The following is a 57,671-nucleotide window of genomic DNA, read 5'->3' on the forward strand; positions in this document are numbered from 1 at the left end:
CGGTTTTTTTAGCATCTTGCTGAGACATTACTCCCAGCAAAAACCGCAAAATCCAAGACCTCAGCCAGCCACGCCAATGGGAAGGGCGCAATTCCATTGTTTGCATATTTGGCCCTGCACTACCTTGGCTGTAGAGACTAAAGTCAAATTGCTTGACTGTACAATCAGGATCGGGAGTGGGTTTGAGAGGATCGGAAAACTTCAGTGTTCCATATCCAGAAGCCGTCCGACTACCAACACCGTATAAACTCAGTGCTTGCTGTACCCATCCCCAAACTTCACTGACTTCTGCATCGGTAGCACGACCAGGAATGCCGCGAATAGCTACTGTAACAGGAATATAATCTTTACCATCGCCTAGAGTGTAGAGAGATAAAGGCGTACCTTGTCCTTGATGATAAACTTGAAATTCTTGCTGAGGATTAACAATATCTAAAGTCAGTTTGGTTGGTTCATCAGGCCAAGCATCTAGGAATTCAATCTTACCAGCCCTGATTGTATCGTTGTTTTGATACCCCAAAAGTTCATACATTCTAGGTAAAATATCAGGGCGTTGTTTTGCCCAAGCTCTTACTATTCCTCTAATGGAAGCACCAGGAATATAACCATTTAGAGGTAATACTCGGAACAGTTGCCAATTTTCATTAACATTACGTTTATCTTCCGGTCGTCCTTGAGTAGGTCGCCATGCACCACAAGGTTCGCCTGCTGAGACAATAGTTTCTACATCTGGGTGAGGAAAAGAACCAACTTTAGCACGCCACTGAATAGTAAAAGTATCTTTTTTAAATAAGCCAGATTGCGATCGCCTTTGATGTTGTAACTCTAACAATTCAATTAATCGAGAACCAGTGTACATTAATCCTCCTGATAAGCTCTAGCCCAGAAATTCCAATGATTAGCTAACATCAAAGACCTACGCCAAGTAGCCATATATTGTTGTGGCTGCTGTCTGGTCATTTTTACTATTTCTTCCATCAGCTGTTCCCGTTGTGGAGGGTTGGCTTGATTAATCATCTGACCTAGCAGCGATTCCCAAACAGGAACAGTACGTTCTCGCACTTCACCGCCTTGAGCATTAGATTGGTTCACATAACCAACCGCAGACAACAAACCAAATACTCGTAAATGCTGCAACAAACGCAAGACAGCCGTTAGATCATTTTTATCTATGTTTGATTTACGCTGATTTTTTAAATAAGTTTGGATATGTTCGTGTGCAACCAAACTCATCTGTTCTGGTAATACTTGAGTAGGACTAAAACCACTATCAACATTCACAGGCTTAGTAGGCGGCGTGATTGAATTAGCTTTTGCTGTTTGTGGTGGTTGTGGTTTCTTTAATTGATCAGCCATAATTTTTTCCTCTATACTCCAACTTTTACTGGACAAGGTGATGCAGCATTATTTGTCCAACCTTGAACCCAACCACGCCCCACATTGGCTTGACCACCAACTTGAAAAAGTCCCTGCAAAACGCTCATTAACACGTCATGTTGTTCTGGCTTCACAGGTTTATCTTTGAGGAGGCTGTAACCCCAAGAGAAATAGAAAATAGTGTCTCTAGGAATGCAAACATCCGTCCAAAATACCTCAGCTGAACCTGCTTGATTAGCACCTGTTGTTTCATCTTGAATTTTGTTACGGACTTGAGTCCATAAAGAGTGTTCCATTAATACTTGAAAATCAGCATCAGGTAAAACGATCCGATTATTTTCCCAAGTCGGTTGAACAGCACTTTTAAGAGAATTTGGCCAAGTTCCAGCTAAGGTTGTTGCTTGTTTTTGCTCATTAGACATCTGAGTGACTTGAATTTGAGCATCAGCAACCAGATATGTACCCGCCGAAATACCTACAGCTTGGTTAGGAAAAATGACAGAACTTTGCTGTGTAATGATTGCATGATCGCGAATCAAAGAATGACAGCTAACCCAGCTAAATACATCTCTACCACCATTCATTGACATAGTTCGCATAGGAACCCACAGCAAGCGTGCATCTCCAAACCATACCTGATGCACTCCCATTTGACCTTGCTTATCTAACTCTTTACCAAATAAAATATCGACTGCTGTTTCATCTTGCAACTTGACTTCATCTCTGAGAGTTCCTCTAAGAGATGAACCAGGAACATAAGGAAAATTGGTATGCACTTCACGGGCAATTTCTAAAATATTGCCTAAGTCACCTTCACCACCACAATGAATAGGTGCAAGGCTGTATATATAACCAACTCTAAAATCAGACATAATTCTTCTCACTTAATTTAAATAATTTAGGCTCTTCCGTAGGTGTTATACTAAATTTCAAACTACAATTAGGGATTTGCCTTTAAAATCAAGGGTTTCAGGCAGTTAAAAACTAGATTTTATTCTAAAAGCTCAAAGGTCAAAATTAAAAGCTGTCTTTCTTACCCAGCAAGGGATATGAGCTAATTTATAGACGTTTTTAGCATAACAAGTAATAAAGAACCATAATTTAATTCCAAAATTCCCAAATAAAATTTATTAAGCTCTTTCTAATTCATAATTTATAATTTATCCACAGTAATTCGGAGTAGCCGAGTTTTCGCCATTTATTCACCTGGGTTTGTCCGTCATCTTGGAACAGCGATCGCGGCTGATTCAAGTAATACAAACTCCCAGGAGGCGCGGCAAAAACTTGAGGTGCAGGGATGCTTTTAGTTATTTCATCTTTGTCACGAAAGCGGCAACTTATCGGTACTGCTTTATCAGTAGCGACACTAACTAAATCTCCCAGTATTTGATTTTTGTTGACGGTATGAGCTAATTTCCACTCCCAGGGAAAGGCACGGCACAAAGACTTTTCTGTACCTTGATATTTATCCTTGCGTTCAAATACGCCAGGAGTCACCAAATAAGCTATCGACTTACCTCCACTCTTAAAATTCTTCTGAGATTGTTGTTGCAGGCTTGCCCACTGCTCATCCAATTCATGGCAACGCTGTAAAATTGTGCGATGCCCTTCCCCTCCTAATCGCAGAGTCATGGGAGTATCAATTTCTTGATCTATAGCGATCGCTAAACTCCATTTAGCATAGAGACGAATTCCATTTTCGACAAAATAACCATCGGCAGCTTTAACTTGCCTTGTCCCTTCCTCAATTGAATTGTGCGATCGCGTTTCTATTGTCCAAGGTTGATCTTCATAACTTCCACCTTCAACAATCCAATCTTCCCTATCTATATGCCCAGTTTCTAAATATTTCTGAACAACTTCATAGGGCAAATACTGGCGAAACTTTTTCTCACTACTACTAGGGCTGTAATTATCTTCCTCATCTGCCAATTGCCCTGGAGGTTTAACCAAGGGAGAAGGTTCAGTTTTATCCCATAAAGCTGCTTGTAAATAAGAATCAGAGTTCCATTCTAAAGGTACTAGGGGCGTTGACTTATAAAATCCCAGAGGGCGCGGCAAGTAAAGTTTATTACCGGATTCAGTTTGTCGGCAAAGAAACGGGCCAATGAGGCGGAAGTCTTTCTTTTGTGAAAATAAACCGCGCAATGCGCCAGCGATCGTATGACCATTGGGCGGAAATATACTCCCAGCCCAAGCCCTTTCTCCTGGAGTAAAGGGTTTGGCATCGCGCAATAACAGCAAATCCAGTGGCGTTAAGGTATACCAGAACATCAGACACCACCTCCTAATTTGATGTCACGATTGCGAAGGATAAAAGCAGCAAGCTTCAGCCAGTTTTGTATTTCTGAATCTCTATCAATCTCAGAAGTGGTTTCCCATAAAGCCCCAAGAAACTCAGCTAAGTACTGCTGAAATTGGTTTTTGGCAACTTCATCTCCTTGAAATTGATCGCGCCGATCGCAAAATGCTTTTGTCCAAGGTGTGATCGCTTCTTTTAGAGGTGCGGGATGCTGGCTCCAAAGACTAGCGGCTTGTTCAAAAATGGCTGCATCTAGTCCCTTATCTTCTTGGGAAAAGGGTTTGAGAGTAAGTTTCTGCCACTGATGGAATACTTGGAACTTCGTAGTTGCCTTTAAAATATTGCCATTGCCATACAACACCCGGACTTGCACCGCATCTTTTTGCTGATTTTCAGGAGATTTGTGTTCCTTCGCCTTTTTCTCTGCCTCCCAAAGATTTTCCAAAGCGATCGCTAACGGTACAGAATGATGGGCAATAATAATCCCAAAGCTAATAGTTGCATTCCTGCCCATTGTGAATAATGGTCTTGTGGCTACTTGCTGCGACAGCATAGTCTTAGCAGTCCAATAATCATCACCGCTATCAAATTCCTCTTGGGGATCCTTATCTCCCCGGAAGCATTGGCGAATATCCCATAACCAGTTATCCCATTCCCAGAGGTTGGTGTAGGCTAAAACATCATCACCACCGGCATAAATCAAGCGTCCAGCATAACGCTGTTGAGTCAGATAAGGTACCAATTGATTAGAAAAATCTAACAAAGCACGACTGAGAGCATTATGTGTTGATGGCCCCATCCGTTTTTTGACTTCTAAAAATTTCTGGAAACTGTCCAGCGATACTGATAATTGTGAGGGAATATAATCTCGATATTCTTTTAGTTTTATACCCTGCAACCATTCACTCATACTATCGCCATCACCCGCAGCTAATACATACCAGTCAGCAGGATTGTTACCAGGGTAAAAGCTATCAATATTTTTTTGGATTTCTTGGCGATAAGTTTTTTTCAAATCCGAAATTTCTCGGCGAATTACTTCTTTATTCTGTTTATCTGCTGCTTTTAATTTATCTTGTAATTTTTCTAGTTCTGGAGTTTCAGCATCTTCCACTAACCAGCCAGCATTGAGTAAACGCGGATGAAATCTTTGGGGTAAATTATTCTTATCTATCCACGGAATTCCCCATTTATTTTTCATTTCTTGGATTACACCTTTAGCCCAAGGATTTTTGGCGATAATTGCTTGACAAGCATCCTTAAATGCTAATTCGTGCTTAATATCCTTTTCATGAACTTTGAGATATCCCGCCACACCTGCGGTTAAATCTGGATAAGAAGCTGCTATGGCATCTTCATTTTTAATATCCAACAACTGATCTAAAACTTTTTCTAAAACCCGTTTAACCGTTTCAGTAGCATTTAACTGTTCTCGTCCATCAAATAAACCTGCGTGACGTTCCCAATATTTTTTAGTTTGTCCTTCTGTAATCCAATCATCACTAGGATGCACCACCGGGCCAATACCAGAGATTGTAGAACGAGGACCGAAAGCTGTTGGTAATTCCCAATTACGGGCATTTTTAACAGCTGCTAAAGCATAGCGATTTGCATCAAAAATTGCTGCCCACCAAGAACCAACATTGACGCTAAATTTTCTTCCTTGTCTTTCCAATCGCTGTTGATATGCTTCCCGCAGAAAATCTATTTCCTTATCTTGAAATAGATTGTATTCTTGATTAGTTATATAAGCTTTATTTTGGGCATTTAGCCATTCTAAAAATTCTGTTTCTCTTTCTTTAGGAATCGCTGCGTTTTTTAAATTCTCTCCCTCTTTACCTATGGGTAAAGCCGTCCAATAAAACTGCCATTGAGACTCTAACCAACCTTGCCAAGTTTTGCTATCTTCTGTTAAATTTGGCATCCAACGGCGTTTATTGTGTAATTCTTTAAAAACCAAATCACCAATTCGCGCCCACTCTTCTAAAAGTTTTTGCTTAGCCATTTGCATGGCACCTTTTACTTTATCTTTTGGTAGCACTAACACCAACACGTTAGGAAAACCAGCCGTTAATAATTGATTAGCATTAGGTTTCTTGATCCATTGGTCAAACTTAGGAAATTCTTGTAATAACCAATGGTCAATTAATGGCTGTTGGTAAAGGCTGGGATAAAGAAAGCTGTCAGGGCCGTATTTTTTGGAAACTTCCCAACAGACTTTGGCTGAGAGATAGTGTAGAAGCCAAGAACCTGCCCAAAAGTCCCGCATTTTGCGACTGGCTTTAATTAGTTCTTGTATGGGTGTAAATGTGAAAGTGGCGAGATAAGGATGAGATAAAGTTTTATTAGCTGGCCAATGTTCAATTTCTGCCATTGTCAAGTCATAGCCAGCCAAAGCGCCAGCCAAAGCAGATGTAATACTGGTGTGACTCCAAATCGAACTATCTGGTAAGCGGGTTTCAGCCGGCATCAGTATCAAAGATTCATCCTCAAATTCCTGACACGTTGCGGCTGGTAAACAACGCCACAGCCACCAAAACACACCTTTAATATCTGTCCTTACCCCTGCGGGTATGGCTTCTTGTAATTTTTGTTCTTGGAAATCTAAGTAATTTTTACGATTTGGTGTCAGCATTTGTGAATGCTGCTTGATTTTAAAATTACGTTTCGCCCCGGATAATAGGTGAGAGACTTCTAAACCTTGTTCTGAGTTATTACCTGGAGCATAATTTATACTGGCGCTGACGCTACCAATAGCGCCTCTGTCGCTTGCTGAAGCAATGTAGTCGGCTTGGTGAATATGTTGTAATGCTTTACCTCCAGATGTTTCTGGATTCCAGCCTTTCTCAACCCAAGGTTGCATCACCTCTAGTTGTTGCCAGAAGCTGTTTCTCCCACGCCCACTATTATTATGTAAAGCTTTTAACACAGGATCGTGGAGTAAACCCCATATTTTTGCTTGCCAGTATTCTTCTGACACAGGTGAACTTCCTTGTAATGCATCCAAGGGCTATTGTATAAATTGTTATTATTATTTGTCTAATATCAGTATATATTTTGAAATAATTACTTAAATCGAGGATATCCTTTTGCGGTAAGGCTTTGAGCGAAGTAGATTAAATTTGGATAAATATTTTCTTATTTATTGACATTTTTGGATAATTATGGATAGCTGCGTTAGCCTTCGCGAGTACGAAGTCGCGTTGACTGCTACACGGCGATCGCCGAAGGCGGGTCTTTTCCTAGCGGAAGCGCTACGCGAACGACCATCGCTGCTTCTTCGCCAGGTAGCTTTCCAATCAATTAATGTCTCTAGCGAGTAGAGACTTTAACTTAAAACACTGGTCGCTGTATCAACCACTGTAAGTTTCCAATCAATTAATTTCTCTAGCGAGTAGAGACTTCCGAGTAATAATGATGTTGCTGTACCACTAATTAAGTTTCCAATCAATTAATTTCTCTAGCGAGTAGAGACTTCCAGACGGTTCCTTCCAACAGCGTAGGGAATATGCTGTTGTTTCCAATCAATTAATTTCTCTAGCGAGTAGAGACTTTCCCGTGGTGGCTTGATAAATCGGTCAAGTGCTTCAAGGTTTCCAATCAATTAATTTTTCTAGCGAGTAGAGACTGCCTCATGAGAAATGCATTCAGAACCTAAGCACCCTGTTTCCAATCAATTAATTTCTCTAGCGAGTAGAGACTTATCCACAGGGTGTGGAATTCTTGACAGAGTGCGAAATTTTGGTTTCCAATCAATTAATTTCTCTAGCGAGTAGAGACCTCATCTACTTCACCTAACAACTCGACTTCATCCATGTTTCCAATCAATTAATTTCTCTAGCGAGTAGAGACTCTACACCATCTCTAGTCACATTACCATTATCATCCCTTGTTTCCAATCAATTAATTTCTATAGCGAGTAGAGACCTTACGAAAGATTACTATTGTTAGTTCTTCATTCATATTTCCGTTTCCAATCAATTAATTTCTCTAGCGAGTAGAGACGTGGAAGTTATTTAGATGTAAAAAAGAAAATCGATAGTTTCCAATCAATTAATTTCTCTAGCGAGTAGAGACTGCAAAGGGCTTGGTAGTAGATGCAACTACACGGGGTGACGGTTTCCAATCAATTAATTTCTCTAGCGAGTAGAGACTCAACAAACAAAGAAAGGGTTTCTTCTCCTTCCTCCGTTTCCAATCAATTAATTTCTCTAGCGAGTAGAGACAATAAAGTCTTTTGTCGTTCCCAAGGACGTCAAATGTTTCCAATCAATTAATTTCTCTAGCGAGTAGAGACAAGAAAAACAAGAGGCAGCGTTTCGGAAAGCGGTAAACCATGTTTCCAATCAATTAATTTCTCTAGCGAGTAGAGACATGATTGATTTAGATTGGGCTGGGTTGTCTACTACGTTTCCAATCAATTAATTTCTCTAGCGAGTAGAGACCTTCAAAATGAAGGTAACACAAGTAGTTGAAATCGTAAATTTCCAATCAATTAATTTCTCTAGCGAGTAGAGACATGAGCGATGTTGAAAGATTGTTAGACGGCGTTACACCTAATAATTTCCAATCAATTAATTTCTCTAGCGAGTAGAGACACAACGAATCGCACCCTTGTAGGCTCTTTTAACCAAATTTCCAATCAATTAATTTCTCTAGCGAGTAGAGACTTAGAAGAAGGTGTTTACGTTATTGATTTTGAGGGTAATTAGAATTTCTAATCAATTAATTTCTCTAGCGAGTAGAGACAATATAAAGATAAGCACACCACCTCAGTGCCATCTCAATTTCCAATCAATTAATTTCTCTAGCGAGTAGAGACATGTGATGCAGAATCTAGATTCTTGGATTTGATACAGATTTCCAATCAATTAATTTCTCTAGCGAGTAGAGACTTGAATTAGAGTTCAACACAGAAATAGAACCATTACAAGGATTTCCAATCAATTAATTTCTCTAGCGAGTAGAGACTATCTCGCGATCTCTATGGTCAATCACCGAGGATATTTCCAATCAATTAATTTCTCTAGCGAGTAGAGACCTAGACAAATTGGCGTAGTTGGGTTTGGAAACAATTTAGCGAATTTCCAATCAATTAATTTCTCTAGCGAGTAGAGACCGCCTGACTTACTCCTGGATTGGTTTTTCAATACTGAATTTCCAATCAATTAATTTCTCTAGCGAGTAGAGACTTAAACTGCCGATACTTAATCAAATTGTAACCAAGTAAATTTCCAATCAATTAATTTCTCTAGCGAGTAGAGACCACATAATGGTGTTAATTTCATACCAGAAAACTAAATTTCCAATCAATTAATTTCTCTAGCGAGTAGAGACATTAGGAATAGATACTGATAAAAAGATGAATAAAGCAATTTCCAATCAATTAATTTCTCTAGCGAGTAGAGACAATTGTTTTCTTCTGAGAAGTGTTTCATATGGCTTAAATTTCCAATCAATTAATTTCTCTAGCGAGTAGAGACGTACACAAATTTTACGATTTAGTTAAATTACCTAGTAACGGATTTCCAATCAATTAATTTCTCTAGCGAGTAGAGACATTAAAGAAAACAATATAATGGGGAATATAACCTCAATTTCCAATCAATTAATTTCTCTAGCGAGTAGAGACATAGATTATTTTATCTGAGAGTTGAGTTGATAATAAAGATTTCCAATCAATTAATTTCTCTAGCGAGTAGAGACATTTACAATTTATTCTTTCTGATGGTGTATTGTCTTTAGGATTTCCAATCAATTAATTTCTCTAGCGAGTAGAGACAGAGTAGGAAATTTATATTCTTCTTGTGTTCACGTGATTTCCAATCAATTAATTTCTCTAGCGAGTAGAGACTCGAACCTAATTTCTATCTGGCGTTTCTATCTTCTAACATTTCCAATCAATTAATTTCTCTAGCGAGTAGAGACAGTACTGCTCAAATCTTTAAAAAATTATACCCAGAGTAATTTCCAATCAATTAATTTCTCTAGCGAGTAGAGACCCCCTACATCTTAAACCCTTACCCAGTAAGGAGTCCACAGATAGTTTGCGACCGATCCGATTTTTCTACCCATAACAGCCAGCAAATTAAAACAAAAAACGAATGAAACCCTTACAGGACAAGGCAACGGCCGATTCTACGAATTTGCGTTATTTTAGCCATTTTTGCGATCGGCCGCAGCGACAGCTAAATAATAGTTGAACCAGGTATTTCTGTTACTGGAGGCCCACCCCAAACTTGAATTTGATTTAGAGTGTGAGCCGACAAAGGATAAAAACGTATTTTATCCTCCGATAACTTTACTTTCTTCCGCAATCGCTGATGTAACTCATTATATTGTGAAACTGTCAACACACATTCAAAAACACTGTACTGTACTCGAATTCCGTAGCCTTCCAATAAATCTGAGACTTTTTTACGTCGCTTATCGCAAGGAATATCATAAGCTACCACATACAAAAGCATAAAATTAGCGAATCAGATAAGGCTGATAAACCTGCGCTGGATTATAGACAAATTGCTTATAAGCTTTCACCTGAGTGGTAAGAAGATGCCATCGCGGTTGTTTGTTTCCATCATCTATTTGTACTTCCTCTTCCATGCGCTGTAAAAAAGCTTTTAAATATTTTTTTCTGCCCAAATCATTGAGATAACAACCTCCATCCCGATATTCAAAATCATTCTGAGCATTCATGACATTTTTATTCACCAGCCATAGCACTAGAGAATCCACAATTGGCGCACGAAACTCCTCAATTAAATCAGAAGCCAGTGCAGCATGGCGTTCTGAACCTTCGTGCAAACAAGCATAATAAGGATCAAGTCCCTGGAGTTCAATTAATGCCAGCAAGTGATTCCAAAGTACCTGATACCCAAAACTTAATATGGCATTTACAGGATTTCCTGGAGGACGACGGCTACGTCCAACAAACACAAATTCAGGATTTGTCAAGCATTCACCAAAAACAGAGAAATACTGTGCTGCACCTGCACCTTCAAAACCCATGAGCCGATCCCAGTTATCAGCGATCGCCACTTGCGAAACCAGGTGATCTAAACCTTGTAGCACTTTTTCTAACAACTCAGACTCTTGCCGCCGTCGCTGTCGCCGCAACAGAACTCGACTATTTTTTAACTTTGCCTGTACAATCCCTCTAGCAGTAATCAGCCGTTCTGTTTGTGTCAGTTGTTGCTGATAGCGGCATAATTGTCGATACCCCCGCCCAATTGGTAAAATACGCCCATAACAGTATCCCATGCGCGAAAGGTAGACAATGGGAATCTCTCTCCACAAGCAGGCCCGAATCGCTTGTGTGCTGACTTGCGACTTGCCAAAAATCAAAATCTGTTCCAATAGCGGTAGCTGCACCTGACCCTGAACTATCTCTCCCTGTTTGACAATTAAAGTTTCTTTTTGCAGTGAAACATAGCAATTTTGCTGAGAGACATAGAGAGTTCTCATGATTTCTACCTCCACCGTTGGAATGCAGATTGCCGCCGCTGACGAGCAAGATTGTGTTTTTGGGAGCCAGAATCTGAAATTAAATCAGCATTTCCTGCTGGTTCTAACCAACCAATGACTCGATCTGCCACACTAGAGACTATATAAGTAGTAAATGTCACTAGTACCGTATTGATAATCACAGCCGCTAGACCCAAAGGTGCAATCAGCAAAATGACAAGGGTAATGCTGCCGGTAGAAACAGATACTAAAATGTTACGTACTCTAGAAGCACGAGGCGATATATACATATTGATAAACTGTTAATTTATACAGGCTGATAATTACCAAGTTATTGGATTAGCAAAAATCAAGCTCTTAAAAGCTAATAATTGTATTTTTGGCTCAAAATTGCATAAAAGCTTTTATACAGTGCGCTAGATTAATACAAAATTTGACAAGATAATATTTTTTACCTTTGGACACCCAAGTTCTACATCTCGTAAACTGGACAAGCATCACATCTACCTATGTCGAAAAAACCTACTTCCCATCCCTACGGTGATGTCAAAGCTTTTGAACGGTTAATGCTGCTGATTGCAACCTTACTAAAGCACCCAGGTGTAGGTAGTCCAGAATTTATGGAGTCAAGCGATCGCGAACACCATAATTCCCTCAAGCAAGTTCAACTTTGCCTACAAAATCTCGCAGCTGACTACGGAGTAGAGTTACCTAAAGGTTATCCTTCCATTCCTACACTACGTAAAGACCTAGAAACCTTGCGCCGCTACGGTATTCTCGAAGACCGGATGTATCGCTGGGGATACTATTTAGGTACTGGTGCCATGTCCCAAGAAGAATTGAAAGTAGCTTTCAATGCTTTGGCATCTCAAGCAAAATACCAAGGTGATGGACTTTTGCGGCGTATTTACCAAACTCTCAGCAAAAGATTGCGGGGCTTGGATTTAGAACTTCAAGGCGAATTTTTTTATCCAGTTAGACAGCATCTCAATCGCGCCATAGTCTATACAGACCCAGAAGAAATGGCGGCCTTAGGGCAAAATCGAGATACTCTATTTCATCAGTTGGCAGTTTTAGAAAAAGCGATTTGCCAAGGGCAGACGATTGAAATCTCTCGCGGTAGCGACCCCTACGGGCATAGCCGTATTGGCCCACAAAGAGTAGTACCATTACAGTTAATTTATCAAGATATTGCCTGGTATTTGCTCTATGAACATCATGAAAATGGGCATTTAGCAATTGGGCGTTTGAATCGCTTTAAAAATTACTGCCAAGTTTTGAATGAGTCAGGCCGAGGTCTAGAGGCCCAAAGAAATAGCCTTGCTAAAGCTTACCAATTGCTAGAAAATGGCTGGGGCTTGTATTTAGGAGAACCACCAGAGCAACAACTAGAACTACAAGGAAAGTTAGAGTTAATAACAGTCAAAGTGCGTTTCTTTCCTCCAGTAGCAAATTTTATTCAGGAAGGGGAACTGCGCCATCTCAAGCAGAAAATTGTCTTGGGTGCTAAAAATCCAACTACTGGTAAGCCTAGCTATATAGATTATGTAGTCTCGCTACCACCTCGCTCATTAGATGAGTTTAGTATCTGGGTTTGTCGCTACATGGATAAAGCACGAGTTATTGCCCCTCCCCAATTAGTAGAGAAGCACCATCAAGCTGCTAAGGCTTTACTCGCCCAATACAATTCAATAGAAATAAAATAGCTGGCGAGAGCACATCAGTTTTGCTCCCTGCCAGCGGTGGTCATTTTGAAATAGTAAAAATCGGCATGAGAATAATTAGCGATCGCTACCTTGCAAACATCAGAGGCTGAATAAAGCCAGGTTACACTACGGATAAACTTGCCTGGACTTCACAATTGCGAAACGAACCCATAGAATTGGCTTGCTGCCGTTGTTGGCGGATAGCTTGCAACCGATCTAACGCCTCATTCATCATCAGTACCCTCAGTAATTACGCCCTCAACACAATAATGAGATTTTCGCATATGCTTCTTGAGTGCTGGATTACGAGAACTTTTAATGCTTAAGCGAGCCATAGCATCAATATTATTTGAATTAATGTCTAAGTAGGGTTTAATCCCATCTACTCCACAATCTGCAAGTTTATATGCTATTGCGATCACGCGCTCATACCAGATTGCCTTTGCTGCATATTTGTCAACCAATTTCCAAAATTTCTTTTCTTCCTGTTCCTCTGTTACCTTATCTTTGTGCATTTTCCGTTTGAGCTTATTAATTTGATCAATTTCCCATTCTTTATATTCATAAAAACTCAACAGATAACGGCTAAACTCTCCTTCTATGTCTCCTCTCACAATTTCGCACAGCAAATCTACATTAGATATAAAAGGGTAACCCCAATTTTTATCTAAATTTAGTGTGATTAATCTATTGTTGTCGCAGATTAAATGCTAAAGATTTTTGTATAAATCAGCGTCTAGCCACTTATATTCGTATTTCCACTCATCAATTTCACCTTTCTCAAGTAATGGTAAAAGAGGATCATCATCATTTCCTTTAGTTGACAAAAAGCATTTAGCAATATTGATACACGCATCCTTATATCCCACCCAAGTTTGTAGAACTCCGTAACCAACATTCTTTCCATCTAGCAATTTTGCATCTGGTAGTCCAGAGATAAAAAATGCTATTTGCTCCTCTTCATTTCTATGAGGTGAGCCAACCGATTGATAGCAATATTCTGCTTCAAAAGCTACGTAATTTCCTCTTTTTCTCGCAGACAAGTACTTTATATAACAGTGTCTTCCTCTAATCTAGTCTTGTTCTTGTTCTTGTTCGCTGGACGGCTCTATCATTATTTAATTCCTCCTTTAAGAAAGCTCAGGTGGTCGAAGGTTCGTAAAGTTAGTAGCGCCGTAGTGGTTATCAATCATCTTGGCAGAGGTTCCAGTCCATCTACCTACCGCGGTGCTGTTAATATGTGCTTCCACACATAAGCTGATAAAGGTATGCCGTGTCTGGTAGCTCTTACGATAAGGGACGCTACACTTAGTTAAGATTGACTTCCATGCACGGTTAGCGAAGTTGTGATGGTCGATAAATTTTCCTTTTGGACTTTTAAACACTAGAGATTCAGGATTATCTTCCTCAGGTCTAATCTCATCTAAAATTGCCTGCACTTCTGAATTAATTGGAAAATCCCGTTTTCTTTGAGTTTTCAGCCCATCTTTGAGGACTAAGCCATCTTCGGAGACGACAACAGATTCCCGAAACTGAATCACACTATTAGTAATGTGCTTCCATTTCAAGCCAACTGCTTCTGATGGTCTGCACCCAGTAAAGAAAAGGAAGCGCACATAGTGGGTGTAATGACTATAGTGGCGATCGCTAGCAAAAGTACGAATAATTAAATCTCTTTCTTCTTTACTGAAAGGATGAATATCCTGTTCCTCAATAGCACCCTTAGGTACTTTGATTTTCATAGCAGCAAAAGGGTTAGTGTCGATTAATCCCTCCTCCATCGCCCAATTACAGCAAGCTTTGAGTTGGGTTAAGCAGCGCTTTGCAGCGTCTGGAGTTAGATTCGTTAACAGATAATCTCGAATAGCAGATGCCTCGTCTAGTGATCGTGTAGGTAACTTAGCAATGTGGTTTCGATGCTTAGTAAAGTCTTTGGCAAAAGTACTAGGACTTACTTGAGGCTTCTTAAACTCGCTATATTTTTCCCAAAGTTCGTCTAATTTAGGTTGGGACTTCTTTATGGGTGTAATGGGTGTAATGGGTGTAATCGTAGTTAAAGCAGATTGAGGTTGGTACTTCTCTAGAGTTAGATCCAATCGTTCATAGAGTATATCTTTTTCAATTTCAGAAGCCTTGATCTGTGCTAATTTTCGATTATTTGGAGTATCAGCTAAACCAGTAGAGATGTAATAACGCTTGCCTCTATATCTAAACCGTAACTGCAACCGATCATTAGAGTTAAGGATAGATACAGAACCCTTAGATGCCCGCCCTGTAGGAGTTTTAGAGAACATAGGTTAAAAAGGTGTAATTACTCCTCTGCTCTAACTCTTTTACACCCACTTTACACCCATTTTGTGTCTGAAGGTATCCAAAAAGCCCCAATATTTACCTCAGTTTTAGAACATTTGTTCTTGATCAGCCAGTACTTAGAAACTAGAAACCCCTTGAAATCATAGGGTTTCAAGGGGTTTGTTTAAATGCCAGGAACCGGATTTGAACCGGTGACACGAGGATTTTCAGTCCTCTGCTCTACCAACTGAGCTATCCCGGCAGACGCTTTTTTCTCAACGATTTATTAATGTAGCAAATATTAATTGCAATTGCAAGAGTTTAAGTAAAAAATTTTTACCCGGTTTTCGCAGTTAACTTGCTCCAACAGAAAACGGCTATAAACACCAGAAACTGTACAAGAACAATACTTGGACCAGAAGCAAAGTTGAAAAGACCTGAGAAAATCATACCAGCGATACTGGTAGTGCAACCAACAATCACTGAAAGTAACAAAAAGCGGTTGAAGTGGTGACTCATTAGCTTGGCAACAGAAGCGGGAATTACCAAAAATGCATTTACTAGTAAAACGCCGACAGCTTTAATCGCCACGGCTACGGCTAATGATAGCAAGACCACAAAGCAATAGCGATACAACTGGACTGGAATTCCTTGTACTTTTGCCACAGCAGGGTTCAAGGTTAACAAAATTTGTTGGTGTAAAGTTGATAATAGGAAGATGCCACTTCCTATAAGTACTAACAAAGTTAAAATCAGGTCTGTTAGGTTTATAGCAAGAATATCGCCGAATAGTACTCCCATTAAGTTTCCACGATATCCTTGAATGAGGCTACTTAAAATTACACCGATCGCTAATGCTCCGGAGAGGACTATACTAAGAACGCTGTCGCTAGCTAAATCAGTTTTATCGATAAAGTAGAGGACAACGACACCAAAAACTAAGCTGAACGGTAGTAGCATCCAGGTGGGATTCAACTGTAACAATACACCTAAGGCTACACCTACTAATGCCGCATGACCTACAGCATGGCTAAAAAAAGATAACTGGCGTAAGGTGACAAAGCTGCCAAGTAAACCACCAAGTATTCCCATCAATATAGCACCGGCGATCGCCCGTTGCATGAAGGGAAATTGTAGTAGTGTCAGCAAATCATTCAAATTTGTGACAGCAAATAGATTCATGTGTCAATATTTACACCCAATTAGTTATATTTAAACTATAGATATTTGAAAATTTTAAGTTTCACTCAGTCAGAACTTTGATTTAAGAATAGTTTTGAGAAGATTTTTAAAATATGCTCACTAAAAATTCTTTTGCTGACACAGTTACTAATCTTAATGCTAAAGCGGAAATTATTGAATATCAACAAAAACCTAATCAAGATATTGATGTGCAACCCTTCTCAAAACAGCTTTTGGGCAGCGATAAAGCCCAGCGAATGGCAGAATTTTTTAGTTTTTTAGGAGATGCTAATCGCTTAAGAATACTCTCCCTTTTAGCTGAAAATGAACTTTGTGTTGGCGATTTGGCTGCGGTGCTAGAGATGAGTGAATCTGCTGTATCTCATCAACTGCGAAATTTGCGAGTAATGCGTTTAGTCAGTTATCGCAAGCAAGGGCGCTATGTTTTCTATCGTCTTCATGACAGTCACGTCTTGCATCTTTACCAAGCTGTTGCCGAACACCTTGATGAAAAGGATGAAGGTTAATTCAGTTATCAGTTAACAGTTATCAATTGCTATTTTTGATAACTCTTTTCTATTACCTGTCCCCTGTCCCCTGCTCCCTAATTTAATGATGATGTTGGTAGTGACTGAATCCTGGGCCGTATGTTGCTAATAAGTTTTGAGGTGATAGAGCAATTGATGGAGCACCAGTACAAATAATAGTTTGGTTGAGACAAATTACGCGATCGCAAAATTGGCTAACCATATTAATATCATGAGAAACCTGCAATATTGTCCAGCCTTCCTCCTGCTTGAGATCATTTAGCAAGGTGTAAAAATCCGCAGTACCTTGTACATCTACTCCAGCAAAAGCTTCATCTAATACCAAGAGTTTTCGAGGTATTACTAAGCAGTAAGCCAATAATACTCGCTTTAGCTGTCCGCCACTAAGAGTTCCAATTGCTTGATTTCGCAGATGGTAAGTATCGGTTCGCCGCAAAGCTGTGACTATTGCTGCTGTTTTTTCCTGTCTATATTCTCTGAAAGCGTTGAGAGAGAATTTTCTTTTACCATCTTTTCTAGTTCCTAATTCCCAATTCCCATTGCCCAGTTCTTTCACCCATCCCAAACCTACTAACTCATTAACAGAAATGGGAAAGCTACGGTCAAAGATAAAATGCTGCGGCATATAGCCCAATTTATATCGTAAATCCCCAAGCTTGGATATTGGGCGACCAAATATTTCCACCTTGCCAGTACTTCGCGGAATTAATTCTAAAATTGCTTGTACTAGTGTACTTTTCCCTGCACCATTCGGCCCAACTATAGCTGTGTTTGTTCCTGGTAATAATTTAAAAGAAACATCTCGAACAGCAGGATAGCTACCTTGGTATACAGACAATCTCTCAACTTTTAAAATAGGAATTTCATTAGTCATTAGCTCTGAGTCATTTGTCATTAATCATTTGTCATTAGTACTAATTAAAAAAGACAAATGACAAAATTCATTTAAGTAAGTGAACATGATGAAACGTAAAATTCTTATTGCCAGACACTATATGAAATAAGCTTTGTACCAAAAGTTAACTCACCCCGTCCTTTCGGACACCCCTCTTTTTATTAAGGAGAGGGTAGAGCGTGAGGTTTTTCATCTTTAGGTGATAAAACTTGTTTCATCGGGACTGCCTCCTGCCTTCTACTTACCTTCTACTGACAAGCTGATTCTAAGGTTTGTAAATTATTTCTCATTGCTTGGAAATAATGTTGTGGATCGGTTGGCCCTGTTTCTAAGGAATCCAGAGGACGCAAGTCTAAATTTAAGTCTTGGGAAAGATTTTTGAGTAATTTGTTATCTGTTCCTGCTTCACCAAATAAAGCTTTAACATTATATTTTTTGACAGTATTGACCACTTTTTGTACATCTGCTGGTGCAATTTGATCTTCTGGAATTTCTACTACTGCTACTTGCTTGAGGTTATACCGTTGCGCTAGATATGGATAGGCGTCATGAAAAGTGACAAAGGTGCAATTGGGGTACTTTTGTAAAGTTTGCTGAAATTCATTATTTAGATTGTCTAATTGCTTGATGTATTCAGCAGCATTTGCTTCGTAAGTAGCCTTATTTGCAGGATCTGCCGCTATTAACCCATCTCGAATATTGGTAACTTGTTCTTTTGCCAATACTGGATCTAACCAAACATGAGGATTACCTTCTGTATGTTCATGTTTATGTCCATGATCGTGGTTGTGTCCCGTTTCGATTACAGGCGAAATCTGATTCAAAGGTTTAATTCCGGTACTAGCATTAATTTGAGTTAGTTTCGGATTTTGAGCATTTTTAACGATGCCTGACAAAAATTCCTCTAAACCTAAGCCATTTTTTACCAGTACATTCGCAGTAGCGATCGCTCTGACATTTTCAGGTGTGGCTTGATATTCGTGGACTTCCGTACCAGGAGGTACCAATATTTCTACATCTGCCACATCTCCAGCTACTGCCTTGCTAAACCAGTAGATTGGTAAAAATGTTGCTACTACTTTGGTTTTTCCAGACTGAGGTGCAGAGGTAGAAGCAGCATCTTGCGCTGGTGTTGGCTGTTGATTTGTTTGTGCTTGATTTTGATTGGTTTGATTGCAGCCAACTCCAACAGATAAAACGAGCAAAGCAATTAAGGATATGAGACTGCTTCTGTATTTACCTGTGCGACTTTCTACCTGAGCCTGGCTCACAATACTTTCTCCTGCGTTAAAGATAGGAACGTTTGTCAAAAATTTTATTGACAACGATAGCTATTTTAACTCTAATATAAAAATAATTTTCATTCTCATAAGTCTCAAAATCCACATTTGTATCTAAATGTCAAATTAATCACATAGTCTTTCATCATCTCTTGACTTTTTTGTTCTACCAGAGGATAACTTCTAGATTCTTTGTTAAAAAAATGCTAATAATCGATAAATTACTTGACAATCTTTATTAAGAAAATCTGCTTTTGGGAAGTAGTGTTAGAGAATCTTTTGTTTAGGTAGTGTGAGGAGTAAAATGCAAAAATTTTGGAAAACTCTGCTGATAACTCCAGCAGTGTATAGCGTAATGCTGTTTGTTGGCTCTGTTGCTATTGCACAGGAACAAACCACTATCTCAGAAGTAACTGAATCGCAGTTGGTAGCCAAGCCTGAAAAAAAAGTCCAGAAAAATACAGAACAACTAGTAGCGCAAGTAACTTCCGTTTCTCAGTTATCAGACGTACAACCTACAGACTGGGCATTTGTTGCTTTGCAATCACTGGTTGAACGTTACGGATGTATTGCCGGATATCCAAATGGCACATATCGGGGTAATCGGGCAATGACGCGGTATGAGTTTGCGGCAGGATTGAATGCTTGTCTGGATCGGGTTAACGAACTAATTGCTACTGCCACTGGTGATTTGGTACAAAAAGAAGATTTAGCCACATTACAGAGGTTACAAGAAGAATTTGCCGCAGAATTAGCTACTTTACGCGGTCGTGTGGATGCTCTGGAAGCACGTAATGCTGAATTGGAAGCAAATCAATTTTCTACTACTACTAAATTAACTGGACAAGTTGTCGCAGCCCTTACTGATGTCTTCGCAGGGGATGACGTTAATGGTGTAGATGCAAAAAACAACAATACAACTTTTGGAGCACGGGCGCGTGTAGAATTAAATACTAGCTTTACAGGAAGAGATACTCTATTTACTAGGCTGCAAGCAAATAATATTCTCAACCCAGATATTGGTACGCCAGAGGGAAGTTTGTTCTTTGCAGGTGAAGATGGCACGACTGATGTGGCAATAGATGCACTGTGGTACAGATTTCCCCTGACTGAAAGTACGGAGGTTATCGCTATAGCCAATGCAGGTGCCGCAGACGATGTTACCAGTACAGTGAATATCTTTGATGGAGATGGTGCGTTTGGTGCTTTGTCTACCTTCGGTACGCGTAACCCAATCTATTACCAAATGGACGGTGCAGGCTTTGGTGTCACCCAGAATTTTGGTGATGCATTGGCGCTGAGTTTAGCATATTTGGCGAGTTCACCCAATGATTCCTCCTCTGATAATGGCTTTTTCAATGGGCCTTATGGTGCTCTGGCACAGTTAACCTTTAAACCAAGCGATCGCTTCACCATTGGTTTAACTTACATCAACGCCTACAATCAACAATTGGGTGCTGGTAGCAGTAGGGCAAATCCAATCTCCTTTTTAGATCAAAATTTCGGGACTGTTGATGTGCCTTTTTCTAGTAACTCCTACGGTGTACAAGCATCCTTAGGTATTAGCGAGCAATTTGTTTTAGGTGGTTGGGTTGGCTACACAAATGCTCGGAATTTATCCACAGCAGGAGGAACTATTGACCGTGGAGAGCTTGATATTTGGAACTGGGCAGTAACTCTAGGTTTTCCAGACCTTGGTAAAAAAGGTAACTTAGCGGGTATCATTGTCGGTATGGAACCTAAGGTTACAGGTTCTAGTCTCAATGAAATCGACACCGATGGGGATACTTCCTATCATGTAGAGGCGTTCTACCAATATCAGATTAGCGATAACATCACTATCACTCCAGGAGTAATCTGGCTAACTGCCCCGGATCACAACAATGATAATGATGATGTTATTATTGGGGCATTAAGGACTACCTTCAGTTTTTAATAAAAAAAGACCAGCTTACCACGGCTGGTCTACTAAAAAATTTCTTCTTTACGTTGTCTTCTCAAGAGAGCAAAGCCCAAGCTTCGCGTTCCCAAAGCGGAGCGGGCAATTTTTCTTAACAATCATTGTAACAGCCTACACAGATTTTTAGTTTACCTTTACCAAAAAAAAGAAATGGATTAAGAAAATTAGCCTCTATCTTTAAGATGAAAGTAGAAATATCCATTAAACCAATCCAGAACGTAAAGCAACAACTGCTGCTTGGACGCGATCGTCAACAGATAATTTATTCATAATCCCTCGGACGTGAGTTTTCACAGTATTAGGACTGAGGTAGAGTTTTTCAGCAATCTCTGGGTTGCTGTAACCTTCTACCATCAGTTTCAACACCTCTAATTCTCGTTCGGAGAGATTTGCTATGTTCCCTTTTGGAGAAGGCGGTTTAAGATTTTCGATCACTTGTCTGGCAATTTGAGGATCGAGATAAGTTGCACCCTCAACAGCAGCAGCGATCGCACTCAAAAGCCTTTCCACACTCGCCCCTTTTATACAATATGCATCTGCACCACTAGATAGAGCAGCAATAATTTCCGTCTCCGTTTTGTGCGATGTTAGCATCACCACGTGAGTTTCTGGTAATGCAGCTTTAATTTGCTGTGTCGCAGCAATGCCATCTAGTCGCGGCAACCCAATATCCATGACTACTAAATCTGGTTTGAGTTTCAATGCAGCTTGCACGCCTAAGTAGCCATCTTCAGCTTGTCCAACAATTTCCAATTGGGGATGCGCCATTAGCGACTGTTCCAAACCCAATTGCATCATCGGATCGTCTTCAATTATTAACACTCGCAAAGGCGGAGCTTCTGGTGGCAAATTAAAAGAAGTATCAAAAGACATTTTAAATATTGATTGTTAATTGTTAGTTGTTAATAGTTAATAGTTAATAGCACCATTAACCATTAACCATTAGCTATTAACTTACTGTTCTATTCTTCCACGCGATATCCCAACTCTGCTAAACGGATGCGGGATTGACGCCATTTTGGTTGCACTTTCACGAACAGTTCCAAGTAGACTTTGCCTGCAATTAACTTTTGAATTTGTTCGCGTGCTGCACTACCAATAGCTTTGAGCATCGATCCGCCTTTGCCAATCAAAATTCCTTTTTGGGAATCACGCTCGACGTGGATCGTTGCCATCACACGGGTAATCGTTGGTGTTTCTTGCACCTGATCTATAGATATCGCCACAGAATGGGGAATTTCTTCACGCGTTAACAGTAAAATCTGTTCGCGAATTAATTCACCCATAATAAAACGCTCCGGTTGGTCAGTTACCAAGTCAGGAGGATAATAGTAAGGCCCAGGTTCTAAATTTTGAATCAGTAATTGTTGTAATTCCGGCAATCCTACACCAGTTTTGGCAGAAAATTTGACTGTTTGCCATTGTTGGGAATCAGCTAACTTGGTATAACTTTCATTTATCTCTAGTAAATTTGGAGGCTGTTCGTCAATTTTGTTCAAGCCCAAAATTACTGGTGTGCTGCTGCGACTGAGCAAATCGGCAACATAGCGATCGCCCGCGCCACAGGTTGTTGTAACATCAACCACAAATAGCACTACATCCACAGATTCAATGGCGATTTTTGCATTTTGTACCAGTACTTCTCCTAACTGATGATGAGGTTTGTGAATTCCTGGGGTGTCCACAAAAATTAGCTGTGCATCTTTGGTGGTTAAAATGCCTTGCAAGCGGTTGCGTGTAGTTTGTGCTACTGGTGATGTAATGGCAACTTTTTGTCCAACCAACTGATTCATGAGCGTAGATTTACCGACATTAGGGCGACCGATAATGCCAATAAAACCTGACCTGAATTCAGGAGGAGCCTGAGGAATCATTACTTCTCCTGAAAAAGAGAAGATGTCATTATTGCTACTATTCACCTGGGACTCCATTTACCCTGCGTTTGCTATTAGTATATTTTTTGTAGAGACAAAATTCTCATCCACTCACCTAAAAGTTTTAGCAATTGCCTCTGCTTTTATCTAATCTACTAGTGAAGTACCATCACTTCAAGCTATACAGAAAAGTAAAAAAGTGGCATTTTCCCAAATCTGTGATCGTAGCTTTGGGTCATTTTAGTCAGTCGGTGAGAATCGCAACCATATGTATATTACATCAATTAAGTTCCTTACTTTTTTCTTTTCTTACTCTTACAGATATAATTTTAAAGACTGTAAATCCAATTTTTCAAAGAAATCAGATTTTAATTTGGTACAATAAGTATTTTTTAAAAAAGAGATAAGAGAACTGGGGAAACTAACTACTTACTCCGATTACAAACTCTCCCTCATTCACAGATTGATTGATAGAAATATCATATACTAATCCATTCGCTTGCGTACAAACATCAATCACTGTTGGTAACTTACCTTCTTTATTAAAACTCAGAATTTGATAAATAAGTTCTCCTGCTTTCACTTCACTTCCCAATTCAACTCTTGATTTAATCATTCCCCCTACAGGAGCATAATATTTTGTGACTTTACTTCTAGTTTTAAAATTCATGGTATGAGAATGAGTATTATCTAAATTAAAATCAGCAATTTTTAATACTCCTTTCTGTAATAAATAATTCTTTATTCCCTTTAAACCTTTAGCAACTGCATTAGGAATCATCTGCATACCCGTACCTAGTTCCAGCGTCCAAGCTTCTATATCAAATTGAATTTCTCTGCCTAGTTGTTTAAAACACTCTTCAAGTGCTAACCACGGTTTGATAAAAGCCTCATCAAATGCATCACCGTCATACTCATCCAGCCAAATCCCCAAATCTAGAAGAAAATATTTAGCACTAGCTTCGCGATCGCGAAAGTAATAGAGGTAATTGAGTCCTTGATTTGTAGAACTGTGTAAATCAATCAAATAGTCGGAATTTAAACACAAAGACTGGAGTTGATAGCGGAATTTTTCAGTATAGAGTACGCTACTGGGAGAATTAATCTTTTCTAAGAGTTGAGCAAATTTTTGTTGAATTAAAGCTCGGTAATTTTGTTTTACCATTTCTAAATCTAGATGAAGTTGAGTTTTAGCAAAGCTAGCTAAATTATCTGCTTCTTTTTCGTAGTCCCAAAAGATGCGGTTCCAGTCTTTGAATTCATAAACACAGTATCTGCCAGGGGAAAAATTATGAGCGCGTTCATTAGTTCCCATTGGATTACAAACAGGAACTAACAAAATTTCCCCAATTAAATCAGAGTCGTTTATAGACAGCAAAAAATCAATTAACTGGTGAATGACTGCGTTACCAGCTATTTCTGCACCGTGTAAATTAGATTGAATATAAACCTTTTTGCCTGGCTGTGCGCCAATAAATTTGTATACTTGCAGAGACAAGCGATCGCCGGAAGCCATTTGACGCAGAGGAATGGTAGAAATAATAGGAATCATATTTTGCGTATCAAGTCTTGAAAAGAATTCTATTATTTTGAGCCGATATTGTAACGGTGGGTAATGAAGGCAGAGGGCAGTAGACGCGTAAGCGGCTACTTACCCGACGGGAAGCCGCTTGCGCGTCTACAGAAGTCGCTAGCTAACGCAACGCCTGACGGCGAACACGCAAGAGCGTAGGTAGGAAATTAGGACAAGGGGCAGGGGAGCCAAGGAGACAAGGAGAAAGAATATGCTGATAATTATCCGTGTCCCTGTGTCTTCTTCATCTATTCCCTGTAACCTGTACCCTGTCCCCTGTAACCTCTCCCCTAGTAACGATGGAACTAGAAGCTCTACTGCGAAATAATCGTACAATTCGCGCTATCGGTTTTGATGATGCTCCTTTTGTTCGCCATTGTTGTCATCCGGTTGGAGTTGCAGGAGTTGTCTGTGCTAATACTCGCTTTGAAGGAATGGTTTGGGGAGAAATTCAACCAGATGGCTGGGATGCTACAGAAATTCTTTGTCAATTGCTGGTGGATGGCAAATTTCTACCGCAGCTGCATATAGTGCTGCTAGATGGCATTTCTCTGGGTGGCTTTAATTTGATTAACTTGCCACTGTTAGCAAAACGACTGGAGCGTCCTTGTATTGCTGTGATGCAACGCCAACCAAACTTGAATAAAATTGAAAAGGCTATTCAAAAGCTACCGCAACCAGAACAACGATTAGAAATTCTACGCCAAGCTGGTTGCATCTATGAATATCCACCCTTTTATTTTCAGGTTTGTGGTGCCGAACCACAGGTAAGCGCCCAAGTGCTACGGCGTCTGACAGACTGCGGTTATGTACCAGAGGCGCTGCGTCTTGCTCACCTTATTGCTGCTGCTGTTGTCAAAGGAGAGAGTGGAAGACAAGCCTAAAAAATCCACAGCGATCGCCACGATCAACTTTTTCTTTTGGATGCCTTTTGAATCTCTCTAACTACAAGCGGGTTGTCTCAATGCATCATCCAAAATCACGCCAATGGTACAAGCGTTCAATCAAAAGTCCATTCTGGAAACCGCCAAATATATTTAAGGGCTTCCCTTCTGCCTACTGCCTACTGCCTACTGCCTTCTTCATGATCACAATTTTCATTCCCCGCCCTGTTATCGGTGCAGAACGATTAACTCTGTCTTATGGACTTTTGCAGCGATCTATCCCGATTGATTCTCTGGAAACTTATGCTCGAACAGGCAAAATAGATGATGAATTGGCAAACTACGCTCGGTATGCACCCGAAGAACAATTAGAGCAACTGCGAGAAGTTTTACTTACTCCTATTCCTTTAAATGCTATACAGGTTTCTCAGTTTCTCTACACACCCATCGGAGAAAGACTATTAGAAATTCTGGCACAAGTTATTCAGGGAGAAACACGCTCCACTGGTTTTTATGGAATTCGCGCTGCACTAATTTTGGCAGCAGTAGACTCAGAAAACTTTAATTTATTGAATATACTGCGCAAATTTCCTTCCAGTGAAATTTCGATTAATTTAGCCCGCAGCTTACAGTTTGCTCAGTCAATTCAGAGTTTTGTAAACCAAACTCAACAAGCGATCGCACTCATTAACAAGCAATTCAATCAACAGACGGCAACTCTCCTTCCTCAAACAAACAACGTTGCCAAAATCAACTTACCACAATCTCGGCCTTTTCGAGGGCAAAAGCAAACCATCACACTTTTCGATCCATCGCGTAATCGTACCTTTCCTGCTGACATTTATCTACCAACTGGTTCCAATCGTGCGAGAGTAATAGTCATTTCTCATGGACTTGGTTCCGATCGCACAAGCTTTGCTTACCTAGCTGAATATTTGGCATCTTATGGTTTTGTTGTTGCAGTTCCTGAACATCCTGGTAGCAATACTCAACAGCTGCAAGCATTATTGTCAGGTAGATCTGCTCAAGTTACTGCGCCCGGCGAGTTTATTGACCGACCTTTAGATGTTAAATATTTATTAGATGAATTGACTCGCCTATCTCAAATTAACCCTGCCTTCAAAGGACGCATGAATTTGCAAGAGGTAGGCGTCGTTGGGCAATCCTTTGGAGGCTATACAGCTTTAGCATTAGCGGGCGCACCAATTAACTTTGAGCAACTAGAAAAAAGTTGCCCGGCTTTCCAAGACACATTCAATGTTTCGCTCCTGCTGCAATGCTTGGCTTTAGAATTACCACAATCTCGTCAATACAACCTTGCCGATCCACGCATCAAAGCAGCGATCGCCATTAATCCTGTCAATAGTATAGTTTTTGGGCAACAGAGCCTAAGTCAAATCAAAATCCCAGTTATGATGATCAGTGGCAGTGCCGATACAGCTGCTCCGGCTCTTCCGGAACAAATCCAACCTTTTAGGTGGCTTACAACCCCAAACAAGTATCTAGCATTGATTAATAATGCTACTCACTTTTCCACCATTGCAGAATCACCAAACACTGCCATACCTGTTCCCAGTCAAGCTATCGGTCCTAATCCTGCCTTAGCTCGTCGCTATGTCGAGATTTTGAGTATTGGCTTTTTCAACTCTTACATTGCTAATCAGCCGAATTATCTTTCCTATCTGAGTCCAGATTATATTAATATCATCAGTCAGCCACCATTGCCGCTTTCATTAGTGCGATCGCTTGACTTTAACAGCAGTAGTATTTTCCTAGAAGAGTTTAGTAATAATAACCAACAGTAGTAAATAAATTTACTCTTAAAAATCTCTTAGCTTGTAGTGAATACTTTAGCACTGAATACAAATTGGGACATTGCTGTCTGTTATTTATCAGACAGAAGTCGTAAATTGTACTTAATACAAATTTTCATTAATAAACCATCATTAGCAGTAAAATCATCGAGAAATAAAATTCGTTAGTCGGTAATGCAATGAGCTTATGCATTAACCCTCGCTGCCCTGACTCTCAAAATCCTGACAACATTTTGTTTTGTCAAACTTGTGGTTCAGAATTACTACTACAAAGTCGCTATCGGGTAGTGAATGGACTGGGCGGTGGTGGTTTTGGGGTGACATTTGCGGTGAAAGATTTACGCAGCAACGCTCCTAAAGCCCTCAAAGTACTGACTCAATCCGAACCCAGGGCGATTGAATTATTTCAACAAGAAGCACAAGTTCTCGCTCAATTAAATCATCCTGGTATTCCCCAAGTTGAACCAGACAGCTATTTTGTATATTTTCCTAGAGATAGCCAACAGTCGCTACACTGTTTGGTGATGGAAAAAATAGAAGGATTGGACTTGTATGAATACATGAAACAGCGAGACTTTCGCCCCATAGATCAAAATTCAGCAGTGCAATGGTTGACTGAAATAGTCACAATTCTGCAACAAGTCCACAGCCAAAACTTTTTTCATAGAGATATCAAGCCACCCAATATCATGCTCAGAGCGACTGGGCAGTTGGTACTGATTGACTTTGGCACAGCACGAGCAGTTACACAAACCTACTGGTTTGCCCAGGCTCAAGGCAATGTTACAGGTATTATTTCCGCAGGCTACACCCCTCCCGAACAGTTCAACCATCAAGCTGTACCACAGTCCGATTTTTTTGCCTTGGGACGCACATTTATATTTTTACTAACAGGCAAAGAACCAACCGATCCAGCAATTTACGATTCTTACACAGCAGAGATTCGTTGGCGTAACTATGCAGGTGAAATCTTACCACAGCTTGCAGATTTGATTGATTGGATGATGGCGCATTCACCCAGTCAGCGCCCGGCTAATACTCAAATAATTTTACAAAGACTGGCGGAGATTGACCAAATTTTGAATACACGTCAGCCTCGTTATACTCCTCCAGTGTTTGCTGCTCCATCAGTTCCAGCGACAAAGCAAGTAAGCCAATCTCCTCCAGCAGTAACCCAACCTGCAAAAATTGGATGGGGTTTTTTATTAAAGTGGATACTTGCAACTACTGTAGGCGTTGTTATGGGTGCTGTGGTGGGATTAGTTGTAGGCGCTGCTGTGGGTAATGTGAATGCAGGCAATACTGTGGCTGCTGCTATAGCGGGGACTTTCGTCGGAATAATGCAATGGCTGGTGCTGAGACGACAAATTTATCAGGCTGGTTGGTGGGTATTGGCAACTGCTGTGGGCTTTGCTGTGTTTGGTGCTGTAGCTAATGCTCTGATTGGTGCTGTGTTTGGTGCTGTATTTAATGCTCTGATTGATGCAATGGCTGGTGCTGTATTAGGGATTTTTGTCGGAATAATGCAATGGTTGGTACTGAGACGACAAATTTATCAGGCTGGTTGGTGGGTATTAGCAACTGCTGTGGGCTTTGCTGTGTTTGGTGCTGCGTTTAATACTGTGACTGGTGCCGGTGCTGGTGCTATCCTTGGACTAATTACAGGACTTACGTTAGTTAAGCTCTTACGAAATCGATTTTCAAAACCATAAAAGCAACAGCTTGAGAACTTCCAAGACACTGTTCAAACACAGTAAACAAAAAATTATTGAAGCGCGAAAATGAATAATATAAGGTTCTGAGTATATTAAAAAATCTTGGTCAAATTTTAATCTCATAATTATGTCTAATCGTCCCATTTACCTCGATAACCATGCCACCACACCTTTAGATGAACGGGTATTGGCAGCAATGTTACCCTACTTTACCGAACACTTTGGTAATCCTTCCAGTATCGGTCATGTTTACGGTTGGGAAGCAGAAGCTGCTATTAAAAAATCGCGGGAAATTTTAGCTGAAGTGATTAACGCCACACCAGAAGAAATCGTCTTTACTAGTGGTGCCACAGAAGCTAATAATTTGGCTATCAAAGGAGTTGCAGAAGCCTATTTCCAAAAAGGGCAGCATATTATTACTGTTGCTACTGAACATAACGCTGTTCTCGATCCTTGCAAATATCTGCAAACTCTAGGTTTTGAAATTACTATTCTCCCAGTTCAACAAGATGGACTCATAAATTTAAGCGAGTTAGAAAAGGCCTTGCGCCCCGATACTATTTTGGTTTCAGTGATGGCAGCAAATAACGAAATTGGCGTATTGCAGCCATTAGCAGAAATTGGTGCTATCTGTCGGGAGCGTGATGTAATTTTTCACAGTGACGCTGCACAGGCGATCGCCAAAATTCCGTTAGATGTGCAGGTAATGAAAATTGACTTGATGTCATTAACAGCACATAAATTATACGGCCCCAAAGGTGTTGGTGCGCTATACGTCCGTCGCCGCAACCCAAGAGTGCAAATAGCTCCTCAGCAGCACGGAGGCGGGCATGAGCGGGGAATGCGTTCTGGTACCTTGTACACACCGCAAATTGTCGGATTTGGGAAAGCAGTGGAAATCGCTCTAAAAGAACAAGCCACAGAAACTCAACGCCTTACTCAACTGCGGCAAAGTTTATGGGAGGAGCTTTCTCAGTTAGAGGGAATTCATCTCAACGGACACCCCACCCAGCGCCTGGCGGGAAATTTAAATATTAGTGTTGAGGGAGTAGACGGGGCAGCACTTTTGTTAGGATTGCAACCAGTAATGGCTGTATCTTCTGGTGCTGCTTGCTCCTCGGCAACTACTGCACCATCCCACGTCCTCACAGCACTAGGACATTCAGAAAAGTTAGCTTATGCGTCAATACGGTTTGGCATTGGACGATTTAATACAACTGAGGAGATTGAGCGCGTCGCCCAACACACCATTGCTACAATTGGAAGTCTACGGAAGCAGGCAATGATGGTTTAACATTGTCAGGCGATCGCACCATTTTCTTTGAAATGCGCGGAAGGGTAGGTGTTGAAAAACCAGTTCACAAAAAAATGGCTGGATTCCTTATACTGTAAAAAGAAAAGAGCGATCGCACTTCTCAACCATCCGCGCTCCTTGTTCAGACTGGGTTTGGGCTATTTTCACTCTACTCAATCCAAATTTTTCATGCTATGATTGCCTCGTCCGCGCAAACGAACCTTGAAAATCTAATATTGATTGACTTTTGGGCTGCCGCAGTGTTGAAATTCTAATTACTCCCTATTAGGGATTGAAACATCATCAGATCCCTCTCATACCCACATAAAGTCGTGTTGAAATTCTAATTACTCCCTATTAGGGATTGAAACTTATTATGAAAGTTTCACCCACCCGCTTATTTGCGTGTTGAAATTCTAATTACTCCCTATTAGGGATTGAAACGCTGGGCTTCTACCTTCTAAGACCCCCCGTTGTGTGTTGAAATTCTAATTACTCCCTATTAGGGATTGAAACTATCGAGAAAAAGTTGGCAGACCTAGACCAGCTAGCGTGTTGAAATTCTAATTACTCCCTATTAGGGATTGAAACGGAAGCACCAAACCTTCAAACCGTCTCCGACAGTGTTGAAATTCTAATTACTCCCTATTAGGGATTGAAACCCATTGGGACAACAGCGACACGTAGAAATTACTCCCAAGTGTTGAAATTCTAATTACTCCCTATTAGGGATTGAAACTTGACCATTTGAGGAGCACTTCTTTAAAATCCTCCTCACGTGTTGAAATTCTAATTACTCCCTATTAGGGATTGAAACACAAATAACAAAAAGCAAAAGGTAAACAAAAACTAATAAGGTGTTGAAATTCTAATTACTCCCTATTAGGGATTGAAACAGCGGCATTAGATAGAAGCGTGAGTGGAATTTTAGGGGTGTTGAAATTCTAATTACTCCCTATTAGGGATTGAAACTAGCTATCCCAGCAGCTGTAATCGCGTGAATATCGTGTTGAAATTCAAATTACTCCCTATTAGGGATTGAAACTTATCAAGCTCTTCCGAGGATACCCCAATTCTGGTGTTGAAATTCTAATTACTCCCTATTAGGGATTGAAACTCAAAACACCTTTACCTCCCTTGGTACGACTGCGGTGTTGAAATTCTAATTACTCCCTATTAGGGATTGAAACGCACAGGGCGGGTATTCTGTTGTTTTGGAGGCAGGGTTGAAATTCTAATTACTCCCTATTAGGGATTGAAACCCTCTATTTCTGATGCAAATTTTTTCACCTCGCACCAGGTTGAAATTCTAATTACTCCCTATTAGGGATTGAAACATTATAGCGTGTGTACACGCTATAATATGAATATGTTGAAATTCAAATTACTCCCTATTAGGGATTGAAACGCCGACTTCTTCGTTTTAAAGTTGAAGAAGATGATTTAGTTGAAATTCAAATTACTCCCTATTAGGGATTGAAACCTCTTCTGGTGCCTTTGCTATTGCTAAGGCTACTAAGTTGAAATTCAAATTACTCCCTATTAGGGATTGAAACTTCCTGCTTGGTACCGTAAGGTTATATCAGAGTATAGTTGAAATTCTAATTACTCCCTATTAGGGATTGAAACTGCTCTTTTCCCTTCTGTCCCTGGTGCTGGTTGTCGGGGTTGAAATTCTAATTACTCCCTATTAGGGATTGAAACCATCACTTACGCTCTTTAGTGCCATTCCCACTGGTTGAAATTCTAATTACTCCCTATTAGGGATTGAAACAGGCTTAATTGACTTGGAGACTAAATTTAACCAAGTTGAAATTCTAATTACTCCCTATTAGGGATTGAAACCTCTACCTCAATTCCCTCATTGGAGCGTACACAGGGTTGAAATTCTAATTACTCCCTATTAGGGATTGAAACGGGCTTATTGCTTATACTAAAAGTGGTTTGGAATCGCGTTGAAATTCTAATTACTCCCTATTAGGGATTGAAACAACGATAGTAAAAGTGCCTCCACCGTTTACGGCGGTTGAAATTCTAATTACTCCCTATTAGGGATTGAAACTCCTGGGCATACGAACTCTGTAACGATGGAGCAGTTGAAATTCTAATTACTCCCTATTAGGGATTGAAACTTAAAAAAGCAACCTTGCGGTTAATTCGTCTCCCCCTAGTTGAAATTCTAATTACTCCCTATTAGGGATTGAAACGTGAGGGACGCAACTTCGGCTGGTAGCTGCGTAGGTTGAAATTCTAATTACTCCCTATTAGGGATTGAAACTACACGGTCAGCCCGCCGGATACGGCTGAAGCTGGTTGAAATTCTAATTACTCCCTATTAGGGATTGAAACTCCGCGCCATTCAAACGGGTAATCCCCAACAATGTACCGTTGAAATTCTAATTACTCCCTATTAGGGATTGAAACTAGGGTCACCACTTCTAACCTCAAAGTGTAGGTGTTGAAATTCTAATTACTCCCTATTAGGGATTGAAACCCCCCTCTAACAGCATTGGCTGGTAAACAGGTAAAAGTGTTGAAATTCTAATTACTCCCTATTAGGGATTGAAACTGCATCTTCCGGCACGCTGGTCGTAACATAAGCTGGTTGAAATTCTAATTACTCCCTATTAGGGATTGAAACGAGATACTATTTTCTCAACCTATTACTAAAAAAAGTTGAAATTCTAATTACTCCCTATTAGGGATTGAAACCATTCACAATTTCTAATAAAAATTTTTTTGACTGTTAAAATTTTAATTACTCCCTACTATGGATTGAAACCAATAACAATAATCTATGCTCGGAAAGATTTCTACTTCCAACAAAGACTTTTTAGAGATGAATTATAAAGAAAATTTTAACTGTAGGTGCGTTACGGCTAGTTCTAATTCTCATAAACTCTCAAATCCTTGCATAGCCGTAACACACCCTGCTTAAATACTTAACCTCTTACAAGTTTATTTATGCGATCGCTTGAGGATGAAAATGAGGATATCAGCTAGCGAAAAAATGACTTAAGTTTGTACCAATTTTTCAATTAATAACAGCAGATGTTTCTCCAATTTTCCCAAAGCTTCTTGTGCTGAAGTTTTATCAGTATCGTGGATCAACCAATATTCGACAGCATCTAACCATTGAGGAAAACGTTCTAAAATCAGAGGTTGATGTTCCAACTCATCTAGGGCAATTATCAAATCCACAGTTTGAAAATCTTCTTCTAGAGCTTGCAAGGGCAAACGTTCGCTTTCTAGTAAAGTTACTCCCCACTTCTTTAAAGCCTCAATCGTGTATCGGGAAATTGCCCCGATATTGTTTACACCTCTCTCCAGTGCTAAACCGCGTGAGATAGCTTGCCATTTTAATCCGTGCTTTAGAGCCAAGCAATTAAACAGATGTTCGGCAAAACGACTGCGGTAATAATTACCCGTACACAGGAACAAGATTTTTTTCATTTTGGATGATCCTAGTACGTGATGGCGGCTATGAATATACCATTTGAAAAAGCTCAAAAGCCTATCTTTTATGTAATTTTTACCTTTTTATTTGAGTGCTGCAAGTACAGTTTCTATAGCTCGCTCTTTTTGTGGATCTGCACCTTGAGCATATTCTAAGGGAAAGGCTACGTTAATGTCTGGTGTGACGCCTTTGCCTTCTAATCTTTCGTTGCCATTGACAAATACATCTGCAACCGCTACATAAAGTAGACTACCATCTGGCATAAAAAAAGGACGCCCGGCAACTACTGCTCCTGCTGTTTTGGAACCAATTACAGAACCAATTTTATGCTGCTGAAAACCATAAGCATAAATTTCTTTGCTACTTCTGCTGCCTTCGTTGATCACCATAGCCACTGGCTTTTTCCACTGACTCACATAAGTATATTTCCTCCCCTTACGAGAAATACTGGTAACACTTGGCCCTTCTTTTGCTGTAAAGATATTTAGAGAATCAACATCTCCTCCACCCCATCCGTCTCTAAAATCCAGAACTAATGCATCTGCATCTTTGAGGCGTCCGTAAATCATTTCTTCTTGCAGCTGCTGTTGATCTTCGTTAGCAGCATGTGACCAGATATGAATGTAGCCTATTTTCTTTCCTTGCCGTTGAATAATTTGGGTACTAGCTCGGTGTGCCTCGATAAACATGGTGCTGGCGTCTAACATCTTTGGCATGATCGCTATTTCTTTTTGACTGTTGCGATCGGGCGATCGCTGAATCAACAGTTTGACTTTCTCACCTGCTTTTCCCGCAAATGATTGTATTGGTTGATACGAACGTCCATCGACACTAATAATTTGATCGCCTACTTTTAAATCTGCTTTTGCAGCCGGGCTACCATCAAGGATAGCGCTGATAAAGGTTTTGTTATTAATGTTTTTGGTGAATATACCTATATCAGTGTATTCAATCTTGCCTTTGGGAAAGTATTTTTTTAACTGCTTTTGTAACTCTGTACTTCTCGGTACAAAAATGCCTAAAAGCTGGTAATATGCTGGCTCATCTTGAGTGTAATAGCGGATGTGAGAACTTTGCAATTCGGAAAGCATTTGGTTGATGGCGATCGCAAATTCTGCTTTAGACTTGGTTTGTGCTACTTGGGGCTGATATTTTTCCCGCATAGCTTTCCAGTTCACTCCATTAAAATTTGGATCGTAAAAATTTTCATTAACGGTTTGCCAGACTTGTTCAAAAATTTTAGTCTCAGGTTTTGCTAATAACTGAGGCAATGGTGAGCTTAACCAAAAAAGCAGTAATACTGAGCAACTCATCAGCATGACTACAGCTAGCTTCAGCAACCCAGACAGTCTAAGTTTTTTCATTCTTGTCTCCTTATGCGCCTTTTATTAGGCTAAATATTCAAAGACGCAGTGGCTTGCCACAAGAAATTGCTGATGAAAATCTTTAGTTACTAGTTCCCGTAACAACTTCTTTTAACCACACCCGATCAATTTCACCGCAAAAAAGTTGCCCGTCTTTAGCAAATACGCTCACAGACAAAAATACGTCTTTTTCTGGCTCGTCCTCTGAGTCCTCGTGAACCCACTTCCAGTCAACCTTGATACTAACTTCCCATTCCTCATTCGATCTACTCCCAATATGCCCGTCTTTAACTTCTATTGATTTGCAAACAACCCACGGCACACATTCAGGTTTATAAGGCATAGGATGGTCGTATTCATCAGTTGGAACAACTGGATAGGCATAATTTCTGTATGTTGCCAAAATGTGATTTTTTGCAGTTTCAATGATTTGAGATTCCGTAAAATTACTCATGCCACCTCTCCTTGTCTTCAAGATGAGGGGATTAGCTGATCCAGTAAAACTGGGATTTCCTTACCCCGCAATTTGATCAGAATCGTAGATTTAGTTACATCATAACTTCCATTCTGCAACACCGTTTCCTGAGGAGAGAGGATGCAATTATTACCAATTGTTGCTATCTGACAAAGGAGCGATCGCTTATCTGATTTTTTAAATTTTTGCTATATTCGCTTTCTGCTATGTTCGTTGATGCTTATAATTGGCGACCATTCACCAACAAGAATATAATTCCAATCATAAATTGACATGATAAGTTCTCTGTAATAAGTAAATTATTGATTGGTGGTTTGCCAACGCTCACATTTACTCGTTAAACTCTACGTCAATGAATGTAATTATGAATGCCCAACATATTTTTATCTAGTAATTAATATTTTTTGAATATTATTTCTGATTATTTTTTAGAAGCTTAATTTCTACTCCAACACCTCTACACCCTTTCTTTGATGAATGAGTAGCCTTAATGGATTGCGTACACCAAATAACGAATGAAAAAACTTTCTGCCCTCTGTCTTTTTCAATTCAGAAGATTAAATTACAAAAAATATATAAACATTACAAACTAATTCTATTGATTGCAATCTGTTAGCCTACTCTTCAATAATTACATTTAATCAGACTGTCATTTTTGCTAAGAATTGTAAAAAACTTTCTCGGCTTTCAACACCACATTTGAAAGTGAGGACATAACAAACTATGCAATCCGACCGTAAGAACAAGGTTAAATATCCTTGGTGGGCTGGTAACGCACGCCTTACGAATCTATCGGGTACATTTCTGACTGCTCATATTGCTCATGCTGCGCTGATAGCTTTTTGGGCTGGGGCATTTACGCTCTTTGAGATTGCTCGGTACTCAAGTGATCGCCCGATGTACGAGCAGGGATTAATCTTGCTACCTCACCTGGCTACTTTAGGTTTCGGTGTAGGTTCAGGCGGTGAGGTGATTGATACTTATCCATATTTTGTGATTGGGATGGTACACCTCATCTCATCGTTTGTATTGGCAGGAGGTGCTCTGTTTCATAACTTTAGAATTCCTCAAAACCTGGAAGAAGATCCCAGAAGTATAGTTCGTCTATTTCACTTTAACTGGGATGACTCAAAGAAATTAGGTTTTATCTTAGGAAATCACCTAATTTTTTTAGGGTTAGGTGCATTGCTTTTAGTAGCAAAAGCCATGTTGTTGGGTGGGCTTTATGATGCCACAATACATGAAGTGCGTTTGGTTACTAATCCTACTCTCGATCCTGTAGTGATAGGCGATCGCATAGCTCATTTATTTGAAGTTAACAACCTGGAAGATTTAGTTGGTGGTCATATTTATGTGGGTGCAATCCTAATTTTAGGAGGAATCTGGCATATTCTCCGCAAACCTTTTGCTTGGGTAGAGCGATTTTTCATTTTCTCTGGTAACGGTATTCTTTCTTACTCTCTATTTGGTGTTGCTCTAGCAGGATTTGCCTCAACTTACTTTTGCGGCTTTAATACCTTGGCTTATCCTGTTGAATTTTACGGACCTACATTGCATCTCAAGTCATCTCTATTACCCTACTACTTCGATCCAGCTCAGTCAGAGCCTACGTCTCGCGTTTGGTTAGCAAATGCCCATTTCTACCTGGCGTTCTTCTTCCTCCAAGGTTCTCTGTGGCACTATCAGCTAGCTTCTGGTTTCTTTGAGCCGGTTCTAGAATCGTGGAAAAATGCTTTTTCAGAAGCTTTTCCCAATCCAAATTTGGCATATCAGAAACATTTCAGCTATGAAACCCAGCCAGAGTGGGGTAGTCTCTACGAGTTGCCAAGGATTGGGCAAAAGCCAGCTTTTGCATACCAAAAAGCATCTAACGACAAAATCTATGAGCCTTCTAAGGTTGTAGGAAAGCCGACATTAGCTGAATTAAAACCAAAGCCAAAGGTTCTATATGAGTTTAGCTACCCACAAAATGGGCAGACACCCTTTTACGAGGTTCCCACTGTTGAGGACAAATCACAGTTTGGGTATCCGCAGCCAATGCAGAAAAATTTTTACCAATATTCCTACCAAAAGCCTTCTCAAAAAACCTTATATGGGCTTAGTAAAGCTAGGCAATATGAGTAGGAGTTTAGAGAGTGAAATCAACAGGAAAGTTATGTTGGTGAAAGCAATTAAATTGTAGATAATTCTTGAGAATCTACTTCATGCAGGTACTTGTCTGCATGAAGTTTTTTGGTGTTAGTACTAACTTACCAGTTTAATTTGACAAATATATGTAGTGGCATATTAGCGACAGCGTAACACACCATTGTTAAAGTATTGCGTGTTGCGTTAAGAACTCCGCTCTAACGCACCCTATCAAATACTAAAAATTTTAAATCAAAAACTTAGAGGTCAAAAGCCTATTTATTAAACATCCAACTTGCATATTTAATGGTTATGCAACTTAAATGAGTAATAAACTGACTTTTAACCTCTTCAACACTAGAAAAGTACAAAGAATTTCTTAACTCAAACCATTACAGATGTGATCTAAGTGTCTTCCTATTTGTTCACCAGCTTCAGCACCAACTTGGCGATTAATTACTTCTTTCATTGCCTGAACTGCTTGTATAGTGCGATCAACAGGAACACCCAGAGAATTATAGGTTTCCTTTAAACCATCAAGCACTCGCTCGTCCAAGACTGAGGCATCGTCAGCCAGCATGGCATAGGTGGCGTAACGGAGGAACAAGGATAAATCGCGTAGGCAGGCTGCATAACGACGGGTGGGATACATATTGCCACCAGGACAAGTGATGTCGCCGTAAAGCAAGGAATTAGCTACTGCTTGGCTAACAATATTAGCAGCATTTTCGCTGATAGTAGCAGCAGCTTTAACGCGCAACTCACCGGATTGAAAATATTTTCTTAATTTGTCCAATTCAACATTATCTAGGTATCTACCTCGCAAATCGGCAGGGTTAATGAGAGAGGTAATAGTATCTTGCATCTTTTTTCCTTCAAATTAATTAAGGTACTTAAGTTTGTAGGCAAAACTGTCAATTATTAAACATTCTTTCACTGGTAGGACAGAAGCAATGTAACTAGTACATCGCTCGAATTAGATAATCGAAATAAGGTCCAGCAATAGCAGCTTCTTCTCGATTCATCATGCCTGAAGCCACTTCTTTGAGACAGCGCATACAAGTACCTATATTGCTGACTGGAACACCTAAAGAAGTGTACATTTCTCGCATCCCATCCACGCCAATATCTTCCAAAGGTTTTGTATTTCCAGCCAAAACAGCATAGGTAATTAAACGAAGATACCAGCTTTGATCTCGTTGACACAGTGCTGTTTTGTTAGGATCGCCGCTATTGCTGGGTGTATTCGGAACTATCTTCCAAAATCTACGGCTGCCTTCTTCCACGATATTTTGCTCGTTCTGAGCTAATATCTGTGCTACTCTCAGCCTTGTTTCTCCTGATTTAAAAAAGTTATCTAATTTGTCTAATTCAGTCCGACTAAGAAAGCGAGCAGCATTATCAGATTGAGCTATTACTTGCGCTACAATGCTCATTTATCGTCCTCCTGAATTACAGGAATAAAAATGATATTTCCAAATTAATTTTCTAACTTTTTTGTTTTAAAAGTCATGAATAGTTTTCACAAATTAATAATAAAAATAAAAACTTAATCATAAACAATTTATTGATTAAGCATAAACTAAACTTATTACTTATCTCTAGAATACATAGCATGGGAAATATAGTATCCATTAGTTATTTAAAATCACAATTTCTGTCAATGTCATATATATTTTTATCTAGCGTTTAATATGTTTTGAATATTAGTAAATTAGCGCAATGGAACTTCGACACCTACGCTACTTTGTAACATTGGCTGAGGAATTACACTTTGGGCGGGCGGCAGAACGCTTGCATATTGCCCAGCCTCCCCTTAGTCAACAAATTCGTCAGTTAGAAGCAGAGTTGGATTTTGAATTGTTTCACCGCACAAAAAGAAATGTGCAGTTGACAATTGCAGGGCAGGTGTTTTTAGAAGAAGTTCGGCAAATTCTCAAACAGCTTGAGGGAGCGATTCAAGTAGGAAGACAAACTAGTCGCGGCTTTAGGGGACAGTTGGTGATTGGCTTTGTCAGTTCTGCTGCTTACAATATTCTCCCCGCTATCTTGCGGACTTTTCGTACTAGCATTCCTAATATAAATTTGGAATTGCACGAACTGACAACAGATCAACAATTACAGTGGTTGCAAGATAGCCGAATTGATGTGGGATTTCTCCGTCCGCCTGTTGAAGAGGATTCTTTTTGTTGTGAGATTATATATGATGAGTCATTGGTGGTGGCGTTGCCGGAAAGCCATCGACTAGCAAATCAACCCAATTTGTCATTGCGATCGCTCCAGGGTGAACCTTTTATTTTATTTCCTCGTGCTTTAGCTCCTGGGCTTTACGACGCGATTATCAGTCTTTGCCAGCAAGCAGATTTTAGCCCTACTGTTGCTCAAGAAGCGATTCAGATGCAAACAATAGTTAGCCTAGTAGCAGCAGAAATGGGAGCAGCGATTGTACCGGAGTCTCTGCAAAATCTGCAACGACCTGGAGTTGTATATAAAATTTTGCAAGAACCAACACCTAAGGTTGCATTGGCTATGATTTGGCGACGTGATAATACGTCTGCTGCGGTGCAAAGGATTTTGGAGGTAGTCAAACAAGTTGCCCTCTCTTGGCAACGATGAGAGAGGATTTAATCAAGGTAAACGTTTCTGCTTTTCACTCTAGACTTAGAATACCTAAATATAGAAACTCCAGAAATTTCTACATGAAACCACTCCAGCGAATCACATTGAACTCTGAAGTAATGGGTGGCAAACCTTGCATTAGAGGTATGCGTGTTACTGTAGGGACAATTGTTGGCTTAATGGCAGCAGGACATACCCCAGAAGATATCCTAAAAGCCTACCCATATCTAGAACTTGAAGATATTTATGAGGCCTTAGCTTATGCTGCATGGCGGGCTGAAGAAATTGAAGTACCTCTTGCTTCTGCATGAAAATTTTAATTGATATGAATCTTTCTCCTGACTGGGTTCCAGTCTTGGAAAGTGGAGGTTTTGAAGTTGTCCACTGATCAAAAGTTGGTAAGCCAGACGCTACAGGCAAAGTAATCATGGCATGGGCAGTTACACATGGGTATATTGTTTTCACCCATGACTTAGACTTTGGTACGCTGTTGGCAATGACTCAAGCTGATGCACCAAGTGTAATTCAAGTGCGATCGCAAGATGTTCTACCAGCTAATTTATGTAATTTAGTTATCAATGCTTTGCGCCAATTTCAGCAAGCACTAGAAATGGGTGCTTTAGTCACAGTGGATGAAGCAAAAGCAAAGGCAAGAATCTTACCAATAAACTAGAGTGACAGGTAAGCATGGAAGAAAACTTGCTTCCCCTAATGCAACATCAATAGGAACAAAGGGATATCGTTCTGCGTTACGCATGGTCTTGAGTTTTAGCAGCTTATAGCACTTTTAACATTGTATCTGCTGCTTCTACCGCATCATAGGGCGACCATGTAGGATAATAGGATAAGATTGATTGGGCTTAATTAAATCCGTCTCTTGTTGGGCTAGTTCTGAGAGTAAAACTTGCATGAGATAAAATTTGTCTGCACAACTTAGCCCTCGCAACGTCAAGATTAGTTCTGATGAAACCATGCAAAGCACTCCGTTAAATCAGGTCTGCCTCTCCATCATAAAATGCTCCATAGATTAACAACTAAGGCAAATGCCTGAATTTAAGGTTAGTGGCGATTATTACAGATGCGATCGCCTACGCGCCTTCAGCCAACCACGCACTTTTGTTTGGTGTTTGCAACTTGAAAAGCCGCGGTAATTTGATTGTTGCTTACTATAATTACACTCAGGGCGATCGCTCTCAGCTCAACTTTTGACGTTTCACAAAAACGCACAATTATTGCGATCGCTTAACTAAAGGCAAGATAAACACTCACTCTTCACATTACCCAATTGACATGAGTGACGGTACGCGATACATCATGATTCAAGGGTTTGATAAATTTTTTACAATGCAAAGATTGTTTAACCTTATGCTTAATCAGTCTGAGGAGGGATGGACATGGATGGCAGTTTGATTATATCTAACATCCTGAATCCACCAGTCCTATTTTTTTTCTTGGGGATGACTGCGGTTTTTGTCAAGTCTGATTTAGAAATTCCCGCACCAGTACCCAAGCTCCTTTCGCTTTATCTACTGTTTGCGATCGGGTTTAAGGGAGGGGTGGAGTTAATCAAAAGCGGTATCACCCAAGAAGTACTTCTGACGCTGTTAGCAGCGATGTTGATGGCTTGTTTTGTCCCGATTTACACCTTTTTTATTCTGAAGCTGAAGCTAGATACTTATGATGCGGCAGCGATCGCGGCAACCTACGGATCTATTAGCGCTGTCACCTTTATTACAGCGAGTGCCTTTTTAACTGAACTGGGCATGGATTTCGATGGTTATATGGTGGCAGCCCTTGCCTTGATGGAATCTCCAGCTATCATTGTTGGTTTGATTTTAGTGAATCTATTCACCGTCGATGGCAAGCGAGAATTTGCTTGGTCGGAGGTGTTGCAAGAGGCGTTTTTAAACAGTTCAGTCTTTCTTTTAGTCGGCAGCCTTCTGATTGGCTTTTTGACAGGAGAACACGGGTGGCAGGTTTTGGAACCCTTTACTCAAGGACTTTTCTATGGAGTTCTCACCTTCTTTTTACTAGACATGGGGCTGGTTGCTGCCAGAAGAATTAAAGACTTGCAAAAAACAGGTTTTTTCCTGATTTCATTTGCGATACTGATTCCAATACTCAATGCAGGCATTGGATTACTGCTTGCCAAATTTATTGGTATGTCTCAGGGAGATGCACTGTTGTTTGCTGTGCTTTGTGCCAGTGCCTCTTATATCGCTGTTCCAGCAGCTATGCGGTTAACTGTTCCTGAAGCGAATCCTAGCTTGTATGTTTCTACTGCTTTGGCAGTCACTTTCCCATTCAACATTATTGTAGGTATTCCGTTATATCTATATGGAATTAACCTATTGTGGAGGTAATCGTATGCATTTAGTCAAAAAGATAGAGATTATTGCTAACTCTTTTGAACTTAGCAAAATTTTAGATGGGTTAGACAAGTCAGGTGTACACGGTCATGCTGTAATTAGGAATGTTGCTGGCAAAGGCTTGCGAGGTATGGCGGAAGATTTGGATATGACGATGCTGGATAATGTTTATATCATCGCATTTTGTATGCCAGAGCAACTCAAGCCTGTTGTAGAAAATATTAGACCTTTACTCAATAAATTTGGCGGTACTTGCTACATCTCGGATGTAATGGAAATTCGCTCGGTAAAATGTGTCGCGTCGTTATGAACTTAAGGAAGGGTTTCATGGAACGCCGTGATTTCTTGAAGTTAGGAGCCACGGGAGTATTTAGTTTGGCGATCGCCAAACCTAGCGATTTACTATGGCAAGTTGAATCAACTCAAGCTGCTGAACTACCTTCAACAACTCAATCTCTTACTCCCGATGCTGCACTGCAAAAGCTGATGGAGGGAAATCAGCGATTTGTCAGACATAAACCTTTATATCCCGATCAATCTGCTGCTCGCTTACAGGAAGTTGCTCAAGCTCAACATCCATTTGTAACTATCCTCAGTTGTGCGGATTCACGGGTGCCAGCAGAAATTATTTTCGATCAGGGTATCGGAGATATCTTTGATGTTAGGATTGCCGGAAATATTGCCATACCTGAGGCGATCGGCAGTATTGAATATGCTGTTGCATTGCTTGGCACTCCTTTGTTGATGGTGTTGGGACATGAACGCTGTGGGGCTGTGACTGCTGCCGTACAAAACGAAGCACTGCTTGGTGATATTGGTACGTTTGTGAAGGCAATTAAGCCAGTGGTGAAAAGAGCCAAGCTTTTGTCGGGTGATGCGGTTGAGAATGCTGTGGTTGCTAATGTGCAGTATCAGATTGAACGTTTGAAGCGATCGCGTCTTCTCACTGAAAAATTGCAATCCGGTAAATTAAAAATCGTGGGAGGGCGTTACGACTTAGATACGGGAAGCGTAACTATTATCACTTAATTAGCAAGGTACAAAATTAGATTGGAGAAATCATCCCTGTTGCATGAAAATTGCATATGACTTTACAAGAGGGCTAATTTTCTGGAATCCTCTAGTCTTGTATCATCACTCTCTCGTAAAAATCCAAGTCTTTTACCAGTGGTTTACCCCACTGGTTTTTTTATTTTTGTAACTGGTAGCTTCCATTATTTTGCGATTTGAACCCAATCCCCAGTCAAGAGTACCCAGTCTCTAGTCCCCAATGTTGCATGAAAGTTGTATGTCAATTTACAAGACAATAATTTTCTGTAATTATCAGTCTCATATCATCATTCTTTCTCTCGGTCAGTGGTCTACCCCCACTGACTTTTTTTTGGATTTCGTTAGGCTGAAAATTTAGCATCTAAGCTAGGTAAAATCTAAAGATTACCTAAAAGATTGCACTACTGCACTGGGTATTGAGCTAACAAAATATCTTTTTAACTAAAAACTCAACTAAATCCCCAATGGTTTAGTAAAACGAATCCAGCGTTTGCGCTAAATATAAATAAAATTACAGACAACTGTAGCGGAGCTTGCTTCAGTATTTTGTTTGCTTCACTATTATATAGGCAGCGCTAGAGAAAAATTGTATTTATATTTACAAAAAGTTATTTTTATAGTTTACGATTATATCTCAACTCTTTGACAGATGTCTTTTATTATTTTCAAATCTATACAAGTCAGCAGAATTTGTTTCAAAATTGTGTATGCTCAAAAATGAAATAGCTGCTGTTGCATAAAAATTGTATATAACTTTACAAGATACTCAATTTCTGGAATTCTAAGTTTTAGTTCATGAGATTGAACAACTGTTTTGCATAGTTTTCCGATTGGCTCTTTGCCAGTGGTGCTCCTTCCCACTGGCTTTTTCTTGATTTTTGACTATCACCAAATTACCTGTAGCTTCTCTTTCACTACCTGCTTGTAAACATCTTCTGTTTGTTTAGCTAATTTCGGCCAGCTAAAACGCCGTTCTAGATCTTCGTAAGCATTATCAACTAGCCATTGCCGATATCCGGGATTTTTCAAAACCTCCAAAATTCCCCAAGCCAAGGAATCAGGATTATTAGTGTAAGTGACAATTCCAGTTTTTGTATGTTGTACTACTTCTGGAAAACCGCCAGTATCAGAAACTACTACTGGAACGCGAGAAGCAAAGCTTTCTAAAGCAACGATACCAAAGGGTTCGTAAAGACTAGGAAAGACGGCACAATCAGCAATAGTTTGAAATTTATCCAAGTATTCGTCAGACATAAAGCCAGTAAAATAGCATTTATGCCAAATTCCCAGATCCCAAGCTTGCTTTTTAAGATTGTCAGTATTGCCGCCACCGATAATGACAAACTTTACGTAACCGCCCATCTCCCATAACACCTTAGGAGCAGCACTAAGTAAGACAGATATTCCTTTTTCATAAGTCATGCGTCCAACGTAGTAAACTATGTTTTCGCCATCTTCAGCGAATTGGCGGCGAAAATCCTGAGCGTGAAAATATTCGTGGTGGCGTTTCTTTTCAGGACGGATACCGTTATAAATGACATCGATTTTATTCCACGGACTATGAAGCGCTCGTTCTACCTCTCGGCGCATATAGTCGGTGCAGACAATAATTCGCCAGGCATTATAAGCTAATAGTTCTTCTTTACCACTTATATAACGCTGGGTATCTGTATAAATACCGTTATAGCGTCCGTGTTCAGTCGCATGGATCGTAGCAATGAGGGGTACTTTGAAGCTGTGCTTAAGGGCGATCGCTGCATCTCCTACCACCCAATCATGAGCATGAATAATATCAAAAGGGCCTTCTTCCAACATCAACTTGCCCCCATGACTGCCCATGCTCTCGTTCATGTTGGCAATCCAATGGAAAAAGTCGTTACCACCAGGAACGGGAATGCGATGCACCCGCACGCCTTCCACTACTTCGTACAACGGCGCATGACCAAATTCCGGCGTCATGAGGTGAACTTCATGCCCTAACTTGACTAATTCCGGGTACAATTCCGACACGTGACGGGCAATTCCTCCGACAATACGAGGCGGAAACTCCCAACTCATTACTAGTATTTTCATCTACTGCCATCCCTCAGCCTTGACAAATTTCTAAAAGCTTTAATTTATCTAAAATTTAAAAGTTTGACTTTGGCAAGAAGTGTTTTACCCTTACTTTTTAGATTTTTTAAGAAAGATAAAAAGTAAACATGATCACGCTTTCTTGCCAACTAGCTAATAATTATCAGGTTGCTAACTGTTTGTTAAGCTGCAACTGCTGACGAAATTGTAACCAAGCTGTTGTGGCTTGGGTGTCCGAATTGGCAGCTTTTTTTAGTAAGATTACGCCATCTTGAAAACCGATAATTCCATATTCTCGGTTATTACTGACCTGGTCAATTAGTTTTGTCAAATCTTGCAGTAGACGGCGATCGCTTTTAAATGCCGCTTGATATTTTTGTAATTGCCACAGATCGGCGATCGCATAATCTACCTTAATTACTTGTTGGGCATCATTGCGTAGTTCTAAGACAGGCAAACGCAGAATTTCCCGGCGGCTAGAAAGATGAGGGACAATATAGGTAGTTGCAGAGACGCTAGCAGCTTGAGGAATTTGTGCCAATAAGGGACGCATCTGTTCTACGTGTTGCCACTGTCTTTGTAAAGACACATATACCCAAGGTTTTACAGAATCTGGAATGAGAAAGTAAAAAGTCCGATTCGGATTGGATACAAAGCTAAATAACAGAGAAACACAGATACATCCCACCCAAAAGCGACGAAATGAAGGTGTAAATTTTTGCTGATGCTGCGACCACCAGAGAATTGCTCCATAAAATAGCCCCGGCACTACGGTTAAAGCGTAGCGAATCGTAATCGCCAGAACAGATTCTCCCTTGCCCAGGAATAGCTTCAAAAGAGGGAAGCCAGCTATCATCCAAGAGGCAGGAGCAACAGCAGGTACGAATGCCAACGGTAACCATTGACCGAGTAAATATTTAATAGTTCTATCTATTGGCGTCACTAATTCTACTAATAACCGCACGGGGTTGCTAACCATGCCCCAAATAATTTCTAAGGTAGAAGCTTCCTCTCCTTCGGCATATTGTCCAAACCTCTCCAACATGAAGCGCTGGGAAATATCTTTGGAGAATAACGGCATGATCAAGTTGGTAAGAGCCAACATATAACCAAAACTAAGGATGCAGACTCCGATGCCAGCGCGGGGAAAACGCTTGCTTAACACCATATAAACTCCCACGCCAAATAAACCCACACCTGCATCTTCCCGCACAGCCAAAATCAAAATTGCCATCAGCCAAAACAACCACCACCTGCGTTTTTCCATTGCTAGTAGCAGAGTAAAAACGAAGAGGGGAATTTGACTAATGTCGTGAAAGTTACTTAAAGTTGGACCAATCACTGCATTGGCAGCATAAAAGCTGGCAGCAATCATGATTGCTAATGATGGTTTGAGATATTGTCGTGCCAGGATATATAAAACTAAACCTGCGGCAGTGATAAGTGTTACTTGCAGAACTGTTAGAGTCGCGGGAGAGGGAAATAAAGCGTAGATTGGCAGCCACAACAACAACGCTGGTGTAAAGTGTTGACCGAGACGATGGTAATAAACTGTGGGAATTTCTCCAGCGTGGACAACATTGGTGGAAAGACTAGAAGAAAGGGAACTTTGAAAAAAGCGACCGTGGAGATTATTCCAAAAAACTTGGTTAAAAATACCTTGGTCGAAGGAAGCGTAAAAACTGTAGTAACGGTGCAGGGTAAATAATAGACACAGGATAAAAAATATTCCTGCTAATCGGAAAACTAGAGTGCTGGCACTACTTGCTTCTATTTTTAATAGCGGTTTTCTTTGCATATTTGACCACATCACTCACACCAGAGGAGCAAAGCTAAAAAAATATTGAAGAAATTATTGTAAAACTTTAAACCATTGTGAGAACAAAGATGAATATTTGCTCTCAAATAGGCAAATTAAGACACATCTATTGGAGAATTGATGGAGTGCATTATTGTTCCTATCTGCCAAATGCCTACCTTACTTGCGGATATTCAAAATTTGCTTTCGGATTTGATTGCTCGCTACTCATCTAGGGTAGATTACCTAATGATTCGCCTGGAAGAAGCTGAAGGTACGGATATTGTCTTGCGTGGTGACAAGGTAGAAACCCTCAGCGAAGGCATTTCTGTTGGTGGACATATTCGTGCTGCTTATAAAGGTGGTTGGGGATTCAGTAGCTTTAATCGTCTGACGACAATCGAAGACAGGATTCAAGAAGCGATCGCTGCGGCGCGGATGGTTGGTGATGAAGAAACTACACTTGCTGCCATCAAACCAGTCCAAGCAGTTTGCCGGGTGCCGCTGACTGGAACCGATCCGTGCAAAATTCCCTTGAGCCAAAAAAAAGAATTGTGCGATCGCTACACTGAACTCCTCAAAAGTGTAGATCATGCTATCACCACTACTTCTGTACGTTATGGCGACTGTAGTCAAAGGGTAATTATTGCCAGCAGTGAAGGAACTTTAATCGAGCAGTCTTGGGTAGATATGGAAATGCGCTTCGCTGCTACTGCCAGAAACGGCGATACCGTACAAACTGGTAGAGAAACTACAGGCTCGCGCAAAGCTTTTGAAGATTTAATTGGCTTAGATGAACAAGTCAAAAATGCAGCCCAAAGAGCAGTTGCCGCTCTATCTCTGCCTTCGGTAAAAGGCAATACCTACACTGTGGTTATCGATCCTATTTTGACTGGTTTATTTGTTCACGAAGCATTCGGGCATCTTTCCGAAGCAGATATGGCATATGAAAACCCGGATCTGTTGGAAGTGATGACTCTTGGTCGCAGATTTGGCTGCAAAGAATTACAAATTTTTGATGGTGCCGCTCCCCAAGGGCATCGAGGTAGTTATTTTTATGACGATGAAGGTACGCCTGCAACAACTACGCAATTAATCCAAGATGGTGTTTTGGTAGGACGCTTGCACTCTCGCGAAACAGCAGGCAAATTAGCAGAAGTACCGACTGGTAATGCTAGATGTCTCAATTATCATCATGCTCCCATTGTCCGGATGACCAACACTTGGATAGAGAGGGGTAAAACTCCGGTTGCTGATTTATTTAGCGATATCAAAGAAGGAGTTTATGCCCGTAACTGGCTGGGTGGAATGACAAATGGAGAAATGTTTACCTTCAGTGCTGGGGAAGCATGGATGATTAGAAACGGTAAAATTGCCGAGTCAGTAAAGGATGTGACGCTCTCTGGAAATGTTTTTCAAACCTTGGCGGATATAGAAGCGATTGGCGATGATTTTTACTGGGATGAGTCTGGTGGTTGCGGTAAAGGTGGACAAAATGGTTTACCTGTAGGTTGTGGAGGACCGAGTTTGCGGATACGAGATGTGGTAGTAGGTGGAGAAGTGGGGGAGATGTAGAAAATGGATATATATAGATAAGTTATGGATGAGTTCTACAGTCCATTTATCCGGGCAATCTCAATACTAACTCGCCTACCAAGATGTGATTCTGGAATTTGGCTAAACGCTACTACCTTCTTGGGGTTGGGTAGAGGATTGATAAATACCCCAGTATTGAATATCTTGTTGTTTCAAGATTCCTTCAGCGCGATGAATTTCATCATCGCTGCCATTCACTATCACCAAATAATCACCCATTTGGAGGTGATCGCTATAAACTCTAGCTCTTTCTTCGGGGATACCTAAACCAGCTAACGCTTGCACCAAATTATTAGTTGCTGCTGCACCGACAGCTACACCTGCAATACTAGAAACTAATGCTACACCAACAGAACCTGCTGCCAGCACTGCTCCAAGACCAGGAAGTGCTAGACTGCTAAGACCAACCAATATACTACCCCAAGTACTTGCCGTCAGAGCATCTCCAACTGCCCCTGTTGTATCTACATTTTGATTGCCAATGCGATCGCTCACCTGAGCATTGCCAAGCTCTTCGCCTTTGTCTACATCTTTGGCAATGATAGATACTTTGTCCATTACCAAGCCTGAAGTTTTCAATTGATTGAGCGCTTGTTCTGCTGTTTGACGATTATTAAATACTCCAACAGCATATTTATGATTTTTGTCAACCATGATTTCCTAAATTTTTAATGGCAAACTAATCTGTATCAATTTAGTTTGCTAATAGTATTAATCTTCTTCTACTTCTAGATAGAACAAAATATCCGTCCAAATATACAGTTTTTATTTTTTAATAATAATTTAATAAGAAATTAATATTTATTAGACAATAAAAAAAGAAGAGTTAGAATTTAATTTTATTCTAACTTCTCCTCCATAATTCCATACACCTTATCGCGAATTACATATTGATTGAGTTATTGCACTTTTACGATTACAACAGGATTTAAATGTACTTATATCTAACGAAAGAGTGAAATTATTGTTAAGCACAAAAATATTACTATATACAATTTTACTTGGTTGATATTCTAGCTAATGCAGCATCAACTTGTTGAAGTAGTGCTGTCAGTGTCGAGTTATTCTCTAAAACTACATCTGCACGTTCTGCTTTTTTTTCTATCGGCATTTGACTCTTAATTCTGACTTTTGCTTGCTCTATAGTTAAATTATTGCGCTGCATTAATCTTTCGAGTTGCTGTTGTGCAGAACAAGATACTACCCAACTTTCTGTAATTAAATCAGTCATTTGTACTTCAAATAGTAAAGGCACAACTAACACTAATGTTTGTGCTGAAGATACGGCAATTTCTTGGAAAAAGCGATCGCGTACATAAGGATGAATTAAACTTTCCACCCAATGCCGTTGTGCTGGATTGCTAAAAATAATTTCGCCTAGCTTTTGACGGTTAAGACTACCATCTGATAGTAAAATTTCTTGTCCGTAACGGCGAGCGATCGCATTGAGAATGGGCGAACCCACAGAAACAGCTTCTCTGGCATAAATATCTGCGTCTAAAATTGGCAAATGGTAAACATCAGCCAAATAATTGGCGACAGTTGTTTTTCCTGTGGCGATGCCTCCAGTTAAGCCGATGATTCTTTTAGTCATTGGTCATTAGTCATTGATCATTGGTGATTGGTAGGGGGCGGATTTTACTGACTATCTTTCGGTTGAAACAAACAATTTATCTTTTAAACCCGCCCTTACAGTGGTTAGTGGTTAGTTGTTCTCTCCTCATCTCCCCTGCTCCCCTGCTCCCCTGCTCCCCTGCTCCTCAGTTCCCTGTTAAGAGTTCCCTTTTATTCTCAAATTATGAGCTTGCAGCCCATTTAACTAGTGCTTGGGTTAATCCTTCTAAAGTGTATTCTTCTGCTTCCACATCCACACGCCCAAATAAAGCAAGACAAGTTTTAGAGGTTTGCGGGCCGATAGAAGCAATACAAACTCCTTCCAAATAACTTGCTAGCGTAGATGAGTGATTTTCTGCTGAAGTGTGAGAAAAAGTCTGTTCTAACAACTGGCAGAAAAATTGTACAGTTTTAGAACTAGCAAAGGTAACAGCATCAACTTTTTTATTTTGCAAAGCAACTTCTGCTGAGGTAGGAATACTACTTGGACAACAAGATTGATATGCTGCTACTTCTGTTACTTCTGCACCTTTAGCAGTTAATTCTTTCACTAAAACTTCCCGTCCACCACTTTCGACTCTAGGAAATAAAATCTTTTTATCTGCAAGTTCCTCTGGAAAATTTTCTACTAGAGAGTCAGCTACAAAGTTGGGTGGAATAAAGTCTGGTTGCAAACAGCGTTGTCTGAGGCTTTGGGCTGTTTTTTCGCCAACAACAGCAATTTTTATTCCTGCTAAGGCACGAACATCTTTACCCTGTGCGATTAGTCGTTCCAAGAAATAGTCTACAGCATTACTAGAAGTGAGAATTAACCAGTCAAATTCAGATAGTTGAGCGATCGCGCCATCCAAAGCTTGCCAACTCGAAGGCGAGCCAATTTCCAAAGCAGGCATTTCGACAACATTTGCACCTGCTGTTAACAAAAGTTCCGTAAATTGACTTGATTGTCCAGCTGAACGTGTCACTAAAATTGTTTTACCACTGAGAGGGAGAGAAGAGGAGGGGAGATTGTTTGGCATATTGTCCAAAGGTGCAAATCTTACTGCAAAAAATCCTCTTAGTCTATATTCTCAGGTTGAAAGTATCTTCGTAACCCTACCACCTCACCAATCACGATTACCACTGGCGAGAGTGGCACACCTGATACTTCCTGCACAATTGTTTCTAACGTACCTATCCAAGTTTGTTGTTGCTCAGTGCCTGCCCACCGAATAATGGCAATGGGTGTATGTAGCGATCGCCCATGTTGCAACAACCGCCGAACAATTTCAGCTAAATTCTGCCCTCCCATCAAAATTACCAATGTTTCTAGACGTGACAAGACTTGCCAATCTAAAGCATCGGGTTCGTGAGCGGTAAAAATAGCAAAACAACGACTCAAAACTGGATCTGTAAGAGGAATACCTGCTAACAACGGTGCTGCTAGGGCAGAGGAAATTCCCGGTACAACTTCAAATTCACAACCTGCGGCTTGTAAAGCTTCAATTTCAGCGATAGAGCGACCAAAAATAAATGGATCGCCAGATTTGAGCCGGATAACTTGTTTTCCTTGCTGACAATACTTCACCAGTAACTTGTTAATTTCAGCTTGAGGCGTGCTGGGTTTGCCTCCACGTTTGCCTACGTCCAACTTCAGACAATCAGGTGATACTAACCGCAATAATTCTGCATCCACTAGGGCATCGTAAACCAATACCTGAGCAACCGACAGGAGATTATAAGCTCGCACCGTCAGATACGCCTCATCTCCTAGCCCTGCACCTACCAGGTAAACTTTGCCCTTTTGATTCGTCATATCAACACCAGCTTTATACGGTCTTCACACCGTGTTCTGTACGGTTTACTGCACTTTTTTGGCTTTGTCAAAGTATTGCAAAAAATATTTACATTAATTTATACTTGGTTACATAAATTAGTAATCAATAAAGATAAAAATGAAAACTGACTTCAATTACCCAAATAAGGACTTACTTGGAGCTGTTGTTTTTCGACCTGATTTCAACAACTTTGAAAAAATCAATACTAATCAAGCCTGGTCATTATTCTTTACCGCAGGACAAGAAGACAAAGTATTGGGGCAAGAAACTGAGTTTGGCAAATTTTTCTCCAACCTGTTGATTGCGATCGCAGTAACTGGAAGTATTTGGGCTATCTACTTCAGCAACATCGCATAAGTAAAGTCATGCAGTTATTACCACAAGAATGAGAAGTCTTGGTTAGACAAGCCAAGACTTCTTTCTATGCTGATTATTGATAAGGAATATTTATTGAGGCTGAGAGTAGCTAGTAGCTTAACAAAATTTCTAAAAATGATTAAGTTGTGTTAATTTCCCGCGATTCTTTCTCAATTAAACAACGATTTTCCTTAGTTTGACAGCTTGACGAAAATCACCCAATTTTGATACTCTGACAAGTCTAAATAAGATAGATATATTGTGCCAATTTTCAACTTGCCTTCAGAGAAATCAATATTTGAATAAAATCAAGTGTTATTTGATACTGAAGAAATCTGTTGTAACACTCGTTGGATTTGTTGAGCTTTTTCGGGTTGACGTTGTGCTTGGAATAAATCACTAGCTTTTTGCAGGATAGCGATCGCTTCTTGGGATTTTTGTTGTTGCATGAAAGCTTGAGCTAGACGTAAATAGGCATCGACTTTTTTAGGAGCGCGCTCAATCACCTGTTGATATTCAGAAATTGCTGCCTCAACTTTATCTTGCTGCATTAAAGAATCACCCAACAGCAAGTGAACCACATCATTAGTAGAGTTGATCGAAATGACTCGACGAAAAGCAGCTTCTGCACCAAGATAATCTTTTTGCTGATATAGGTTAATGCCCTTTTGAAAGTAGTTGGAAGTAATTAGAGTCTTCCAAGAAAAATAACCAAGAACAGCGATACTACAAATGACTGCAACAACAGCAACAATAGAAGATATTTGTAAGCTTTCTAGCATAGAACTATATTGATTTTGGATTTTGGAGCCACTGCGGTTTATGATTCAACAATTCGTGCGTAAGTCCTGGTTTTCAAGGCTATTGCACAAATTCAAAAATTAAAATCTGTTTTATGCCAACAGACAAGCTGTGGGGAAGATTAAATATTCGAGGAAAAAAAGTTTCCAAATAAATTGGTAAAAACGGGCGATCGCACTTTTATCTTGTAAATCCACTTTCCGAGTTCGCCACCACATTAAGCCTAAAGCTAGCAAATGAGTAACTACTAAAAACTCAAAATTAATTTCCGCCAGACGCAGCACCCCAACTAAGATCATTCCTGCATAACATACAGTCAATACCCAAAGAGCAAGTTTAAACACTGTGTGTTTGCCAAGTTTGATAGTGAAAGTAGTGATATTGTATTGCAAGTCGCCTTCCATATCAGGGATGTCTTTAAAGATAGCGATCGCAAAAGTAAAAACCAAAATAAACAGAGTTAGTACCCAAACTGCTGCTGGAATAAATCGGTTTTGCTCTAACACCCAATTGAAATGCAAGAATAGTCCTAAATTAACAATAGCTCCTCGAACTGAAAAAATACATAGCGCTGCCCAAAAAGGAAATCTTTTTAAGCGGATTGGAGGTAAAGAATATGCTGTCCCAATTGCTAGGCTAATTGCCACCATACCGAACAAAAAAGGCCCACTTAACCATGCCAAAACTAACGCTAAAACACAGGTAGCACCTACAATCAATTGACCTGTTCGTCGAGAAAATTCTCCAGAAGCAAGTGGCAAATGCGGTTTATTGATTTTATCAATTGCCACATCTTCTAGTTGATTTAAACCCACAATGTATATATTTCCAGCTAAACAGGCAAGCCAGGCTCCCATAACAGGAAAAAGAGAATTGGGAATAGAGAACACAGAATCATTACCATTGCTAACAGCAACTGCAATTAAATACAAACCTAAAACACTTAAACTCGTGCCAATAATTGTGTGTGGGCGAGAAAATTTCCACAAAGCATAAAACCAATTACTCACCACACCTGATTGTGAAATTTCACTCATAATTTATTTCTTATTTCCACACAACAACCCGAACCGAATCAAGCCACGCTCATATCCGCGACTCATCAATCCTAAAGACAGCGCCCCAACAATCGTACTCCAACCCGCTCGCAGCAAACCAAAAATTGCTTTCCAGCTCAGTGCCGAATCAATTACCACATTCCAAAACGGTGCCACTGCTTTTGACCAATCGGCAGTGTGGATATTTTGCAATCCGATTTGATGGGCGATCGCTTCATACTCCGGCAAAGAAATTACATAAGGCAAACAGTACACCTGATAAATTTTCGCCAAGTGCTGCTGTTCATCTACTGTCAGTGGTGAATCATCTGTCGGTCGATGGCACCAAGTCACCATAATTAACTTGCCACCAGGTTTGAGGACACGGTAACACTCCTGCATAAACTTGACTTTATCTGGCATATGCTCACCACTTTCCAATGCCCAGACTAAATCAAAAGAATTATCACTAAAGGGCATAGCTTGAGCATCTGCTACTTGAAAATTAGTCTTACTACCTAAGCTAAACTCTTTGGCACGTTCCCTCGCTCTTGCCGCTTGCACGGGACTCAAAGTGATACCTGTCGCATGGGCATGAAATTTTGCAGCCAAATAAAGAGAACTGCCACCAATTCCACAACCTACATCCAAAATACTTTCAGCTTGCCGCACATCTGCCCACTGAAGGATTTCTTCAATTAAGTCAATTTGTGCCTGACGACGGTCTTTTTTTTGCGTACCATCTGCACCATAGTAACCATGATGCATATGCTCGCCCCATATCTCTTCCCACAAACCGGAAGAAGCATCATAAAATTGCTGAATTTGCTTGTATAATGTTGCGCTCATGAAAAAAGCCGTGTTAAGACGAAGCAGAATTCAAATACACTACTGGTAGGCTACCATGTGTGTTTTTAATTAATTAAGGTGTTTTTACAACCAGGGAGGATAAAACTTATCCGCAATCCCTGGGTTAGTTTGTTTTTTACCTTGATATGACTGTTTCTCGGACGATTTGCTTGGGGTTTTTAGCAGTCATTACTGTAGGAACTATCCTGCTAATGATGCCTTTTTCTACCAGTAGCGGTATGTGGAATGACCCGATTGTGGCATTATTCACCGCTACCTCCGCAGTTTGTGTAACTGGATTAGCAGTAGTTGATACTGGTACTGATTTTTCCTTTTGGGGCCAGTTGTTAATTTTGCTACTGGCACAAATTGGTGGTTTGGGTTACATGACAACCACAACCTTTCTGATTTTGTTAATTGGACGTAAATTTGATCTGCGACAAAAAGTTGCTATTCAACAAGCTTTAGACCGTCCGGGAATGAGTGGCAGTACCCAAATTATTCGCTCCATCATTGCCACGACTATGATTTTTGAAATCACTGGCATTTTTTTACTGCTACCAGCTTTTGTTCCTGACTATGGCTGGAGGCAAGGAATATGGCTGTCAATTTTCCATAGCGTTTCTGCTTGGAATAATGCGGGTTTTAGTTTGTTTAAAGATAGCTTGATTGGTTATCAGTCTTCAGTTTTAGTAGTTTTTACGATTAGCGGATTAATTATTTTTGGTGGAATTGGTTATCAGGTGATTTTAGAAACTTATGTTTGGTTACGCGATCGCCTTTTACAAAAACAAGAAAAACTATTAGTTTTTTCACTAGATTTTAAAGTTGCAACTAGTACAACAGTTGTACTTTTAGTTTTGGGAACAATAGCTTTTTTCTTTGTAGAATTGAGAAATTTACAAACCTTTAGTGATTTCAGCCTTCTTGATAAATTACTATTTGCTTGGTTTCAATCTGTAACTACTAGAACGGCCGGCTTTAATTCTATCGATATTGGCAAAATGACTAATGCCGGTCTATTTATTACAATCGCACTCATGTTTATTGGTGCAAGTCCTGGCGGTACGGGAGGTGGTATAAAAACAACAACTTTTAGAGTTTTAACAAGTTGTACACAGTCAATATTACAGGGAAAAGAAGAAGTGATTCTATATGATCGCAAAGTAGCATTTTCTTTGATTTTGAAAGCTGTTGGTGTATTGATTGGTTCTGTAACAACAGTGATTGTCGGCACAACATTAATTGCCTTTACAGATCCAAAATTTGACTTTATTCAAATCTTGTTTGAAGTTGTTTCAGCCTTTGCAACTGTTGGGCTTTCTACCGGAATTACTGGCAGTGTTTCTACAGCAGCAAAGCTGATATTAGTTGTCACAATGTATATTGGTAGAGTGGGTGTTTTACTGTTAATGGCGGCTGTTCTAGGAGATCCTCGTCCTAGCAGAATTCATTATCCAGAAGAAAACTTACTTGTGGGATAGTGGTTATTAGTAGGGACGGATTTATTTAAGATTTCTTCTGAACTTGAGAGATTGCTATTAAATTCCGCCCATACTAATGATTGGTTATTGGTAATGGGAAATTTCTGATGTTCTAGCTGAAGTGATCAGAACTATCAAAAAATAATTATATATAACTACCAGGAATTTATAATATATAAAATATTAGGCAATAAAATGCTTTTTAAATGACTCTATATCATTTGAATTTTGTCCAAAACACAGGGAGCGATCGCAAAGGTAACAACAGTGAATTTGTCATCATTAGGTTTTTTTCGTAGTCTGCGTAAAGACAATCATCAATTTGCGGTGATTGGTTTAGGTCGTTTTGGTCGTTCTGTTTGCTCAACACTTCACAAATTAGGCTATCAAGTGTTAGCAACAGACATTGATGAAAAGCGTGTATCTGATGCATTAACAGAGCAAATGGTTGGTCATGCATTGCAACTAGATTCAACTGAACCTGCTGCCCTTAAGGAAGCAGGAATGTTTGAATTCGATACTGTCATCGTCGCCATTGGAAATTACATTCAAGAAAGTATCATCACTACCCTCAATGTCAAGGAGGGAGGTGTACCTCATGTAGTAGCAAAGGCTTCTAGTGAA

47 protein-coding genes, 1 tRNA gene, 3 pseudogenes and 2 CRISPR repeat arrays (2 of these 53 cut by a window edge) are annotated in these 57,671 nt (G+C 40.1%); of the genes and pseudogenes, 19 read left to right on the forward strand and 32 right to left on the reverse strand.

Annotated elements, in window-relative coordinates; genetic code table 11:
- The 8 genes from QUB80_RS30570 to csx18 all read right to left on the reverse strand — a co-directional run.
- Positions 1 to 859 carry the 5' portion of an RAMP superfamily CRISPR-associated protein gene (locus QUB80_RS30570; protein ID WP_289793226.1) on the reverse strand. 857 nt of this gene lie to the left of the window's left edge, so 859 of the gene's 1,716 nt are visible here — the first part of the coding sequence; the start codon lies at positions 857 to 859; its stop codon lies beyond the left edge, outside the window.
- Positions 859 to 1,356 (reverse strand): hypothetical protein, encoded by a 498-nt coding sequence (locus QUB80_RS30575; RefSeq protein ID WP_289793227.1) that lies wholly within the window; start codon positions 1,354 to 1,356, stop codon positions 859 to 861. Before QUB80_RS30575 ends, QUB80_RS30570 begins: the two co-directional genes overlap by 1 nt.
- A gap of 11 nt (positions 1,357 to 1,367) precedes the next feature.
- Positions 1,368 to 2,249 carry a type III-B CRISPR module RAMP protein Cmr4 gene (gene cmr4, locus QUB80_RS30580; protein WP_289793228.1) on the reverse strand — a complete coding sequence of 294 codons (882 nt, stop codon included), beginning with the start codon at positions 2,247 to 2,249 and terminating at the stop codon, positions 1,368 to 1,370.
- A gap of 274 nt (positions 2,250 to 2,523) precedes the next feature.
- A complete protein-coding gene (locus QUB80_RS30585) occupies positions 2,524 to 3,651 on the reverse strand; it encodes a type III-B CRISPR module-associated Cmr3 family protein (RefSeq protein ID WP_289793229.1) in 1,128 nt (375 codons plus the stop codon).
- Positions 3,651 to 6,659 (reverse strand): type III-B CRISPR-associated protein Cas10/Cmr2, encoded by a 3,009-nt coding sequence (gene cas10, locus QUB80_RS30590; RefSeq protein WP_289793230.1) that lies wholly within the window; start codon positions 6,657 to 6,659, stop codon positions 3,651 to 3,653. Before cas10 ends, QUB80_RS30585 begins: the two co-directional genes overlap by 1 nt.
- 311 nt (positions 6,660 to 6,970) lie before the next feature.
- Positions 6,971 to 9,681: a CRISPR direct-repeat array (repeat unit 36 nt; unit sequence ATTTCCAATCAATTAATTTCTCTAGCGAGTAGAGAC).
- 186 nt (positions 9,682 to 9,867) lie between these two features.
- Positions 9,868 to 10,146, reverse strand: coding sequence for a CRISPR-associated endonuclease Cas2, Ssr7093 family (gene cas2 / locus QUB80_RS30595; protein WP_289793231.1), 279 nt, complete (start codon positions 10,144 to 10,146; stop codon positions 9,868 to 9,870).
- Between the two features lie 4 nt (positions 10,147 to 10,150).
- Positions 10,151 to 11,143, reverse strand: a complete 993-nt coding sequence (locus QUB80_RS30600; protein WP_289793232.1) for a CRISPR-associated endonuclease Cas1, Slr7092 subtype — start codon at positions 11,141 to 11,143, stop codon at positions 10,151 to 10,153.
- Positions 11,144 to 11,148: 5 nt separating this feature from the next.
- Entirely contained in the window at positions 11,149 to 11,433 is a 285-nt protein-coding gene (gene csx18 / locus QUB80_RS30605) for a CRISPR-associated protein Csx18 (RefSeq protein WP_289793233.1), read from the reverse strand.
- A gap of 219 nt (positions 11,434 to 11,652) precedes the next feature.
- Between csx18 and QUB80_RS30610 the strand changes: the two genes are divergently transcribed.
- Positions 11,653 to 12,849: a helix-turn-helix transcriptional regulator gene (locus QUB80_RS30610; protein WP_289793234.1), complete on the forward strand. Its 1,197-nt coding sequence runs from the start codon at positions 11,653 to 11,655 to the stop codon at positions 12,847 to 12,849.
- Between the two features lie 224 nt (positions 12,850 to 13,073).
- Here QUB80_RS30610 and QUB80_RS30615 read toward each other — a convergent pair whose 3' ends face one another.
- The 5 genes from QUB80_RS30615 to QUB80_RS30635 all read right to left on the reverse strand — a co-directional run bounded on the left by QUB80_RS30615 (position 13,074) and on the right by QUB80_RS30635 (position 16,323).
- Positions 13,074 to 13,463, reverse strand: a complete 390-nt coding sequence (locus tag QUB80_RS30615; RefSeq protein WP_289793235.1) for a hypothetical protein — start codon at positions 13,461 to 13,463, stop codon at positions 13,074 to 13,076.
- 96 nt (positions 13,464 to 13,559) lie between these two features.
- Positions 13,560 to 13,892: a hypothetical protein gene (locus QUB80_RS30620; protein ID WP_289793236.1), complete on the reverse strand. Its 333-nt coding sequence runs from the start codon at positions 13,890 to 13,892 to the stop codon at positions 13,560 to 13,562.
- 87 nt (positions 13,893 to 13,979) lie between these two features.
- Positions 13,980 to 15,143, reverse strand: coding sequence for a site-specific integrase (locus QUB80_RS30625; RefSeq protein ID WP_289793237.1), 1,164 nt, complete (start codon positions 15,141 to 15,143; stop codon positions 13,980 to 13,982).
- 187 nt (positions 15,144 to 15,330) lie between these two features.
- Positions 15,331 to 15,403: transfer RNA gene (locus tag QUB80_RS30630), tRNA-Phe, on the reverse strand.
- A gap of 74 nt (positions 15,404 to 15,477) precedes the next feature.
- Positions 15,478 to 16,323, reverse strand: coding sequence for a metal ABC transporter permease (locus QUB80_RS30635; protein WP_289793238.1), 846 nt, complete (start codon positions 16,321 to 16,323; stop codon positions 15,478 to 15,480).
- A 113-nt stretch (positions 16,324 to 16,436) separates the two neighbouring features.
- Here QUB80_RS30635 and QUB80_RS30640 point away from each other — a divergent pair, with 113 nt between their 5' ends.
- Complete coding sequence (locus tag QUB80_RS30640) at positions 16,437 to 16,850, forward strand: ArsR/SmtB family transcription factor (protein ID WP_289793239.1); 414 nt, start codon at positions 16,437 to 16,439, stop codon at positions 16,848 to 16,850.
- Between the two features lie 82 nt (positions 16,851 to 16,932).
- On the opposite strand, the gene QUB80_RS30645 is transcribed toward QUB80_RS30640, so the two are convergent.
- Together QUB80_RS30645 and QUB80_RS30650 are read right to left on the reverse strand one after the other, a co-directional pair.
- On the reverse strand, positions 16,933 to 17,745 hold the full coding sequence (locus QUB80_RS30645) for a metal ABC transporter ATP-binding protein (RefSeq protein ID WP_289793240.1): 813 nt from the start codon (positions 17,743 to 17,745) through the stop codon (positions 16,933 to 16,935).
- 269 nt (positions 17,746 to 18,014) lie between these two features.
- Positions 18,015 to 19,037, reverse strand: a complete 1,023-nt coding sequence (locus QUB80_RS30650; RefSeq protein ID WP_289793241.1) for a metal ABC transporter substrate-binding protein — start codon at positions 19,035 to 19,037, stop codon at positions 18,015 to 18,017.
- Positions 19,038 to 19,350: 313 nt separating this feature from the next.
- Between QUB80_RS30650 and QUB80_RS30655 the strand changes: the two genes are divergently transcribed.
- Positions 19,351 to 20,982, forward strand: coding sequence for an iron uptake porin (locus QUB80_RS30655; protein ID WP_289793242.1), 1,632 nt, complete (start codon positions 19,351 to 19,353; stop codon positions 20,980 to 20,982).
- 225 nt (positions 20,983 to 21,207) lie between these two features.
- On the opposite strand, the gene QUB80_RS30660 is transcribed toward QUB80_RS30655, so the two are convergent.
- The 3 genes from QUB80_RS30660 to QUB80_RS30670 all read right to left on the reverse strand — a co-directional run bounded on the left by QUB80_RS30660 (position 21,208) and on the right by QUB80_RS30670 (position 24,432).
- Complete coding sequence (locus tag QUB80_RS30660) at positions 21,208 to 21,879, reverse strand: response regulator (protein ID WP_289793243.1); 672 nt, start codon at positions 21,877 to 21,879, stop codon at positions 21,208 to 21,210.
- Between the two features lie 89 nt (positions 21,880 to 21,968).
- Positions 21,969 to 22,880, reverse strand: a complete 912-nt coding sequence (gene era / locus QUB80_RS30665) for a GTPase Era (RefSeq protein WP_289793337.1) — start codon at positions 22,878 to 22,880, stop codon at positions 21,969 to 21,971.
- A 421-nt stretch (positions 22,881 to 23,301) separates the two neighbouring features.
- The gene (locus QUB80_RS30670; protein ID WP_289793244.1) at positions 23,302 to 24,432 is read right to left on the reverse strand and encodes a succinylglutamate desuccinylase/aspartoacylase family protein; all 1,131 of its coding nucleotides are present in this window, start codon (positions 24,430 to 24,432) and stop codon (positions 23,302 to 23,304) included.
- Positions 24,433 to 24,752: 320 nt separating this feature from the next.
- Between QUB80_RS30670 and QUB80_RS30675 the strand changes: the two genes are divergently transcribed.
- The 4 genes from QUB80_RS30675 to QUB80_RS30690 all read left to right on the forward strand — a co-directional run bounded on the left by QUB80_RS30675 (position 24,753) and on the right by QUB80_RS30690 (position 30,160).
- Positions 24,753 to 25,337 carry an endonuclease dU gene (locus QUB80_RS30675; RefSeq protein ID WP_289793245.1) on the forward strand — a complete coding sequence of 195 codons (585 nt, stop codon included), beginning with the start codon at positions 24,753 to 24,755 and terminating at the stop codon, positions 25,335 to 25,337.
- An 80-nt stretch (positions 25,338 to 25,417) separates the two neighbouring features.
- Entirely contained in the window at positions 25,418 to 27,142 is a 1,725-nt protein-coding gene (locus tag QUB80_RS30680; protein ID WP_502875340.1) for an alpha/beta hydrolase, read from the forward strand.
- A gap of 188 nt (positions 27,143 to 27,330) precedes the next feature.
- Positions 27,331 to 28,863: a protein kinase domain-containing protein gene (locus QUB80_RS30685; protein ID WP_289793246.1), complete on the forward strand. Its 1,533-nt coding sequence runs from the start codon at positions 27,331 to 27,333 to the stop codon at positions 28,861 to 28,863.
- Positions 28,864 to 28,993: 130 nt separating this feature from the next.
- Positions 28,994 to 30,160, forward strand: coding sequence for a cysteine desulfurase family protein (locus QUB80_RS30690; protein WP_289793247.1), 1,167 nt, complete (start codon positions 28,994 to 28,996; stop codon positions 30,158 to 30,160).
- A 262-nt stretch (positions 30,161 to 30,422) separates the two neighbouring features.
- Positions 30,423 to 32,942: a CRISPR direct-repeat array (repeat unit 37 nt; unit sequence GTTGAAATTCTAATTACTCCCTATTAGGGATTGAAAC).
- A 233-nt stretch (positions 32,943 to 33,175) separates the two neighbouring features.
- Here the strand turns inward: QUB80_RS30690 and QUB80_RS30695 are convergent.
- The 3 genes from QUB80_RS30695 to QUB80_RS30705 all read right to left on the reverse strand — a co-directional run bounded on the left by QUB80_RS30695 (position 33,176) and on the right by QUB80_RS30705 (position 35,435).
- Positions 33,176 to 33,613, reverse strand: a complete 438-nt coding sequence (locus QUB80_RS30695; RefSeq protein WP_289793248.1) for an arsenate-mycothiol transferase ArsC — start codon at positions 33,611 to 33,613, stop codon at positions 33,176 to 33,178.
- Positions 33,614 to 33,700: 87 nt separating this feature from the next.
- Positions 33,701 to 34,981, reverse strand: a complete 1,281-nt coding sequence (locus tag QUB80_RS30700; RefSeq protein ID WP_289793249.1) for a S41 family peptidase — start codon at positions 34,979 to 34,981, stop codon at positions 33,701 to 33,703.
- Positions 34,982 to 35,063: 82 nt separating this feature from the next.
- Positions 35,064 to 35,435 carry a hypothetical protein gene (locus QUB80_RS30705; RefSeq protein WP_289793250.1) on the reverse strand — a complete coding sequence of 124 codons (372 nt, stop codon included), beginning with the start codon at positions 35,433 to 35,435 and terminating at the stop codon, positions 35,064 to 35,066.
- Between the two features lie 744 nt (positions 35,436 to 36,179).
- Between QUB80_RS30705 and QUB80_RS30710 the strand changes: the two are divergent.
- Positions 36,180 to 37,157 (forward strand): annotated as a pseudogene (locus QUB80_RS30710) (chlorophyll a/b binding light-harvesting protein); the annotation flags it as partial.
- An 805-nt stretch (positions 37,158 to 37,962) separates the two neighbouring features.
- Here QUB80_RS30710 and QUB80_RS30715 read toward each other — a convergent pair.
- Both QUB80_RS30715 and apcD read right to left on the reverse strand, forming a co-directional pair.
- The gene (locus QUB80_RS30715) at positions 37,963 to 38,448 is read right to left on the reverse strand and encodes an allophycocyanin subunit beta (protein WP_289793251.1); all 486 of its coding nucleotides are present in this window, start codon (positions 38,446 to 38,448) and stop codon (positions 37,963 to 37,965) included.
- Positions 38,449 to 38,542: 94 nt separating this feature from the next.
- Positions 38,543 to 39,019 (reverse strand): allophycocyanin subunit alpha-B, encoded by a 477-nt coding sequence (gene apcD, locus QUB80_RS30720; RefSeq protein ID WP_289793252.1) that lies wholly within the window; start codon positions 39,017 to 39,019, stop codon positions 38,543 to 38,545.
- Between the two features lie 286 nt (positions 39,020 to 39,305).
- Here apcD and QUB80_RS30725 point away from each other — a divergent pair, with 286 nt between their 5' ends.
- The 3 genes and pseudogenes from QUB80_RS30725 to QUB80_RS30735 all read left to right on the forward strand — a co-directional run.
- A complete protein-coding gene (locus QUB80_RS30725; RefSeq protein WP_289793253.1) occupies positions 39,306 to 40,199 on the forward strand; it encodes a LysR family transcriptional regulator in 894 nt (297 codons plus the stop codon).
- 83 nt (positions 40,200 to 40,282) lie between these two features.
- Positions 40,283 to 40,513: a DUF433 domain-containing protein gene (locus QUB80_RS30730; protein WP_289793254.1), complete on the forward strand. Its 231-nt coding sequence runs from the start codon at positions 40,283 to 40,285 to the stop codon at positions 40,511 to 40,513.
- 95 nt (positions 40,514 to 40,608) lie between these two features.
- Positions 40,609 to 40,875 (forward strand): annotated as a pseudogene (locus tag QUB80_RS30735) (DUF5615 family PIN-like protein); the annotation flags it as partial.
- A gap of 135 nt (positions 40,876 to 41,010) precedes the next feature.
- Here the strand turns inward: QUB80_RS30735 and QUB80_RS30740 are convergent.
- A complete protein-coding gene (locus QUB80_RS30740; RefSeq protein ID WP_289793255.1) occupies positions 41,011 to 41,175 on the reverse strand; it encodes a hypothetical protein in 165 nt (54 codons plus the stop codon).
- A gap of 89 nt (positions 41,176 to 41,264) precedes the next feature.
- On the opposite strand from QUB80_RS30740, the gene QUB80_RS30745 reads away from it, so the two are divergent.
- From QUB80_RS30745 to QUB80_RS30760, 4 genes are all read left to right on the forward strand, one after another.
- On the forward strand, positions 41,265 to 41,411 hold the full coding sequence (locus QUB80_RS30745) for a hypothetical protein (RefSeq protein ID WP_289793256.1): 147 nt from the start codon (positions 41,265 to 41,267) through the stop codon (positions 41,409 to 41,411).
- Positions 41,412 to 41,596: 185 nt separating this feature from the next.
- Positions 41,597 to 42,565 (forward strand): sodium-dependent bicarbonate transport family permease, encoded by a 969-nt coding sequence (locus QUB80_RS30750; RefSeq protein WP_289793257.1) that lies wholly within the window; start codon positions 41,597 to 41,599, stop codon positions 42,563 to 42,565.
- Between the two features lie 4 nt (positions 42,566 to 42,569).
- Positions 42,570 to 42,881: a P-II family nitrogen regulator gene (locus QUB80_RS30755; RefSeq protein ID WP_289793258.1), complete on the forward strand. Its 312-nt coding sequence runs from the start codon at positions 42,570 to 42,572 to the stop codon at positions 42,879 to 42,881.
- A 17-nt stretch (positions 42,882 to 42,898) separates the two neighbouring features.
- The gene (locus tag QUB80_RS30760) at positions 42,899 to 43,600 is read left to right on the forward strand and encodes a carbonic anhydrase (RefSeq protein WP_289793259.1); all 702 of its coding nucleotides are present in this window, start codon (positions 42,899 to 42,901) and stop codon (positions 43,598 to 43,600) included.
- Positions 43,601 to 44,506: 906 nt separating this feature from the next.
- Here QUB80_RS30760 and QUB80_RS30765 read toward each other — a convergent pair.
- On the reverse strand, positions 44,507 to 45,694 hold the full coding sequence (locus QUB80_RS30765; RefSeq protein ID WP_289793260.1) for a glycosyltransferase family 4 protein: 1,188 nt from the start codon (positions 45,692 to 45,694) through the stop codon (positions 44,507 to 44,509).
- A gap of 163 nt (positions 45,695 to 45,857) precedes the next feature.
- On the reverse strand, positions 45,858 to 47,492 hold the full coding sequence (locus QUB80_RS30770) for a DUF2079 domain-containing protein (protein WP_289793261.1): 1,635 nt from the start codon (positions 47,490 to 47,492) through the stop codon (positions 45,858 to 45,860).
- A 171-nt stretch (positions 47,493 to 47,663) separates the two neighbouring features.
- Here QUB80_RS30770 and QUB80_RS30775 point away from each other — a divergent pair, with 171 nt between their 5' ends.
- Positions 47,664 to 49,067 carry a TldD/PmbA family protein gene (locus tag QUB80_RS30775; protein ID WP_289793339.1) on the forward strand — a complete coding sequence of 468 codons (1,404 nt, stop codon included), beginning with the start codon at positions 47,664 to 47,666 and terminating at the stop codon, positions 49,065 to 49,067.
- A 102-nt stretch (positions 49,068 to 49,169) separates the two neighbouring features.
- Here QUB80_RS30775 and QUB80_RS30780 read toward each other — a convergent pair whose 3' ends face one another.
- The 3 genes and pseudogenes from QUB80_RS30780 to cobA all read right to left on the reverse strand — a co-directional run bounded on the left by QUB80_RS30780 (position 49,170) and on the right by cobA (position 52,497).
- Positions 49,170 to 49,742, reverse strand: a complete 573-nt coding sequence (locus QUB80_RS30780; protein ID WP_289793262.1) for a general stress protein — start codon at positions 49,740 to 49,742, stop codon at positions 49,170 to 49,172.
- A 343-nt stretch (positions 49,743 to 50,085) separates the two neighbouring features.
- Positions 50,086 to 50,682, reverse strand: coding sequence for a dephospho-CoA kinase (gene coaE, locus QUB80_RS30785; RefSeq protein WP_289793263.1), 597 nt, complete (start codon positions 50,680 to 50,682; stop codon positions 50,086 to 50,088).
- Positions 50,683 to 50,884: 202 nt separating this feature from the next.
- Positions 50,885 to 52,497: pseudogene (gene cobA, locus QUB80_RS35355) on the reverse strand (uroporphyrinogen-III C-methyltransferase).
- Positions 52,498 to 52,636: 139 nt separating this feature from the next.
- On the opposite strand from cobA, the gene QUB80_RS30800 reads away from it, so the two are divergent.
- On the forward strand, positions 52,637 to 52,876 hold the full coding sequence (locus tag QUB80_RS30800; RefSeq protein WP_289793266.1) for a hypothetical protein: 240 nt from the start codon (positions 52,637 to 52,639) through the stop codon (positions 52,874 to 52,876).
- Between the two features lie 308 nt (positions 52,877 to 53,184).
- On the opposite strand, the gene QUB80_RS30805 is transcribed toward QUB80_RS30800, so the two are convergent.
- The 3 genes from QUB80_RS30805 to QUB80_RS30815 form a co-directional block, all read right to left on the reverse strand.
- Entirely contained in the window at positions 53,185 to 53,658 is a 474-nt protein-coding gene (locus tag QUB80_RS30805) for a tetratricopeptide repeat protein (protein ID WP_289793267.1), read from the reverse strand.
- A gap of 111 nt (positions 53,659 to 53,769) precedes the next feature.
- Positions 53,770 to 54,714, reverse strand: coding sequence for a homogentisate phytyltransferase (locus tag QUB80_RS30810; protein ID WP_289793268.1), 945 nt, complete (start codon positions 54,712 to 54,714; stop codon positions 53,770 to 53,772).
- Between the two features lie 3 nt (positions 54,715 to 54,717).
- Entirely contained in the window at positions 54,718 to 55,563 is an 846-nt protein-coding gene (locus QUB80_RS30815) for a methyltransferase domain-containing protein (protein ID WP_289793269.1), read from the reverse strand.
- A gap of 146 nt (positions 55,564 to 55,709) precedes the next feature.
- Here QUB80_RS30815 and QUB80_RS30820 point away from each other — a divergent pair, with 146 nt between their 5' ends.
- Entirely contained in the window at positions 55,710 to 57,047 is a 1,338-nt protein-coding gene (locus QUB80_RS30820) for a TrkH family potassium uptake protein (RefSeq protein ID WP_289793270.1), read from the forward strand.
- 267 nt (positions 57,048 to 57,314) lie between these two features.
- Positions 57,315 to 57,671: the 5' portion of a potassium channel family protein gene (locus tag QUB80_RS30825; RefSeq protein ID WP_289793340.1), read on the forward strand. 339 nt of this gene lie beyond the right edge of the window; the window shows 357 of its 696 coding nt (coding positions 1-357); its start codon is at positions 57,315 to 57,317; the stop codon falls past the right edge of the window.

It is taken from the genome of Chlorogloeopsis sp. ULAP01 (genome assembly GCF_030381805.1).
Classification (GTDB): Bacteria; Cyanobacteriota; Cyanobacteriia; order Cyanobacteriales; family Nostocaceae; genus Chlorogloeopsis.

Excerpts from the sequence above, each read along its gene's own strand:
- QUB80_RS30820 (WP_289793270.1), top strand. The coding sequence starts at position 55,710 with ATGACTGTTTCTCGGACGATTTGCTTGGGGTTTTTAGCAGTCATTACT.
- QUB80_RS30805 (WP_289793267.1), bottom strand. The coding sequence starts at position 53,658 with ATGCTAGAAAGCTTACAAATATCTTCTATTGTTGCTGTTGTTGCAGTC.
- csx18 (WP_289793233.1), bottom strand. The coding sequence starts at position 11,433 with ATGTATATATCGCCTCGTGCTTCTAGAGTACGTAACATTTTAGTATCT.
- QUB80_RS30695 (WP_289793248.1), bottom strand. The coding sequence starts at position 33,613 with ATGAAAAAAATCTTGTTCCTGTGTACGGGTAATTATTACCGCAGTCGT.
- QUB80_RS30755 (WP_289793258.1), top strand. The coding sequence starts at position 42,570 with ATGCATTTAGTCAAAAAGATAGAGATTATTGCTAACTCTTTTGAACTT.
- cas2 (WP_289793231.1), bottom strand. The coding sequence starts at position 10,146 with ATGCTTTTGTATGTGGTAGCTTATGATATTCCTTGCGATAAGCGACGT.
- QUB80_RS30675 (WP_289793245.1), top strand. The coding sequence starts at position 24,753 with ATGGAACTAGAAGCTCTACTGCGAAATAATCGTACAATTCGCGCTATC.
- coaE (WP_289793263.1), bottom strand. The coding sequence starts at position 50,682 with ATGACTAAAAGAATCATCGGCTTAACTGGAGGCATCGCCACAGGAAAA.
- era (WP_289793337.1), bottom strand. The coding sequence starts at position 22,880 with ATGATTCCTCAGGCTCCTCCTGAATTCAGGTCAGGTTTTATTGGCATT.
- QUB80_RS30770 (WP_289793261.1), bottom strand. The coding sequence starts at position 47,492 with ATGCAAAGAAAACCGCTATTAAAAATAGAAGCAAGTAGTGCCAGCACT.
- QUB80_RS30780 (WP_289793262.1), bottom strand. The coding sequence starts at position 49,742 with ATGGTTGACAAAAATCATAAATATGCTGTTGGAGTATTTAATAATCGT.
- QUB80_RS30690 (WP_289793247.1), top strand. The coding sequence starts at position 28,994 with ATGTCTAATCGTCCCATTTACCTCGATAACCATGCCACCACACCTTTA.
- QUB80_RS30600 (WP_289793232.1), bottom strand. The coding sequence starts at position 11,143 with ATGAGAACTCTCTATGTCTCTCAGCAAAATTGCTATGTTTCACTGCAA.
- QUB80_RS30730 (WP_289793254.1), top strand. The coding sequence starts at position 40,283 with ATGAAACCACTCCAGCGAATCACATTGAACTCTGAAGTAATGGGTGGC.
- QUB80_RS30765 (WP_289793260.1), bottom strand. The coding sequence starts at position 45,694 with ATGAAAATACTAGTAATGAGTTGGGAGTTTCCGCCTCGTATTGTCGGA.
- QUB80_RS30680 (WP_502875340.1), top strand. The coding sequence starts at position 25,418 with ATGCATCATCCAAAATCACGCCAATGGTACAAGCGTTCAATCAAAAGT.
- QUB80_RS30660 (WP_289793243.1), bottom strand. The coding sequence starts at position 21,879 with ATGTCTTTTGATACTTCTTTTAATTTGCCACCAGAAGCTCCGCCTTTG.
- QUB80_RS30610 (WP_289793234.1), top strand. The coding sequence starts at position 11,653 with ATGTCGAAAAAACCTACTTCCCATCCCTACGGTGATGTCAAAGCTTTT.
- QUB80_RS30740 (WP_289793255.1), bottom strand. The coding sequence starts at position 41,175 with ATGGTTTCATCAGAACTAATCTTGACGTTGCGAGGGCTAAGTTGTGCA.
- QUB80_RS30625 (WP_289793237.1), bottom strand. The coding sequence starts at position 15,143 with ATGTTCTCTAAAACTCCTACAGGGCGGGCATCTAAGGGTTCTGTATCT.
- QUB80_RS30725 (WP_289793253.1), top strand. The coding sequence starts at position 39,306 with ATGGAACTTCGACACCTACGCTACTTTGTAACATTGGCTGAGGAATTA.
- QUB80_RS30810 (WP_289793268.1), bottom strand. The coding sequence starts at position 54,714 with ATGAGTGAAATTTCACAATCAGGTGTGGTGAGTAATTGGTTTTATGCT.
- apcD (WP_289793252.1), bottom strand. The coding sequence starts at position 39,019 with ATGAGCATTGTAGCGCAAGTAATAGCTCAATCTGATAATGCTGCTCGC.
- QUB80_RS30655 (WP_289793242.1), top strand. The coding sequence starts at position 19,351 with ATGCAAAAATTTTGGAAAACTCTGCTGATAACTCCAGCAGTGTATAGC.
- QUB80_RS30775 (WP_289793339.1), top strand. The coding sequence starts at position 47,664 with ATGCCTACCTTACTTGCGGATATTCAAAATTTGCTTTCGGATTTGATT.
- QUB80_RS30760 (WP_289793259.1), top strand. The coding sequence starts at position 42,899 with ATGGAACGCCGTGATTTCTTGAAGTTAGGAGCCACGGGAGTATTTAGT.
- cmr4 (WP_289793228.1), bottom strand. The coding sequence starts at position 2,249 with ATGTCTGATTTTAGAGTTGGTTATATATACAGCCTTGCACCTATTCAT.
- QUB80_RS30685 (WP_289793246.1), top strand. The coding sequence starts at position 27,331 with ATGAGCTTATGCATTAACCCTCGCTGCCCTGACTCTCAAAATCCTGAC.
- QUB80_RS30815 (WP_289793269.1), bottom strand. The coding sequence starts at position 55,563 with ATGAGCGCAACATTATACAAGCAAATTCAGCAATTTTATGATGCTTCT.
- QUB80_RS30635 (WP_289793238.1), bottom strand. The coding sequence starts at position 16,323 with ATGAATCTATTTGCTGTCACAAATTTGAATGATTTGCTGACACTACTA.
- QUB80_RS30575 (WP_289793227.1), bottom strand. The coding sequence starts at position 1,356 with ATGGCTGATCAATTAAAGAAACCACAACCACCACAAACAGCAAAAGCT.
- QUB80_RS30645 (WP_289793240.1), bottom strand. The coding sequence starts at position 17,745 with ATGACTAATGAAATTCCTATTTTAAAAGTTGAGAGATTGTCTGTATAC.
- QUB80_RS30750 (WP_289793257.1), top strand. The coding sequence starts at position 41,597 with ATGGATGGCAGTTTGATTATATCTAACATCCTGAATCCACCAGTCCTA.
- QUB80_RS30585 (WP_289793229.1), bottom strand. The coding sequence starts at position 3,651 with ATGTTCTGGTATACCTTAACGCCACTGGATTTGCTGTTATTGCGCGAT.
- QUB80_RS30705 (WP_289793250.1), bottom strand. The coding sequence starts at position 35,435 with ATGAGTAATTTTACGGAATCTCAAATCATTGAAACTGCAAAAAATCAC.
- QUB80_RS30670 (WP_289793244.1), bottom strand. The coding sequence starts at position 24,432 with ATGATTCCTATTATTTCTACCATTCCTCTGCGTCAAATGGCTTCCGGC.
- QUB80_RS30700 (WP_289793249.1), bottom strand. The coding sequence starts at position 34,981 with ATGAAAAAACTTAGACTGTCTGGGTTGCTGAAGCTAGCTGTAGTCATG.
- QUB80_RS30800 (WP_289793266.1), top strand. The coding sequence starts at position 52,637 with ATGAAAACTGACTTCAATTACCCAAATAAGGACTTACTTGGAGCTGTT.
- QUB80_RS30640 (WP_289793239.1), top strand. The coding sequence starts at position 16,437 with ATGCTCACTAAAAATTCTTTTGCTGACACAGTTACTAATCTTAATGCT.
- QUB80_RS30715 (WP_289793251.1), bottom strand. The coding sequence starts at position 38,448 with ATGCAAGATACTATTACCTCTCTCATTAACCCTGCCGATTTGCGAGGT.